Annotated in this window: 51 protein-coding genes and 3 pseudogenes (2 of these 54 running past the window's edge); 31 read left to right on the top strand and 23 right to left on the bottom strand. The window is 66.0% G+C overall.

From position 1 onward, the window contains the following. Both ON33_RS25700 and ON33_RS43560 read right to left on the bottom strand, forming a co-directional pair. On the bottom strand, positions 1-879 hold the 5' portion of the coding sequence (locus ON33_RS25700; protein WP_157184732.1) for an ArnT family glycosyltransferase. Its footprint begins 597 nt before the window's first position; 879 of the gene's 1,476 nt are visible here — the first part of the coding sequence; the start codon lies at positions 877-879; the stop codon falls past the left edge of the window. Positions 880-2,479: 1,600 nt separating this feature from the next. Then, positions 2,480-2,959, bottom strand: coding sequence for a PASTA domain-containing protein (locus ON33_RS43560; RefSeq protein ID WP_245550707.1), 480 nt, complete (start codon positions 2,957-2,959; stop codon positions 2,480-2,482). A gap of 533 nt (positions 2,960-3,492) precedes the next feature. On the opposite strand from ON33_RS43560, the pseudogene ON33_RS41650 reads away from it, so the two are divergent. Further along, positions 3,493-3,630 (top strand): annotated as a pseudogene (locus ON33_RS41650) (IS3-like element ISMyma10 family transposase); the annotation flags it as partial. A gap of 96 nt (positions 3,631-3,726) precedes the next feature. On the opposite strand, the gene car reads toward ON33_RS41650, so the two are convergent. Further along, positions 3,727-7,239, bottom strand: coding sequence for a carboxylic acid reductase (gene car, locus ON33_RS25690; RefSeq protein ID WP_040861615.1), 3,513 nt, complete (start codon positions 7,237-7,239; stop codon positions 3,727-3,729). A gap of 259 nt (positions 7,240-7,498) precedes the next feature. Between car and ON33_RS41645 the strand changes: the two are divergent. From ON33_RS41645 to ON33_RS25675, 4 genes and pseudogenes are all read left to right on the top strand, one after another. Then, positions 7,499-7,663: pseudogene (locus ON33_RS41645) on the top strand (IS3 family transposase); the annotation flags it as partial. Between the two features lie 1,761 nt (positions 7,664-9,424). Then, positions 9,425-10,408 (top strand): hypothetical protein, encoded by a 984-nt coding sequence (locus ON33_RS25685; RefSeq protein WP_157184731.1) that lies wholly within the window; start codon positions 9,425-9,427, stop codon positions 10,406-10,408. A gap of 563 nt (positions 10,409-10,971) precedes the next feature. Then, positions 10,972-11,625, top strand: coding sequence for an IPT/TIG domain-containing protein (locus ON33_RS38590; RefSeq protein WP_083869294.1), 654 nt, complete (start codon positions 10,972-10,974; stop codon positions 11,623-11,625). Between the two features lie 725 nt (positions 11,626-12,350). Next, a complete protein-coding gene (locus ON33_RS25675) occupies positions 12,351-13,109 on the top strand; it encodes a class I SAM-dependent methyltransferase (protein WP_083869293.1) in 759 nt (252 codons plus the stop codon). Positions 13,110-13,269: 160 nt separating this feature from the next. On the opposite strand, the gene ON33_RS25670 is transcribed toward ON33_RS25675, so the two are convergent. The 3 genes from ON33_RS25670 to ON33_RS25660 all read right to left on the bottom strand — a co-directional run bounded on the left by ON33_RS25670 (position 13,270) and on the right by ON33_RS25660 (position 16,277). Further along, positions 13,270-13,725: a DUF2871 domain-containing protein gene (locus ON33_RS25670; protein ID WP_040861613.1), complete on the bottom strand. Its 456-nt coding sequence runs from the start codon at positions 13,723-13,725 to the stop codon at positions 13,270-13,272. Then, positions 13,725-15,380 carry an MFS transporter gene (locus ON33_RS25665; RefSeq protein ID WP_051152797.1) on the bottom strand — a complete coding sequence of 552 codons (1,656 nt, stop codon included), beginning with the start codon at positions 15,378-15,380 and terminating at the stop codon, positions 13,725-13,727. The genes ON33_RS25670 and ON33_RS25665 overlap by 1 nt, the downstream gene beginning before the upstream one ends. Positions 15,381-15,542: 162 nt before the next feature. Further along, a complete protein-coding gene (locus tag ON33_RS25660) occupies positions 15,543-16,277 on the bottom strand; it encodes an IclR family transcriptional regulator (protein ID WP_040861612.1) in 735 nt (244 codons plus the stop codon). A gap of 129 nt (positions 16,278-16,406) precedes the next feature. Here ON33_RS25660 and ON33_RS25655 point away from each other — a divergent pair, with 129 nt between their 5' ends. Then, positions 16,407-17,813 carry an acyl-CoA synthetase gene (locus ON33_RS25655; protein ID WP_040861611.1) on the top strand — a complete coding sequence of 469 codons (1,407 nt, stop codon included), beginning with the start codon at positions 16,407-16,409 and terminating at the stop codon, positions 17,811-17,813. A gap of 48 nt (positions 17,814-17,861) precedes the next feature. On the opposite strand, the gene ON33_RS25650 is transcribed toward ON33_RS25655, so the two are convergent. After that, the gene (locus tag ON33_RS25650) at positions 17,862-18,515 is read right to left on the bottom strand and encodes a winged helix DNA-binding protein (protein ID WP_040861610.1); all 654 of its coding nucleotides are present in this window, start codon (positions 18,513-18,515) and stop codon (positions 17,862-17,864) included. Between the two features lie 247 nt (positions 18,516-18,762). On the opposite strand from ON33_RS25650, the gene ON33_RS25645 reads away from it, so the two are divergent. Genes ON33_RS25645 through ON33_RS25595 form a run of 11 tightly spaced genes read left to right on the top strand, consistent with a single transcriptional unit; the run spans position 18,763 to position 30,551 of the window. Then, positions 18,763-19,956: a Rieske 2Fe-2S domain-containing protein gene (locus ON33_RS25645; protein ID WP_040861609.1), complete on the top strand. Its 1,194-nt coding sequence runs from the start codon at positions 18,763-18,765 to the stop codon at positions 19,954-19,956. A 2-nt stretch (positions 19,957-19,958) separates the two neighbouring features. After that, positions 19,959-21,014, top strand: a complete 1,056-nt coding sequence (locus tag ON33_RS25640) for an FAD-binding oxidoreductase (RefSeq protein ID WP_051152796.1) — start codon at positions 19,959-19,961, stop codon at positions 21,012-21,014. Between the two features lie 50 nt (positions 21,015-21,064). Continuing rightward, positions 21,065-21,940 carry a VOC family protein gene (locus tag ON33_RS25635; RefSeq protein ID WP_040861608.1) on the top strand — a complete coding sequence of 292 codons (876 nt, stop codon included), beginning with the start codon at positions 21,065-21,067 and terminating at the stop codon, positions 21,938-21,940. A gap of 1 nt (position 21,941) precedes the next feature. Then, positions 21,942-23,237 (top strand): amidase, encoded by a 1,296-nt coding sequence (locus tag ON33_RS25630; protein WP_051152795.1) that lies wholly within the window; start codon positions 21,942-21,944, stop codon positions 23,235-23,237. Next, complete coding sequence (locus ON33_RS25625; protein ID WP_083869303.1) at positions 23,237-24,601, top strand: M20 family metallopeptidase; 1,365 nt, start codon at positions 23,237-23,239, stop codon at positions 24,599-24,601. Before ON33_RS25630 ends, ON33_RS25625 begins: the two co-directional genes overlap by 1 nt. After that, positions 24,598-25,350: an aspartate/glutamate racemase family protein gene (locus tag ON33_RS25620; RefSeq protein ID WP_040861607.1), complete on the top strand. Its 753-nt coding sequence runs from the start codon at positions 24,598-24,600 to the stop codon at positions 25,348-25,350. Before ON33_RS25625 ends, ON33_RS25620 begins: the two co-directional genes overlap by 4 nt. Positions 25,351-25,378: 28 nt before the next feature. After that, positions 25,379-26,233 (top strand): alpha/beta fold hydrolase, encoded by an 855-nt coding sequence (locus ON33_RS25615; RefSeq protein WP_040861606.1) that lies wholly within the window; start codon positions 25,379-25,381, stop codon positions 26,231-26,233. Next, complete coding sequence (locus ON33_RS25610) at positions 26,230-27,051, top strand: 2-keto-4-pentenoate hydratase (RefSeq protein WP_051152794.1); 822 nt, start codon at positions 26,230-26,232, stop codon at positions 27,049-27,051. Before ON33_RS25615 ends, ON33_RS25610 begins: the two co-directional genes overlap by 4 nt. 28 nt (positions 27,052-27,079) lie before the next feature. Next, complete coding sequence (locus ON33_RS25605) at positions 27,080-27,997, top strand: acetaldehyde dehydrogenase (acetylating) (protein WP_040861605.1); 918 nt, start codon at positions 27,080-27,082, stop codon at positions 27,995-27,997. Continuing rightward, positions 27,994-29,052, top strand: a complete 1,059-nt coding sequence (gene dmpG, locus ON33_RS25600) for a 4-hydroxy-2-oxovalerate aldolase (RefSeq protein WP_040861604.1) — start codon at positions 27,994-27,996, stop codon at positions 29,050-29,052. Before ON33_RS25605 ends, dmpG begins: the two co-directional genes overlap by 4 nt. Continuing rightward, complete coding sequence (locus ON33_RS25595; protein ID WP_040861603.1) at positions 29,049-30,551, top strand: flavin-containing monooxygenase; 1,503 nt, start codon at positions 29,049-29,051, stop codon at positions 30,549-30,551. Before dmpG ends, ON33_RS25595 begins: the two co-directional genes overlap by 4 nt. Positions 30,552-30,880: 329 nt before the next feature. Here ON33_RS25595 and ON33_RS25590 read toward each other — a convergent pair whose 3' ends face one another. From ON33_RS25590 to ON33_RS25580, 3 genes are all read right to left on the bottom strand, one after another. After that, entirely contained in the window at positions 30,881-31,354 is a 474-nt protein-coding gene (locus tag ON33_RS25590) for a hypothetical protein (RefSeq protein ID WP_051152793.1), read from the bottom strand. A 225-nt stretch (positions 31,355-31,579) separates the two neighbouring features. After that, on the bottom strand, positions 31,580-33,328 hold the full coding sequence (locus ON33_RS25585; RefSeq protein ID WP_083869292.1) for an NRAMP family divalent metal transporter: 1,749 nt from the start codon (positions 33,326-33,328) through the stop codon (positions 31,580-31,582). After that, entirely contained in the window at positions 33,325-34,659 is a 1,335-nt protein-coding gene (locus ON33_RS25580; RefSeq protein WP_051152792.1) for a magnesium transporter MgtE N-terminal domain-containing protein, read from the bottom strand. Before ON33_RS25580 ends, ON33_RS25585 begins: the two co-directional genes overlap by 4 nt. 690 nt (positions 34,660-35,349) lie before the next feature. Between ON33_RS25580 and ON33_RS25575 the strand changes: the two genes are divergently transcribed. The 3 genes from ON33_RS25575 (at position 35,350) to ON33_RS25565 (ending at position 37,752) form a co-directional block, all read left to right on the top strand. Continuing rightward, complete coding sequence (locus tag ON33_RS25575; protein WP_040861602.1) at positions 35,350-35,778, top strand: PNPOx family protein; 429 nt, start codon at positions 35,350-35,352, stop codon at positions 35,776-35,778. Between the two features lie 209 nt (positions 35,779-35,987). Then, a complete protein-coding gene (locus ON33_RS25570; protein ID WP_040861663.1) occupies positions 35,988-36,704 on the top strand; it encodes a YwaF family protein in 717 nt (238 codons plus the stop codon). A 250-nt stretch (positions 36,705-36,954) separates the two neighbouring features. Then, the gene (locus ON33_RS25565) at positions 36,955-37,752 is read left to right on the top strand and encodes a ribosome hibernation promotion factor (protein WP_040861601.1); all 798 of its coding nucleotides are present in this window, start codon (positions 36,955-36,957) and stop codon (positions 37,750-37,752) included. 400 nt (positions 37,753-38,152) lie between these two features. Here ON33_RS25565 and ON33_RS25560 read toward each other — a convergent pair whose 3' ends face one another. Both ON33_RS25560 and ON33_RS42555 read right to left on the bottom strand, forming a co-directional pair. After that, positions 38,153-39,091 (bottom strand): ribose-phosphate diphosphokinase, encoded by a 939-nt coding sequence (locus ON33_RS25560; RefSeq protein WP_051152791.1) that lies wholly within the window; start codon positions 39,089-39,091, stop codon positions 38,153-38,155. Further along, positions 39,088-39,411 (bottom strand): hypothetical protein, encoded by a 324-nt coding sequence (locus ON33_RS42555; protein ID WP_174391570.1) that lies wholly within the window; start codon positions 39,409-39,411, stop codon positions 39,088-39,090. The genes ON33_RS25560 and ON33_RS42555 overlap by 4 nt, the downstream gene beginning before the upstream one ends. A 358-nt stretch (positions 39,412-39,769) precedes the next feature. Between ON33_RS42555 and ON33_RS25555 the strand changes: the two genes are divergently transcribed. Genes ON33_RS25555 through ON33_RS25545 form a run of 3 tightly spaced genes read left to right on the top strand, consistent with a single transcriptional unit; the run spans position 39,770 to position 40,781 of the window. Further along, positions 39,770-40,093 carry a hypothetical protein gene (locus ON33_RS25555; protein WP_157184730.1) on the top strand — a complete coding sequence of 108 codons (324 nt, stop codon included), beginning with the start codon at positions 39,770-39,772 and terminating at the stop codon, positions 40,091-40,093. Beyond that, positions 40,090-40,473 (top strand): hypothetical protein, encoded by a 384-nt coding sequence (locus ON33_RS25550; protein ID WP_040861599.1) that lies wholly within the window; start codon positions 40,090-40,092, stop codon positions 40,471-40,473. Before ON33_RS25555 ends, ON33_RS25550 begins: the two co-directional genes overlap by 4 nt. Then, positions 40,470-40,781: a hypothetical protein gene (locus ON33_RS25545; protein ID WP_169336844.1), complete on the top strand. Its 312-nt coding sequence runs from the start codon at positions 40,470-40,472 to the stop codon at positions 40,779-40,781. The genes ON33_RS25550 and ON33_RS25545 overlap by 4 nt, the downstream gene beginning before the upstream one ends. A gap of 158 nt (positions 40,782-40,939) precedes the next feature. Here the strand turns inward: ON33_RS25545 and ON33_RS25540 are convergent, their stop codons facing one another. The 3 genes from ON33_RS25540 to ON33_RS25530 form a co-directional block, all read right to left on the bottom strand. After that, positions 40,940-41,809 carry an NmrA family NAD(P)-binding protein gene (locus ON33_RS25540; protein WP_040861597.1) on the bottom strand — a complete coding sequence of 290 codons (870 nt, stop codon included), beginning with the start codon at positions 41,807-41,809 and terminating at the stop codon, positions 40,940-40,942. A gap of 217 nt (positions 41,810-42,026) precedes the next feature. After that, positions 42,027-42,170 (bottom strand): hypothetical protein, encoded by a 144-nt coding sequence (locus tag ON33_RS41640; protein ID WP_157184729.1) that lies wholly within the window; start codon positions 42,168-42,170, stop codon positions 42,027-42,029. Between the two features lie 102 nt (positions 42,171-42,272). Further along, complete coding sequence (locus ON33_RS25530) at positions 42,273-42,797, bottom strand: MarR family winged helix-turn-helix transcriptional regulator (protein WP_040861596.1); 525 nt, start codon at positions 42,795-42,797, stop codon at positions 42,273-42,275. Between the two features lie 94 nt (positions 42,798-42,891). Here ON33_RS25530 and ON33_RS25525 point away from each other — a divergent pair, with 94 nt between their 5' ends. Next, positions 42,892-43,383 carry a VOC family protein gene (locus tag ON33_RS25525; protein ID WP_040861595.1) on the top strand — a complete coding sequence of 164 codons (492 nt, stop codon included), beginning with the start codon at positions 42,892-42,894 and terminating at the stop codon, positions 43,381-43,383. 131 nt (positions 43,384-43,514) lie between these two features. Here the strand turns inward: ON33_RS25525 and ON33_RS38585 are convergent, their stop codons facing one another. Both ON33_RS38585 and ON33_RS38580 read right to left on the bottom strand, forming a co-directional pair. Continuing rightward, entirely contained in the window at positions 43,515-43,802 is a 288-nt protein-coding gene (locus tag ON33_RS38585) for a carboxylesterase family protein (RefSeq protein ID WP_051152790.1), read from the bottom strand. Positions 43,803-43,812: 10 nt separating this feature from the next. Next, positions 43,813-44,583 carry a carboxylesterase family protein gene (locus ON33_RS38580; RefSeq protein WP_083869291.1) on the bottom strand — a complete coding sequence of 257 codons (771 nt, stop codon included), beginning with the start codon at positions 44,581-44,583 and terminating at the stop codon, positions 43,813-43,815. Between the two features lie 731 nt (positions 44,584-45,314). On the opposite strand from ON33_RS38580, the gene ON33_RS25515 reads away from it, so the two are divergent. Then, positions 45,315-45,536, top strand: coding sequence for a hypothetical protein (locus ON33_RS25515; RefSeq protein ID WP_157184728.1), 222 nt, complete (start codon positions 45,315-45,317; stop codon positions 45,534-45,536). A gap of 6 nt (positions 45,537-45,542) precedes the next feature. Next, positions 45,543-46,073: a hypothetical protein gene (locus tag ON33_RS25510; protein WP_040861593.1), complete on the top strand. Its 531-nt coding sequence runs from the start codon at positions 45,543-45,545 to the stop codon at positions 46,071-46,073. Positions 46,074-46,564: 491 nt separating this feature from the next. Here the strand turns inward: ON33_RS25510 and ON33_RS38575 are convergent, their stop codons facing one another. Continuing rightward, positions 46,565-47,161, bottom strand: coding sequence for an SRPBCC family protein (locus ON33_RS38575; protein WP_157184727.1), 597 nt, complete (start codon positions 47,159-47,161; stop codon positions 46,565-46,567). 166 nt (positions 47,162-47,327) lie between these two features. Between ON33_RS38575 and ON33_RS25500 the strand changes: the two genes are divergently transcribed. Both ON33_RS25500 and ON33_RS42865 read left to right on the top strand, forming a co-directional pair. Continuing rightward, positions 47,328-47,960 carry a TetR/AcrR family transcriptional regulator gene (locus tag ON33_RS25500; protein ID WP_040861592.1) on the top strand — a complete coding sequence of 211 codons (633 nt, stop codon included), beginning with the start codon at positions 47,328-47,330 and terminating at the stop codon, positions 47,958-47,960. A 73-nt stretch (positions 47,961-48,033) separates the two neighbouring features. Next, positions 48,034-48,111, top strand: a pseudogene (locus ON33_RS42865) (hypothetical protein); the annotation flags it as partial. Between the two features lie 114 nt (positions 48,112-48,225). Here the strand turns inward: ON33_RS42865 and ON33_RS25495 are convergent. The 4 genes from ON33_RS25495 to ON33_RS41625 form a co-directional block, all read right to left on the bottom strand. Continuing rightward, positions 48,226-48,621, bottom strand: a complete 396-nt coding sequence (locus ON33_RS25495; RefSeq protein ID WP_040861591.1) for a DUF302 domain-containing protein — start codon at positions 48,619-48,621, stop codon at positions 48,226-48,228. 36 nt (positions 48,622-48,657) lie between these two features. Beyond that, complete coding sequence (locus ON33_RS25490) at positions 48,658-48,915, bottom strand: SHOCT domain-containing protein (protein WP_040861590.1); 258 nt, start codon at positions 48,913-48,915, stop codon at positions 48,658-48,660. Positions 48,916-48,956: 41 nt separating this feature from the next. After that, a complete protein-coding gene (locus tag ON33_RS41630; protein WP_157184725.1) occupies positions 48,957-49,121 on the bottom strand; it encodes a hypothetical protein in 165 nt (54 codons plus the stop codon). Between the two features lie 153 nt (positions 49,122-49,274). Continuing rightward, entirely contained in the window at positions 49,275-49,658 is a 384-nt protein-coding gene (locus ON33_RS41625) for a hypothetical protein (protein ID WP_157184724.1), read from the bottom strand. 18 nt (positions 49,659-49,676) lie between these two features. Here ON33_RS41625 and ON33_RS25480 point away from each other — a divergent pair, with 18 nt between their 5' ends. Together ON33_RS25480 and ON33_RS25470 are read left to right on the top strand one after the other, a co-directional pair. Further along, positions 49,677-50,177: a 3'-5' exonuclease gene (locus ON33_RS25480; protein WP_051152787.1), complete on the top strand. Its 501-nt coding sequence runs from the start codon at positions 49,677-49,679 to the stop codon at positions 50,175-50,177. Between the two features lie 1,353 nt (positions 50,178-51,530). After that, positions 51,531-51,767, top strand: coding sequence for a hypothetical protein (locus tag ON33_RS25470; protein WP_040861587.1), 237 nt, complete (start codon positions 51,531-51,533; stop codon positions 51,765-51,767). A gap of 32 nt (positions 51,768-51,799) precedes the next feature. On the opposite strand, the gene ON33_RS25465 is transcribed toward ON33_RS25470, so the two are convergent. Continuing rightward, positions 51,800-53,113: a lipase family protein gene (locus tag ON33_RS25465; RefSeq protein WP_245550706.1), complete on the bottom strand. Its 1,314-nt coding sequence runs from the start codon at positions 53,111-53,113 to the stop codon at positions 51,800-51,802. Between the two features lie 610 nt (positions 53,114-53,723). On the opposite strand from ON33_RS25465, the gene ON33_RS25460 reads away from it, so the two are divergent. Then, on the top strand, positions 53,724-57,413 hold the start of the coding sequence (locus ON33_RS25460) for a non-ribosomal peptide synthetase (protein WP_083869289.1). The gene runs 20,757 nt beyond the window's last position; only the first 3,690 of its 24,447 coding nucleotides appear in the window; it begins with the start codon at positions 53,724-53,726; its stop codon lies off the right edge, out of view.

Below are 57,413 nucleotides of genomic sequence, written 5' to 3'. Positions count from 1 at the left end.
TTTCCGGGGATACTGCCACAGGCCGACGGCCCCGATCGCGAACATGGCGGGGAAGAAGCCAGTCGGGTAGTACGGCCGGCCGTGCGTGATGACGACGAAGGCGGTCATCAGCAGCAGGGCGACCGCGATGAAGCGATACGGACGCAGCGACTCCAGCTTGATCACCGACCAGAACCCGATCGCGATCAGCACTGTGCCCAGGAAGCCGGCGAATCCGAGCCACTGCGGGAAGAATCCCGGCGGACCGTAACCCGTGGCGTCCTGCTCCGCGCCGATGATCGGGCCCATGGCCAGCTGCGGCCAGTTGTGCCGCGACTGCCAGTACAGGATCGGGACCAGCGACAAGGCGAGGATGCCGGTGGCCACCCACAACGCGGGGCGGCGCAAGACCTCCCGGGGACCACACAGGATGACGGCCAGACCGAGGCACGCCCACACCAGTGGGATCATCCACTTCACCTGCATGTCAAGGGCCGCAACCAATCCCGCCACGACGATCAGCCAGTCCTGACGGGTACGAACCCAGCGGATGAACAACCAGGTGATCACGGCCGTGAGGGTGGCGTCGAAGGAGAACGTGCTCAACGCGCACTGGGTCACCAGCAGGTAGGACGTCCCGTAGGTGCCCGCGGCGAGCAGCTGGACGCGGCGGCTGCCCCGGAGTTCGTAGGCGATCAGCGCCGACACCACGATCGCACCCACGCCCATCACGACGGCCGGGAACCGCACCGCCGTCACCGATCCCGGCGCGAGCACGTCCGCGATGTGGGCGAACAAGGCCACCACCACGCCCTGATCCGCATAGGTGTAGTCGAGTCGTCGTCCGGCGGAAAGGAAATAGAGTTCGTCGCCGAAGAACTCATAACGCCCCGCTGTCACCGTCAACACTATCGCGGAGATCGCAGACATCAACGCGACGCCACGGAAAGCAAACGGTGGGTGGGTATTCGGAATGCCTTCCGGCTCGGTATGAACCGCAACGACCGCTGTCATGAACTCCCCTGATACTTTCCGACAGACGCGTTCGACGCCCCACTCCCGTTAGTGGCGTCGCATCTGTTCGCTGGTGAACTGATTCCTCCCCGGCAGCGAACGTGATGAGCGCGAGAGCTCGCGGTCCTGCTCGGATTACGCAGTTTTGTGAGACGTTACTGCCTATCATCAGGGTTCGCAAAATGTACTGGACAGTAAGAATTGCACGCCGTGAACCAGTAAGCGCTGGTCAGCGCGACAGTATCGACTTGCCGTCCCGCAGCGACCGATTCGATGACCCATTCGATGACCCATTTAATTCTTGATGCCGGAACGAGTAGTGATGTGGCGAATCTCGCATCATGCGACTTCGTTGCCTTCGAATTCCGCGACTGTTCTTTCTCTGTTTCCTCATACCGGTCGCTCTGTCAATCGAAATCGTCCATGAACGCTTGACGTCGACAAGGTGCCGTGCGCTGCGCTCGACCGATTCAGTGACCGATCCGCCGACAGATTTAAGCCGCCGCGGCGCGAAACTGGTGAGGTGCGGGACAGGCGGCCGTGTGATATCGGTTGTCATCGGAATAAAGATCCACCAATACGCTGGCAGTTAGGAACACGATCAACATGGCAATCATCGGAGTCCTCTTCGATCTGCTCGGTAAGGCCGCCGCAATGGCGAGTGCAGGATCCGCCTACATGAACACTCCACACCGATAGGGGGCTGTGCGTCGGCCCCGTCGCAGGGGCCGGCCGCAATCGCGGCGGCGAGGCACCGGCCGCCGATTCGACCGAGCCTTCGCTCGTCGGCGCCGCAGCGGATTCGATCACGTCGACAAGCGTGGACCGTGGCGCACGCTACCCGGGATGAACGAAATTCGCCTTGCCCTCGATTTCGGGTTGCAGGGACCCAGTCGCTCGTAGGGAGCCGGCCCTCATTTCCGTGTGGCGCTCCAGGCGACAACCTTTCAGATCTGTGGTGGCGAACTCTGTTGCAGCACAGCAGATTCTGTCGTTCCGCCGCCCCTGAGCGGCGCGTGTGCCGGAGCGGCTTGGTTCCCCGGGGCGGCGTGTACGGGACAGTCACGATCGCGCCGAGCTTCAGCCGGCCGTCCCATGTCGCCGCCTTGTCTATCCGACCGAGTCGGTCGTGGCGTGGATCGGTCTCGGGAGTTGGTTCCGACTCTGGTTCTGGTTCAGGCTCGGTTCGCGCTGGGGAGCCGGTTGTGGTCGTCGAAGTCCCCTGGTGAGACGGTTCAGCCGGCGACGAGGCGCCGGTGTAGTCACTTTTTCAGATCACAGTAGATCCGTTGTCGCGCTGTCAATCTGAGTCAGGCATGCTATCCATGCGTCCTCAACCGGGCATCCATGCGGACTACTGATCTGTGGTCAGCGAGGGCGCGCTCGATGATCCGCTTGCTGGTCCCGTGTTCAAAACGCGGCGAAAGCCCTGTCGGGTACCCAGAGTTGCTAGCTGATCGTGCGTTCTGGAGAAGGATTGATGGCGTCAGCAGTTGTTGGGTTCGCCATATTTGACAACGGACAGGACCGCATCGCCCTCACCGAAAGGGGTTCCCGGGGAGGGGGATTGGGCGACCACGATCCAGTTGCGATCGATGATCTGGTGGCGGCCCTTGCCCGTGTAGTCCTTCGATCGGGAGTAGAAGACACCAGCCGCGTGGATCTTGTTCTGTGCGTCCTGCAGATTCATGCACACGACGGCGGGCATGACAGCCGCCGGGGACGCCGGCACAGCCGTCGTCGTGGGAGGAATCGTTGTGAGGGGCAGTAGCGTCGGGTCAGGAGTGCTCGATGGCGCAACGGTCGTTGTTTGCGGAACGGTGGCCAGCGTGAGAGATTTCAAGACCGTCGTTGTCGGATGTGCCGTGTCGGTGGCGACCCCGCAACCGGCCACGGCGCAGGCGACGCCGATCAGGACCACAAGGCGACGCGTGAACGGTCCGGCCGAAATGGCATGGTTGTACACAGAACTCCTTGTTACGGCCGCTGGGCACGCTGGACGTGGCAGCGAGTCGAGGACAGTGCCCGACCTGTCAGGCGGGTCGAGCAGTGGCAAAGTATTGCAGAGAATTCGCCACTGGGGATCGGCCGCCGAATCGGTCAGGGAATCGGAAACCTGTGCATCGTCCACAACCCTGGCTTGACTCGCTCCCGAGAATGACCCGTTCGGCACCTCCCTACATCCTCACCTTGCGGTGGTCAGCGCCCAATGGGCTGATTAACGTCCCCACCGAGATCGGGCACCACGAACGCCGACGGGCGCACACGTGAGCAGATGTTCCGCGCGATCCTCAGCCAAGTCGCTGCCCAGCACGGTGCCCCACCAGGCCCCACGAGCATCCTGTTCCTCTCGCTCGAACCCAACGATCTGGCGGCGAGCAAAGCGGGAGCCGCGGCATGGGCGCCGCGGGTGCGGACGCCCGACGAACTACTGCGGCGATGGAGTGAATCGCACCAGGTTTGGTGCTCACCTTCTTTCTCGGGAAAGACGGGCGCTTCATGCCTGCGAAGTACGACGAAGCGACCAGGGCCAAGGCGGTTCGGCTGGTCGTCGATCACCGCGACGACTACGACAGCGAGTGGGCCGCGATCGAGGCGGTCTCGGCCCGGCGGGGTATGACCGCTGAGACGCTGCGGAAGCAGGGCCGGCATTGCCCCCGAACGAGCGCGCCGGTGGCTGGTCAGAATTCACATCGATGGGGACCGGCTGACCGACCTGGTCCTCTGCTGGGGTCAGAGGAGCTTCAGCAGGTGTAGGTCGTCGACGTACTTGTGGACAAGGGCGGGGGAAAGGTGGGGGATGTCGGCGTCGGGGCCGAGATTGGCCTGCTGCACGGCGATGCGGAAGAGGTCGGCGGGGAGCACGGAGCCTCGGGTGGGTTCGGCGGGGGTGCGGTAGGCGTCCAGAAGCGGGAGGACGGATTGCTGGCGTTGCTGCTGGGGTAGGGCCAGCAGGGCGCTCTCGAAGCGGGACAGCCATTCGCTGTAGTCGTCGAAGCGTTGGACGGGGTGGCCCTCGTCGATGAGCCAGTCGACGAATTGGTCCAGGGAGATGCCGTCGTCGTAGGGGTTCAGGACGTCGAAGCTCTGATAGCCGCCGGCGGCGCGGCCGCCTAGGGCGACGATCGCCTCGGCGGTGAAGTCTGCGGGCAGGCCGTCGTAGTGCGCCCGCTGCCGATGGCCGCCGGAGTCTGTGCGGTAGAACGACTTCGGTGCCATGCCGGTCACCAGGATGCTGAGGAGCAGCCTGGTGAACATGTCGGTCACATTGAGCTGCCCGGCGTAATAGCTGTGCGCGAGGATCATGTCGGAGCGGAACACCGCCACCGGCAGCCCGAACCGCTCGTGCGCGTCCCGTAGCAGCACCTCGCCGGCCCACTTGCTGTTGCCGTAGCCGTTGGCGTAGCTGGTGTCGAGTGTCCGCTCCGGGCTCATCTCGCGGATGTCGCCGTTCTCGGCGAACTTCCCGGGCGGCACCTGGCCGGCCACCGCCACCGAGGACAGGTACGTAACCGGCTTGCGCCTGGCGGTCAGGGCCAGCCGGATCACCTCCGCGGTGCCGACGACGTTGGGGCCGAACAGCTGGTCGTAGGGCAGCACATGGTTCACCAGCGCGGCGGGATGCACGACCATGTCGGCGGTGTCCGCCAGCCGCTGCCAATCCTTTTCCGTCAGACCGAGATTCGGGTAACCGATATCGCCGGGTAGCACTTGCAGCCGGCGTTCGGACAGCTCCCGGTAGTGCCGTAACAGCGCCGGATCGCCCGAGTCGAACACCGCGTCCAGCCGTGCGCGCGCCGCGTCCGCGTCCTTGCCGCGGATGATGCAGGTCAGCGCGCCGTCGACGGCGTCCAGCCGCTCCAGCCAGCGCAGGCACAGGAACCGGCCCAGGTATCCGTTGGCGCCGGTGAGCAGCACGGTCCGCGGCGTCGTGGCCGCCGCCGGCAGCGCGGGCGCGGCCTCCAGAGTGCCGGTGTCGATGAACTTCTCCAGTGTGAGGTCGGCGGCGCGGATCCGATCGCCGGTGCCGTGCACCGAGACCGCGGTCGCGCGCCGCCCTGCGGTAACCTGCTCCTCCTCGAGGTATCCGGCCAGCTGTTGCAGATCGACCGCGGGACTGACGATCACGCCGACGGGCACCTGTATCCCGAAGATCTCCTGCAGCAGGTTGGACAGCGACAGCGCCGACAGCGAATCTCCGCCGAGATCGCCGAAGTGCGAGTCGGGCCGGATATCGGCGTCGGCGCAGCCCAGTAGTGCCCGCACCGCCCGGTGCACGATCTCTGGCACCGGCCGGTCACCGATACCGCTTCGCAACGCGGTCAATTCGTCGGTCTGCTGGCGCTCCAGCTCCCGGTAGAGTTCCTCCAGCCGCTCCCCGTAGCGCTGCTTCAGCTTGGGCCGCAACAGTTTTCCGACGCCGGACAGTAGCCCTTCGGCGCGGGTGAACGGGCGCGTCTCGATGATGATGTCGCGCGGTATCTCGTAGGAGGCCAGCCCGGCATCCTGCGCGATCTTCTGCAGCGACTGCAGGACGGCGGCCTTCAGATCGTCCGGATGCGCATGCAGCGCCTCGTCGGTGGGCACCACCACCGCGAGCACGTAGGCGCGCTCGCTCGAGCCGTACACGTAGATCTGCCGGACCAGCGCGCTGATCGCGTATACGGCCTCCAGCTGGGACACGGCGACGAATTCGCCCTGTGAGAGCTTCAGCACGTTGTTCCGCCGGTCCACATACACCAGTTCGTCGGGGCTGATCTCGGCCATGATGTCGCCGGTGCGGTAGAAGCCATCGGCGTCGAACACCTCCGCGCTGAGCTCGGGCCGCTTGTAGTACCCGGGGAACATCGTCATCGTCTTCACCAGCAACTCGCCGCGTGGATGCGGCCGGTCGTCGTGGTGGTAGCCGAGTTCGGGCACGTCGGCGAGCTTGTAGTCCAGCACCTGGGGTCGGTGAATGTGGTTGTCCCGCATGATGCCTCCGGCCTCGGTGGAACCGTACCCGTCGTGCAGCGGCAGTTCGAACACGGACTCGATGAAGGCCCGCGTCTCCGCGGACAGCGGCGCGGTCCCGCAACTCATCGCCAGCACGCGGCCACCGAACTGCCGCTCCCGCAGATCGATTCGCACCTCACGCTCGGCGGTGGTGCGGTCGGCGCCGTCCGCGACGCGCTGTTCCACCTCGCTGACGAACTCCTGGAATACCAGATCGCACACCCGCGGCACGAAGGACACCTCGGTGGGCCGCACCAGCGCGAAATCGTCGAACAGGGTGGACATGTGGCTGCCGGCGGTGAAATACGCGGTGCCACCACGCATCAGCGTGCTGACCACCTGCATCCGCCCCGCCAGATGGCTCTGTGGCATGTAGTTGAGCTCGATCGCGGGCAGCGAAATGCCATCGGTTCCGAAGCGGGTACGCCACATCGCGGCCAGCATCTGCTCGGTATACATCGCGCCCTTCGGGGTGCCGGTGCTGCCGGAGGTATAGATGAGCATGGACAGCGGATTCTCGCCGGCGGCGGGCACGAACAACGGGGCGGGAGACAGGCTGCTGCCTCGGTCGAGCACGGTGTTCAGCTCGGCCACCACGATGGGACTGCCGGCCTGCGCCAGGCGGTGGCGGGCGTCCTCCATGGCGGCACGGTCGCTGTCGTCCTCGGGGTGGTAGTCGAAGACCAGCAGTTGCTGCGGAGCGGCGGTTCCGGCCAGCACCGCGTCCACGGCCCCGGCGAGCATCTCCAGGCTGCTGGCGAACACCCGCGGGCAGGTCTCGGCGAGGATCGCCGCCCACTGCGCGGGCGTCGCGCTCACCTGCAGTGGCACCGATACCGCGCCCTGCCGGGTGCAGGCGAAGTCGATCGTGATGTAGCCGGGGCTGGTGAACCCGAGGATCGCGACGAAGTCACCGGCACGCGCCGGATACTGTGGGTCTCGGTGCCACACGGCGCCCAGCGCGCCCACCTGCGACCACAATTCCCGGTAGGTCATGGTGTCGAAGCGCGGCAACAGCCGACGGACCCGGCGCCCGGCGGCGTCGGTGCCGAGTTCGCTACCGCGCATACCCAAGGCCGGCCTGTCGGCATACCCGGCCGCGACGGTGTCGACCATCTGGGCCAGTCGCAGGCCGCGCCGCGCGGCGGCGGCGATGACCTCCTCCGATGGCATGGCATCGCGCACCTGCTGGTCGGTGAAGACCTGGTCGATGCGGTGCCGCTGTTCGGTTTCCCACGTATGCGTCGCCATGGCCGGTCTCCCTGGGTCGTTCGACGGACTACAACTGGAGAAAACCTCTGGCAAATGTGAAGTCTAATTCCGTGCCCCCGGCGCGCGCCACGAGCACGGTGGACCGGGCGAATACACGGCGACATCGCGGACTTGTGGTAACCGACGCAACGGGTACGTGGCGACGCCGCACCATTGGGCTGATGCGCGCTGATCTGAGCGAGGCCGCGTCAGAGAGCTGGAACAGTGCCCGGCACACCAATGCCATCCTTGCGAATCCCACACAACTCGTCCCGGACGCCAATTCCGCTCCCGAAGATCCGCGGATACGTTGTCGGCCAACGGATTACGTGGATCAACGGGTCGTGTCGGAACGTGCGGCGACAACGCCGCCATGGAATCGTTCTTCGCGCTCCTGCAGCACAGGGTCCTCGATCGACACCGATCGTTACGTCAGTCACTCGAGAGGGTTGAATCTGCCCCGAATTGGGGATCATGCCGTCACACGATATAGGTCGTGATTCCGGGCCGCACAGGGGTTTCCGGGCCGATCGCTGCAGGGGTGCTCGATCCGCGGGGGTGTGGCTCACCGGTGAGGAGCGACAGTGCCCGTGCGGCCTCCGGCAGCGAGGCGCGGACATAGGTGTAGGTCGGTCGTGGAGGCGACCCGACCTGCCGTATGTGTTCCACGCCTGGCTGTCAAAACGTGCCAGATGCTGGACGCGGTCAGGGTTGTTGATGCGCTCACGGAGCACATCGGCCGAGAGGAGGACAGCAGCGGCTCCCATAACTCCCAGGTGTGCAGCTGATCGCCGCATATGGGTTAAGTCCGATGCAAGCCCGCCTTCGTTTTTGTCCGTTATCGGATTCGTGCAGCGGGTCGGTATCCGAAGGATTCCCGTCGGTCGTCAACCATTACCGGTCCTGCGTCTGAGCGCCGTGATCACGAGCATCATCGCAATCGTTGTATCCAACGACGACACGTAATCTAAAGTTAAGCGACACAACAGCTTCAATCATCAATGGGTTCAACCACGGGGCGATGCTCCGATGTGATCGCGGCACAGGTAAGTCTCCGGCCCGAAGGATTCCGCGTGCAACCGGTTGAGTTCTGCACCGCCGCTGTGACACGACCATTTCGTTTGTTTCCGATTCGTCGCCAGCAGATCAGGTTCGGTGAGATCAGGTGGCGGGGCGAAGGGCTGAGTGCATCAGCCGGTGGGAGGTCGTGGAGTAGGACGAGTCCGACGGCGTCCAGCAGAGCATCAGGAGCGCAGGGCGGAGCGGGTATTCGGGATCCCCGCCTTCGGCGGTCTGGATGCTGGCATTCCCAGCTTCCATGTGATCGGGCTTGTTCCGTCCTGGGAACCGGTCAAGCGAGTTCGGCGTGTGCAGTGGCTTGTTCAGCGGGCTGGTCGAGGCGGTGGGTGAACCACAGATGCGCATCGAGACGCCCGTGTCCTTTTCCGACGAAGACCCGCATGCCCGACGGTGCCGTGGACGAGCCATGATCCCCGCCGGCTATGACCGGAAGGCGCACGCCACCCCACACGAATTCCCTGCGCCGGCGGCCTGTGGTCAGGATGGTCGTGACCTCGAATCGGGCCAACAATGCGAACAGGACAAAAGCGGATCGGAGATGCGTTGCCCTGCAACGGGGTGGGGGGCTTAATGGAAAGTGCGGGCTATCAATCGAGTTGGGCACCATCCGGTGCAGTAGAGGAAACACCATTGCGGCAAAGGAGGTAGTGCCATGCCTACCATCACCCCTCTCTCCCCTCGGCTCCCGCGACGGGAGGTCGAACGATGTGTCGAGTATTGGCTCTGCTTGTCCTTCGATCGTGCGGCTCGGTGCTCTGGTGACTACCTCCACTGTCAGCTCGGATGCGTGGATCATGGCGATCGCCTCCGCCGGCTCGGTCGAATTGTGCATGTCACGGTTATCGCCTCGGAGGGAGCCTGCAACAGGGGCTGTTGCGTTGGAGTATCTGCCTTGGACGACGTCGGGCCCAGCTGAGGGGCCGGTGCGTGCGGCGCTACGGCGCAGCCTCACCGGGGCTGGTCTGTCGATCGCCAAGAGCGGTACTGCGTCCGGGTCATCTCCGGACATCGTTGATGGCCCAGCCGGGCTGCGGTTTTCGGTCGAGTCGCCGCCACCAGGGTGGGGTTGCAGGGGTTGGGGGTTTCATTGGCTACTGTCCTGAAGATGCTGCTGGCCGAGCAGCATCGCAAGAGTTACTCGGATTTTCTGTCTGCATACGATCGGTGTGCCGCACAGCTCGATCCTCCCGTCCCTCCAGGGTATGGGCCAGCGAAGACACAGTTCTATCGATGGCTTTCGGGTCAGATGGTCGGGCTCCCCCGTGACTACCATTGCCGGGTGTTGGCCAAGATGTTTCCCGGCTGGACGGTCGAGGGATTGTTTCAGATGGCAGAGGACGCACCAATAGTCGCTCGAGCACACGAGTCGGGTCTTCTCGGAACGGACATCGAACTCGGGGAATTCCTCGGCGCCGAGATGATCACCAGCGGGATTACTCTCGTGTATCCGACCTTCGAGCTACCGCTGCGGCCAGTGCAAGCATGCCGTGCGGACGAGGCTCCCTATAGATGCACATTCGGAAGGAAGGTCCGAGCGTTTGCGGCTGACCATCGCTCAGATGTTTTGGTTGCCTTGCCGCAGAGTGAAGTTCGCGGACTGCTTTCCGTATTTTCTGTCCTTCAGCGCCACACTGCATTATCGATCGAGATCCGCAGCGATCGGGACATCGTTGCGGACTGTGACCGCCCCTATGTCAGCTTCGGGCTGACCTGCAACGACTGCACGCGTATGTATCTTGAAACCGTCGAGCGTCCGCTGTTCACTATCAACGGCATTGGCGCTGAAAGTGGTTGCCATTTCGAGCAGCTGGAATTGACGGACGGTAGCCGGTATGACTCGAGCGCGGATCGTAACGTCGGCGTCATCGCACGGGTGCGACCTAGTCCGGATCTGCACCCCGGTCGATACTGGATATTCTGCGCCGGCTTGGGCCCGCCTGGTACCACCGGGGCAAGCTGGTATCTCGCCAACTTCTGGAGTCTCCTGCAGCGACGGGCCGGTGATCGCGAGTTTGTCGCCGTGGTCGGTGTCAGTGAGAACTCTGACGGTGCGGCGCACTTGGAGCATATGCTGATCGAATCGACATAGACCCCTGGGCTGGGGACTTGCCCGCTGGCTCTTTGCTGAACAGGGCTCGCGCCTGCAAGGTCGCCTGCGTGTCGGCGCGGCGCGTAAAGACTTGGTCCGGCACAGACTTGGTGATCGACCCGTTCGGGATGCGAAGGGGCGGTTGATAATAAGGACGCGGCGGACACCCGGAAGCTGGCCTGGCAGTTGCCGGTGCCAACTCGTAGCGCAGGACATCGATCTGGTCGACCCGCTGGTCGATCAGCCTGGCAGGACCGTGCTGGCCGCCCGAAAGTATTGGCAGCGGCGTCATTCCACTCATTCGCGATGAAATCGGGCGCCTCCTGGCACACCGCCTCAGGGTGCGCAGAGCATCTCGGTCGCCTCACAGTGATTTCCGAAGTCTGTTTGTTGCCAGCCACGACTTATGGACAGGCCTGGTTCAAAACGCACGAAAACGGACTCGAGATCGGTTGCCGAAGTGGCCATGCCGGAGAGTTACTTGGTATGGCGGACTCGCGACAAAATCGACATCCGTTGCAGTACAACTATTTCGGTATCCTCAGTTATCAGGAAAGCGTAAGATGGCACCTCAAATCAGCTCACTTGCACCCTCTTCCGGCCCAGAAGCGGGCTTCAACTCCGTAGTGATCGCCGGCTCCGGGTTCGCCAACGTCGGTCCATTGACGGTGGTTTTCGGCACAACGGCAACAACGTTCACCATCGACTCCGATACCCGGATCACGGCCATTGCCCCGCCGGGGACGGGCACCGTTAACGTCACTGTCACCGCACTGCTGGACGGTACGAGTAACCCGATGGCATATACCTACAATCCTCCCGCCCAGGGCCTCATCTATGTCAGCGACGGCATAGATACTGTGTATTCAATACCGGCCGCAGGCGGCACCGCGACCCCTGTGGTGACCGGTCTGAGTCAACCCATGGGTATCGCCCGCGTCGAAAACACGCTCTACATAGCGGAATTCGCGGCCAACAGGGTGGTGTCGGTGCCGACAACCGGTGGCGTCGTAACCCCCCTGGTTCCGCCGAACGGTGGCCAGACAGACCGCCTGGCCGCGAGCGGGTTGTCGGGCCCTACCGATGTCAAGGTGTCCGGTAGAAGGCTCTATATCACCGACAGCGGCAATCTGAGGGTGGTGTCCGCACCGATCAGCGGCGGGAACCCCACCTTGGTCGCCGGTGGTCTCACCGGCGCATCGGGCATCGCGATTTGAGTTCAGCAGGACCGCTGAACAATCCACGTTGACCACCCGCCCTATAGCGGAAGTTCAGTCGATGGCACCGTGCGGCGGTGCATGTGGACACGACCACCATAACGGCCGCCGCACCTTCGATTCTGCCGAAGCCCGGGGACTGCCGCTCTGTGTCAGAGGCGAACCCCTGTTGCGGCCCGCGACCACCCGGGAGGGTTGCGGATCAGCCGATGGTCCGGTGGCTGCGGACGCGAGGACGGTGTGTAGGGGAAGGTGCTCGTAACCGTGCAGGGTGAACCGTGAATTCGAGGCGGCTCTCCGAATCTGCCAGCCGATCGGGCTGGACTCCGCTGCTTACCTTCGCCATCAGGGGAGACCGCACAGGCTTGTCCAGCACAGCGACCAACCGTGAGCGGCTGGGGTGCCAACCGCCCCCTCCAGCGGATGTCATCGTCGGCCGTCAGGTCCGGGGGACCGGCGGCACGAGAGGCGGCCTGCGCGCCGCCGGGCAATGAGCCCGTTGGATTAGGAATTCTCCACCAGAGCCGAATACGCCACGAGCGTTCACTTCGTCAGGTCGGCATATTCGTCGGTACCCGCGCACGGAGCGAACACCAGCACCGGGCAAGCTTCGGTGCAACAACTAAACTGAGCATCCGAGAACGTATGCGCCACCATCGGAACCATTGGTCTCATCGCTGGCACGGCCCTTCAGGTGTTGCCCGTCCGCAATCAGAGGAGGAGTCATGGGCAGGGAACCGAACCACAGTGCGCAACCGGACTTCGAAGCGCTGTACCGTGACGCGTCATCGGAACAGGATGCTGCTGCGTTGATCCCCTGGGATATCGGCGGCCCACAGCCGGTAGTGCAGCAGTTGGTGGCCTACGGCGCTGTACGGGGCGAGGTGCTCGATCCCGGAACCGGCCCGGGACATCACGCGATCTACTACGCATCCAAGGGCTACTCGGTAACCGGTATCGACGCGTCGCCGTCGGCGATCGAGCGGGCGAAACGCAACGCGGAGCGCGCCGGGGTGCAGGTGGACTTCCAGGTGGCCGATGCCACCACACTCGAGGGCTTCGAGGATCGGTTCGACACCGTCATCGACAGCGCTTTCTACCATGTGTTCCTCGATGACGAAGAAATCCAGACCCGGTATATGCAGGCCCTGCATCGGGCCACTAAACCGGGGGCGCGCCTGTTCATGTTCGAATTCGGCCGTCACAACGTCAACGGTCTTCAGCCCGAAGGTTTGCCGGCGGAGAATTTCGAGCGAGTGCTTCCCGCGGCCGGGTGGCGCATCGACCACCTGGGAACCACCACTTACGAGGCCAACTTCAGCCCGGAGACGTTCGCTCATATGACCAAGGAGATGAGCGACGACTCTGGATGGGCTGATCGGATGCGGCCGATGCTGGAACAACTCCAGATCATTACGCCGTTGCTGAAGAACAACCGGGTGCACCTGCCCGTGTGGGCAGTGACCGCCACTCGCCTCGACTGACCCGGCAGGGCCGGATACGCCAGCGCACGCGTTCAGCGAGCATCGGAGAGGGATTCGATGCCGGAGTGGCGTCGGGGCCTGGATCGGGTTCTACGGCTTCCTGATGCTCGGCAGACTCGATCACCGCATCAGGCAGATCGTCGGGCCTGGAATGAGCGGCTCAGCGTGCGACCGTGTGTTCCGCGTTCTGCTGGGCATCGCCGACCTCACGGGCCGCGGTCGTTATCGGGCCGCGCAGGCACAGGAAAAACATGGCGAAGCCGACGGACAACAGGATGTGGCCGAGTCCGGCGATACCCGAGATGGCGGGACTGACATCGTGGTTCAGGACCGTGAGGATGCCGTGCACGACCATCATGGCCACGGTCACGACCAGCCCGGTGTTGTAGGTCCAGAAGAACGCGTTGAACCACCGGCCGGTGGCCAGCGCGAATTGCTTGTCCAACACGATGACGATGAGGAAGAACAGCGTTCCGAGCGCGAGGACGTGGGTGTGGGTGGCGGTGAGTTGTGAGCTTCCGGAAAAGTCGTGGGCCTTGGCGAATTCGCGGTAGAAGAACCCTAGGACGAGACCCAGGACTGTGTAGCAGGCGGCGGCGTAGTACGACTTCTTCATCAGCTCTCCATCGTCGATGTTCGGCGGGTGCGGGAATTCAGGATGGTCGCGCTCACCAAGCCGAGGGCGAGAAAGCCGGCGGCCACACCCAATGCGGCCCTGGTGGCGTCGCCGAATCCTTCGGACAGTGCGGTGGTGACCTGTGGTCCTGCCGGTCCGAGTTTGCCGGTGTCGCCCTGTGCGCGCAGTACCGAGATCATTCCTCCGGCCGAATCTCTGGTCGCGGTGACCAGGTGCTGTGCCGTTGGCGGCGGCAGCGGAGTGACCGATTCCAATCGGTCGGTCAGGGAGTGCGCCAACCCGATCGACAGCACTGCGCCGAGAACGGCGGAGCCGAGTGCCGCACCGAGTTGCCGGACCGTACTCTGCGTCGCCGAACCCTGGCCCGACCGCTCCGGCGGGATGTCGGCCAATACGGTGCCGGTCAGCTGCGCCGAGGCGAGACCGAGTCCGGCGCCGTACCCGGCCAGCAGCACGGCGAGCAGCCAGGGCGAGACCGTCGAAGAGAGGAGCAGCGCGACCACGGCGACGCCCACCGCCTCGAGGACCAGGCCCACGATCACCGTTCTCGAGGCACCGAGCACGGCGGCGATGTGCCGGGCGGCGGCGCCGGATCCGAAGGCGCCCAGAGCCATTGCGGCCAGTACCAGGCCGGCGCCCAGCGTCGACAGGCCGAGCCCGTTCACGAGGAAGAGCGGCAGCACTAGCAGCAGACCGAACTCTCCGATCGCCACGGTCATCGCGGTCAGATTGCCCCAGCTGAAAGTCGGGACGGAGAACAGGCTCACGTCCAGGATCGCGGACCGGCCCGCCCGCGCCCGGTGGCGTTCCCAGACGACGAACAGCACCAACGCGACCACGCCGATCAGCCCGATGACCGGAACCACAGAGACCGGAGCGCTTCGCGGCCAATCGATTCCAAGGACGCTGAACGCGGAGTTCGGCCGCCACCAGCCCAGGCTCTGACCTTCGATGAGCGCGAAGACGACCCCGCCGAACCCGATCGCGCTGAGCAGTAGTCCGTCGACATCGAGCCCGGGTTCACTGACCGCGGCCTTGGTTTCGCGCACCGCGAGCCATGCGCCGATCAGTACCGCCGCTCCGATCGGGATATTGACGATGAAAATCCATCGCCAACTGAAATAGGTGGTCAGGCTGCCGCCGAGGAGCGGGCCCACGGCGGCCATGCCGGAGATGACCGCGCCCCACACCGCGAACGCGATGACGCGGTCCTTGCCGCGGAAAGTGGCGTTCACGCTCGACAGGGTGGCGGGCAACACGAAGGCTCCGCCGACACCCTGTACCACACGCGAAAGGATCAGCGCCGCAACGCTCGACGCGACGGCGGCCATCAGGCTGCCCGCCAGGAACCCGAGTACGCCGAGCACGAACATCCGGCGTCGGCCGAGCCGGTCGCCGAGACGGCCCGCAGTCAGCAACAGTGCGGCGAACACGACCGAATAGGCACTGTTGACCCACTGGGCATCGGTCAGATTGAGGCCGAGATCGGTGACGATCACCGGTAGGGCGACGCCGACGATGGTGCCGTCCACGACGATCAACGAGAGCCCCGCGGCGAGGACACCGAGCCCGATCCACGCGCTTCGGTCGGCCCGCGGCACCGAGTCGGTGGTGGTACTTGGATCGATCTGCATTGTTGCGATTCTGCGAGTTCGGACCGGTCGCCGGTAGATTCGATCGGTCCATGCCGGACCAACCTTCGATGGAGTTCGGATCGTCCGATCGGCAATCCGCGGAAGGGCCCACCGTCTGCGGCTGGGGATGGTGGGCGTGCCGCCGCCCGCCAGAAGGTCTGCTCAGATACGCAGGAGTTTCTCGATCGCATCACGCGTCGCCAGGGCCCGTGCGCCGTATTCCGGAAAGTGCTCCGGTGTGAGGCGCGCGGAGGGACCGGAAATGCTGAAGCTGGCACGGGCCGGGCCCGCGGGGGTCCGGATGGCGACGGCGACGGCGGATATGCCGGTGTGCAGGCCCTGCTGGGTGGTGGCGTAGCCGCGCTCTCGGATCAGGCGGATTTCGGTCCAGATCCGGCCGGGGTCGGTTTCGGTGTCGGAGGTGACCTGGACGGGCTGGGTGGCGAGGTAGCGGTCGATGTGGTCGTCGGGGAGGGTGGCCAGGTATGCCTTGCCGGTGGCGGCGGCGTGCAGGGGGAGGCGGGTGCCGAGGGCGAGGAACGCGCGCAGTTCGTGCGGGCTGTCGAGGCGTTCGACGAGGACGAGTTCGTCGCCGTCGGGGACGGCCAGGTGCACGGTCTCGCCGGTGATCGATTGCAGTGCGGACAGTTCGGGCAGGGCGAGTTCGCGGAGATTGTCCCGTCCGGCGACAGCGCTGCCGAGGCGGAACGCCAAGCCGGTGATCTCCCAATGGCCGTCAGTGGTCGGTCGGGTCCAGCCTGCCTGCTGCAGGGTTTTCAGGCAGCGCTGAACCGTGGACTTGGGGATGCCGAGCCGGCGTGCGAGATCGCTCAGCCCGGCCGGTTGGGTTGCCGCGACCTCCTCGAATACACGCAGTGTGGTCAGCACGCTGTTCATGCGTGCCGCCCGAATCGAGTCCGGGCACGCACCGACCCTTGACGGCGGTGTTGCCCAGCAATAGCGTGTGTGGTCCATATAGTAGCACGACGGTCCATATTGTGGACCATACACCAGAAGGAAGCCGCTATGCCAGTACCACTTCTGACGTCCCTGCACACCGGACCGGACGTCTCGCGGCCGCTGGTCACGGTCGGTGACCGGGCGCTGTCCGCGGACGAGTTGCTGGGCGCTGCGACCGTGGTGGCCGACGAGATCGCTGGAGCCCGCGCGGTCGCGATCGATGCCCGTGCCGACCTCGAGACCGTGATCGCGACGGTTGGGTGCCTGCTGGCGGGCGTGGCGGCGGTTCCGGTGCCGCCGGATTCGGGCGTGGTGGAGCGGCGGCATCTGCTGACCGATTCGGGGGCCGAGCTGTGGATCGGCGAAAAGCCGACGGATGTCGTGCTTTCCGGCTTCCAGGTCGATCCTTCTCTACGCTCGTCGACTGTTTATGCGGAACCGGAACCGGAAACGCCCGCCCTGATCGTGTACACCTCCGGCACCACCGGTGCGCCCAAGGGTGTCGTGCTGTCCCGCCGCGCTGTGGCGGCCGGGGTGGACGGTGTCGCCCAGGCGTGGCAGTGGACCTCGGATGATGTTCTGGTGCACGGCCTTCCGTTATTCCATGTGCACGGCCTGGTCCTCGGTGTGCTGGGGGCTCTGCGCGTCGGTTCCCCGCTGGTGCACACCGTACGCCCGGCCCCGGACCGGTACGCGGCCGCCGGCGGCAGCCTGTATTTCGGGGTGCCGACAGTTTGGTCGCGGGTGTGCGCGGACCCGGACGCGGCCCGGGCACTGTCAGGGGCTCGGCTGCTCGTCTCGGGTAGCGCCCCGCTTCCGGTTCCGGTGTTCGAGGAGCTGACGGCGCTGACCGGCAAGGCCCCCATCGAGCGCTATGGCATGACCGAAACGGTAATCACGATCAGCACTCGGTTCGACGGTGAACGGCGGCCCGGCTGGGTCGGCCTGCCCGTGTCGGGCGTAAGTACCCGGATTCGCTCGGAGGCGGGGGAGGAGGTCGTCCACGACGGGGAAACGCTGGGGCACTTGGAGATCGGCGGCGATACCCTCTTCGACGGCTACCTGAACAATCCCGCGAAGACCGCCGAGGTCATGACGGCCGACGGCTGGTTCCGGACCGGCGACATAGCCGTGATCGACCCGGCGGGATTTCATCGGATCGTCGGCCGGGAATCGGTGGACATGATCAAGTCCGGCGGCTACCGCATCGGGGCCGGCGAGGTCGAACAGGCGCTGCTGGCGCATCCCGCTATTCGCGAGGCGGCGGTCGTCGGTGTTCCCGATGCCGACCTCGGTCAGCGGATCGTGGCCTATGTGGTCGGCGAGGCCCCGACCCCGGGGGAGGTCATCGACTTCGTCGCCGGATCGCTGTCGGTGCACAAGCGCCCCAGGGAAATTCGGGTCGTGGACGCGCTCCCGCGCAATGCCATGGGCAAGGTGCAGAAGAAGGCGCTGCTCGAAGACGCCCGGTGATGATCGTGCGGCCCGTCCGGGATGCCGGCGCAGGCCGCACGACGCTGTTCACTCCGCCCGCGGACTCCCTCGCCGCCGGGTCGGCTTCTTCTGCGCCGCTGCGTCTTTCGCCGCTTCGTCAGCCGGCGGTTCGGGCGCCGGCGGAAACATGACCGATGGGTTGATGGTCGCCAGATCCCGGCTGGCCGCCGCGTAGAGGCCGGTCAGTACGTGCATCGACCGGATGGCGTGCTGCAGTTTCGCTGTCACATCGGCCAATTCGGCCAGGTTCGACGTCAGCAGCTCCTGGCGCAACGCTGCGTAACGGTCGGTGATTTCGCGCCCGGCCTCGGTCACCCGGAACACCGACGAGGTGCCCGACTTGCTGCGTTCCAACAGCCCCAGACTGACCAGCTTGCGCAGGCTGTACTGCAGATTCGGCAGATCCTCGCGATTGGTGAGCTGCGCGATGGTGGCGGTGTCCTTCGGGCGTTCCTGCATTCGCACCACATGCAGCGCCACCACCTCGTTGAAGGAAAGGTCCGCGTCGCCGGCGATGCGCAGGGCGTTCACGGCGAACCGTTCGAACTCGCCCTCGACTTGCAGCAGCGCGAATTCGAAGGCCGTCAGGGCTTCCTCGTGCGTGTTCTGCGCCAGGTGCCACCGTCGCTGCGGGTCCAGGGGCGGCGGCTGAATGGGCGCAGCAGGGTCGGTCGAGGCCATCGGCGCAGGGTTCTCCGTTCTGGGTAGGAATCAGGCTCCATCTTCATTGACCACTCAACACTTACGTTGGCCGGTCCGCAAGATGGGCCATGGAATCTTCGTGAAAAATCTATTGACTCTCTACGAAGATTCTGTACTGTGACTCAGGACACCGCAGTGTCCATCCTCGAATCGCGCAGATCTTCCGGTCTGCGCGCCTCCCATCTCCCGCCGCGTGCGTGAATTCGCTTGTCTCTGGAGGTTTTCCATGTCGTCTAAGCACTTCAACGGCAGTTCGGCCGGGGTCACCCGGCACTACGCGCCCTATGTCCAGGCCGACTGGGGCTACGCCAACCACTGGTATCCGGCACTGTTCTCCGACGAACTCGCCGACGGTGCCGTCAAGGGCGTCACCATCGGCGGCCACGACATCGCGCTGCGCCGCTCGGCAGGCAAGGCGTATGCGCTGTCGGATCGCTGCATCCATCGGGGCGTGAAGCTGTCAGCCAAACCCATGTGCCTGTCCGAGGGGACCGTCACCTGCTGGTATCACGGCTACACCTACGGCGTGGAGGACGGCACGCTCACCACCATTGTCGGCAATCCGGACGATTCGCTGATCGGCACCACCGGCCTTCGGACCTATCCCGTGGAGGAGGTCAACGGCCTGATCTTCGTCTTCGTGGGCGACCGCGACTACGGCACACCGCCGCCGCTGGAGGCCGACCTGCCGATCCGGGTCACCAACGACCCCAATGACACTCCCGTGCCCCACCTCATGGACGAGGGCATCGTGGTGCGCGGCATCCACCGCAAACTGGTCGGCAACTGGCGGCTCGCCGCCGAGAACGGCCTGGACCCGGGCCACCTGCTGGTGCACTGGGACAACCAGATCCTGGTCGCGCTCGATCGCGCCCTGCCGCTGGGCGTGAACGCGCTCTCGGAGAACGCGACCGAGGAGATCGACGTCCCGAACGGCCCCAAGGGCGTGATGAACCGCTACGACCGGCCCGATCTGTACAAGCCGGTGCTGGAGAACCCGAAGGTCGACATCAAGGCGCGCGGCACGGTCCCGCACTACTTCCGCACCTCGCTGTGGGTGCCCGGCGTGCTGATGGTCGAGCACTGGCCCATCACCGACCACGTGCAGTACGAGTTCTACGTCCCGATCGACGATCACCACCACGAGTACTGGGAGATCGTGGCCACCCGCGCCGGCAGCGACGACGAGCGCCGCGAATTCGACTTCAAGTACGAGAACTTCTTCAAGCCGCTGGCCCTGGAGGGCTTCAACAACAGCGACGTCTTCGCCCGCGAGGCCACCGAGGAGCACTACACCCGCTTCGACGGCTGGAACAACGAAATCCTCTGCGACATGGACTATTCCATCATCGCCTGGCGCAAGATGGCGGCCCGGCACCCGCGCGGCTTCTTCGAATCCCCCTACCTGGACGAGGACTGAGCATGACCATCGCTCCGATCGACCCCGTGCCGGACACCGTCGTGGCGCCCGTAACCCACTGTGTGCGTTTGAAGTTCGCCGACACCACCAAGGAGGTGCAGGTACCCGAGGGCGTTTCCGTCCTCGACGCGGCAGCCGCCGCCGGGACCCGGCTGGTCCACCAGTGCGGAATCGGCACCTGCGGCACGTGCGTGGGACGGGTGTCGACCGGAGCGGTGTCGATGCCCGAGGGTCGCGTGTACCCGCTGCGCCGGGACGAGATCGCCGATGGCATGCGGTTGCTCTGCCAGGCGCATGCTCACGGCGACGCCGAGGTGGAACTGGACTATCCGGCCGCCATGCTCGACGACAACCCGGTGGTGCTCACCACCGTGAAGCTCACCGAACTGAACTGGCTGGCCGACACCGTCGCCGAGCTGAAAGTGGCCGTGCCCAAGTCGGTGTCGTTCTCCTTCCGAGCAGGCCAGTACGCGCGCTTGCGTGTGCCGGGCACGGACGAGTGGCGCTCGTATTCCATGGCTTCGGGCGAGCGCAGCAAACGCCGGCTCGTCTTCACCATCCGGGTGCTGCCGCAGGGCGCGATGTCGGAGTACCTGCGCGAGCGGGCCGCGGTGGGTGACGAACTCTCGATGGAGGGTCCGCTGGGTTCGTTCGGGCTGTCGGGACAGTCCGGGCCGATCCTGTTGCTGGCGGGCGGCACCGGGCTGGCTCCCATGTTGTCGATACTCGAATCGCTGCAGACGGTCCGGGACCGCGCGCCCATCCGGCTGGTTTTCGGCTGCGCCCGGGAGCGGGACCTGTTCCATCTCGACGAGCTCGAGGGCCGCCGCAGCTTCATGCCGAACCTGTCAGTACGGGTGACGGTCGACGAACCCGTGAACCGGCCGGATGTGTTGTGCGGCAACCCCGTCGACGCGGTTACCGCCGACGATATCGCCGCGGACACCTCGGCCTACCTGTGCGGCCCGCCCGCCATGCTCGATGCCGCCCACGCGCGGCTGCAGGAGCTCGGCCTGCCGCGCGAGCGGATCCACTGCGAGCAATTCCTCCCCAGCTGAACACCCCTCGCGGCGCCGCTTGCCGCGATCGTACGAATCGAGACATCACCATGAGTATCGCCCGCCTCGGCGCTCTCGCCGTCGACGTATCCGACTTGGCGGCATGGCAGCACCTGCTCGCCGACGTCCTCGAACTCGACATCCGCCCGCGCGCCTCGGACCAGGATCCGCTGCTGGTGCGCCTGGACGATCGGCCGCATCGGCTGGCTCTGTACCCCGCCGCGCAGGACAGGATCCGTCGGGTCACCTGGGAGGTCGACTCGCCGGACGAACTGCGCGCGCTCGCCGACGCGGTGGCTGCCGAGCGCATCGATATCGAGTGGACCCATGCCGACAGCGAGAACGCGTCGAATGCGGTGGCAGCCTTCCGCTTCCACGATCGCGACGGGTTCCCGACCGAAATCTGCTGGGGACCGCTCACCGACCACCACCCCGTCCGAACCGGCGGTGTCATCAGCGGATTCGTCACCGGTGACCTGGGGCTCGGACATGTGGTGTACATGTGCGAGGACTATCCGGCGGCGGTGGACTTCTACACGCGGGTGCTCGGCTTCGAGCTCACCGACTACATCGCCTGGGACGGCGCGGACGCCACCTTCCTGCACTGCAACGCACGCCACCACAGCCTGGCGCTGATGAACGAGTGCTTCGGCTTCCAGGGCGGCGATTTCAACCATCTCATGATCGAGACCGCCACCCTCGACGATGTCGGGCGCGCCTACGACAGGGTCAACGCCGCCGGAATCGGCCTGAAGATGACCCTGGGACGCCACACCAACGACGGTGTCACCTCGTTCTACGTCAGCACCCCGTCGGGCTTCGGTATCGAGATCGGCTGGGGCGGCGACCTGGTGGGGGAGGACTGGGCGGTACACACCTACGGCTCACCCGCCCGCTGGGGACACGAAGTGCAGAAGGCGCGCTGAGATGGACATCGATCAGGCCGTCCTGCACGAGCTCGACGCCTGCGCACCCGCCACCGCGGCCGTCGAACGGTATCTGGACCGGATCGGCAAGCGCGACAGCGAGATCCGCGCCTGGGCGTTCCTGGACCCGGAGCTGATCCGGGCCCGAGCCCGCGAGCTCGACGCCGAGCCGGGACATTCACCACTTCACGGCATCCCGATCGGCGTGAAGGACATCATCGACACCGCAGATCAGCCGACCGGCTACGGTTCGCTGTTGTGGGAGGGTCACCGCCCCGGCCGCGACGCGGAGGTGATCCGGCGGCTCCGCCGCGCCGGAGCGCTCATCTTCGGCAAGACCACCACCACCGAATTCGCCACCTACCACCCGACATCCACCCGCAATCCGCACCACCTCGGGCACACCCCCGGCGGCTCCTCGAGCGGATCGGCCGCGGCGGTCGCCGACGGGCAGGTGCCGATCGCGCTCGGTACCCAGACCGCCGGATCCGTACTGCGGCCCGGCTCCTACTGCGGGGTTTTCACCCTCAAACCGACCTACGGCCGCTGGTCCTTCGATGGCGTCCTGCCGGTGGCACTGACCTTCGACACTCTCGGGGCGTTCGCCCGCCACCCGGTGTGGCTCGGCGCGGTCGACGATGCCGTCGCCGACCGCAGCGCCGACGAATCGTTGCCCGTCACCAAGGAACTCACGATCGGCGTGCTCCGGCCGCCGTGGGCGGATCGGGCGACCCCGGCCGCGGCGAAGCGGTTGGAGGAGTTCGCCGATGGGCTGCGCGCCCACGGCGTCGGTGTGGTCGATGTCGTGGTGCCCCCGGAGCTGGCGGACCTCGACGCCGCACACACGCTGATCATGGCGGCCGAGGCCGCCGCGTCGTTGGCCCAGCGCATCGATCGCCCGGGCGCGGACCGCATCAGCGACGAGCTGGCGCGCTTCCTCACCCTGGGAGAACTCGCCACACCGAGCGAGATCCAATGCGCGCGAACAGTACTGCGTGCCGCGCGACGCTTCGTGACCGACGCCCATCGGCGCGTGGACGTGCTGCTGACCCTGGCCGCCACCGGCGAGGCCCTGGAGGGACTGACCAGCACCGGTGACCCGGTGTTCAACAAACTCGCCAGCGTCGCCGGCACGCCCGCGATCGGGCTGCCCGCCGGCACCGGCGAACGCGGACTGCCGCTCGGTATCCAGCTGATCGGGCCGCCCCACACCGATCACGCCCTGGTGCGCATCGCAACCTGCCTCACCGACCGCCTCGACCTGTCCCGGCGCTGCCCACTTCCGGAGGAGTTGTGATGAACACGGCTATCACCCGCGCACAGGACCCCCACGGGGCCGCTACCGTCCAGTCCCTGCCGCTGGACGACGAACGGCGCGCCATGTACGACGCCGTCTGTGATCGACTGAACCCCGATCGTTTTCGTGACCTGCTGGTCTCGCTGGTGAACATCCACAGCCCCACCGGGCAGGAGCGCCGCGCGGCGGAATTCCTCGCCGGCCACCTGCGCACCGAGGTCGGCATCGACGCCGCCTACCAGCCCATGAGCGAGCACACCGGCAATGTGCTCGGCGAGGTTCGCGGCAGCGGCGGTGGCAGCAGATTGCTGTTGTACGCGCCCATCGACACCCACATCGATCCCGAGACCGACGTGCCCTGGGTGGGGCCGGCGCTGAGGCCGGACATGCTGCCGCAGGCCCGGGTCGAGGGCGATCTCGTCATCGGCCTGGGTGCGTCGAATCCGAAATGCATGGTGGCCGGGCTGATCGAGGTCGCGCGCGCCGTCGTCGACGCGGGCATCCCGCTCACCGGCGATCTCGCGCTCGGCTTCGCCGGAGGCGGCATGCCCGTCACCATGAGCACCCGCGACCACACCGGGATGAGCAGCGGCGTCTTCCATCTGCTCACCCACGGCGCGATGCCCGATCACGCCATCGTGTTCAAGCCGTGGTGGGCGGTCTACCCCGAGGAACCCGGCATGTGCTGGTTCAAGGTGTCGGTGCGCGGCACCTTCGGCTACGCCGGAATCAGCAGGGGCACACCGGGTTTCCGGTCATCAATAGTGCCCGCCGCCCGTGTGGTCCAGCACATCGAGGCCTGGCTGCCCGAATACACCGCGCGCAATACCGCCGGGTCCACCATTCCCGAGGGCTGGATCTCGGCTCTACGGTCGGGAAACCCGGAAAAGCCCGCCTTCCCCTCGGCGACCGCCGAGATCTACCTCGACGTGCGGGTCAACCCGCGCACCACACCCGCGGAAGTCCGCCACCAGTTCGCCGAACTCATCGCCCGCATTCGCGCCGCCGAACCGGATATCGAGCTGGACTGGGAGATGTACGGTTCACTGCCCGGCGGCATGACCGACCCGAGCAACTGGATCATCCAATCCTGCCGCCGCGGTTGGGAAGAGGTCGAGGGCCGCCCCTACGAATCCACCCCGCTCCTGGGCGGGCAAACCGACGGCACCCTCATCCGCCGCCTCGGGGTGCCGTGCGCCCGCATCGGCTATCCCTGGCCGCCCGCCGCAGCACCCGCCGAACTCAACGAGGGGCTCGGCGGCATGGGGGTCGCCTCCGTCTCCGACGTCATGACCGCGACCCGCGCCGTCGCATACGCGGTCATCGACACCCTCACCCGCTCCCGAGAGGACCTCGCACTGTGACCCATCGCGTACTCAATATCGTGCCCGTTCCGGTGCCGCCGGAAGCCCTGGACGCCTTCGCCGCCCAGATCCCGCCCGCGGTCGTGCATCCCGGCTTCGAGAACGTCTTCGTCTCCGCGCGCGCCGGCGGTACAACCCTCGACAGCGCCTACGAGACCACCCTCGCCGACGCCTTCGTTCTCGACGCGGGTTGCCGAGCGGAGCAGCAGGGCTATGCCGCGGTGTGCGTGAATTCCATGAGCGATTCGGCGCTGGCCGCGCTGCGTTCGCGGCTCAGCATTCCGGTGGTGGCCCCCAGCCAGGCGTCCATGCTGCTGGCCGCACTGCTGGGCAAGAAGTTCTCGGTCGTCACCATGTGGCCGCAGTGGCACGAGCTGTACCACAAGGCCGCGCGCGAGCACGGTCTCACCGCGCGGCTGGCATCGGTGCGCGATATCGGGGTGCCGCCCGATACCGCCGAACTTCTCGCCGGCAAGGAGGATTTCGTGTTCGCCGCGCTGGAACGGGAGGCGCGCGCGGCCATCGACGAGGACGGGGCGGACGTGATCCTGCTCGGGTCCACCACCATGCACCAGTCGCACGCTCACCTCGAGCGGGTCCTCGAGGTCCCCGTCATCAATCCGGGAGTCGTCGCCTACAAGATGTGCGAACTCCTGGTGCAAACCGGGCTGAGCCACAGCAAGCGGGCCTACCCGGCGCCTGCGCGGGTGCAGGACGAACTGCTCGCCGCCGTGGCGGTGGCCGGGTGAATTCTCTTTGTCGCGAACGGAGTACACGATGACGACCACGAATCCCGAGATCGGCCTGAGCCTGCGCACGGGTGCTTTCGACACCAATTACCACGATGTCGGCGCGGGCAGCCCCGTGTTGCTGCTGCACGGTTCGGGGGCGGGCGTCTCCGCCTGGGCGAACTGGCGCGGGCTGATTCCCGTACTGTCCGAACGGTTCCGGGTGATCGCGCCGGATCTGGTCGGCTTCGGCTACACCTCGCTGCCGGAGCCGGCCGAGTTCGCCATCTTCGACAGCTGGATCGACCAGATCCTGGCGCTGCTCGACGGTCTGGGCATCGAGAAGACGCACGTGGTCGGCAATTCCTTCGGCGGGGGTCTCGCGCTTCACCTGGCCACCCGGCATCCCGAGCGGCTGGACCGCATCGTGCTCATGGGCGCGGGTGGCGTGAAGATGGCCTTCACCGACGAACTCGATCAGCTCTGGGGCTACACGCCGTCGGTGGCCAATATGAAGAAGATCATGGACATCATGGCCTTCGACCGGTCACTGGTGACCGACGAACTTGCCGAACTGCGTTACCGCGCCACTATCCGGCCGGGCGCGCAGGAGGCGTTCGAGAAGGTGTTCCCGCCGCCGCGGCAACGCTGGCTCGATGCCCAGATCGTGCCCGACGAACTGCTGGCCGCCATTGAGCACGAGGTGCTGATCCTGCACGGGCGCGAGGACCGCGTGGTGCCGCTGGACGCCTCGCTGCATATGTTCCGCACCATCCCGAACGCCCAGCTGCACGCCTTCGGCCGCTGCGGGCACTGGACCCAGATCGAGCACGCCCGGCGCTTCCAGCAGCTCGTCGACCAGTTCTTCCGGGAGGCCGACTCGGCGATCGGAGCCGGCGCATGACCATCGCGTATTCTCCCGGCGCACAGCGGATTTCCGAGCGGGACCACCAGGAGATCGCCGACCGGCTGCTGTCGGCCTACCGCGGCGGCGAGCCGATCGAGCCGCCCAGTCGCACCCATCCCGGGCTGACAACGGCCGACGCTTACGCCATCCAGCAGCGCCAGATCCGGGCCTGGGAGCAGGCCGGTGATCCGGTGCGCGGGCACAAGATCGGCCTCACCTCGCGGGTCATGCAACAGCAGCTGGGCGTGGACAGCCCCGACTATGGGCGGCTGACGGCCTCGATGTTCCTGCCCCAGGGCGCGGCCATCCCGGCCGGGCGGTTCCTGCAGCCGCGCATCGAGCCGGAGGTGGCATTTGTCATGGGCCGCACCCTGGCCGGACCCGGCGTCACCCCCGCGGACGCGGTGCGTGCCATCGATTGCGTCCTGCCGGCCGTCGAGATCATCGACTCGCGCATTCGCGATTGGAACATCACCCTCGCCGACACCATCGCCGACAACGCCTCCTCCGGCGGTGTTGTCCTCGGCAGCCGGGCCATGGCACCCAGCGATGTGGATCTGCGGCTCATGGGAGTCGTGGTGCACCGCAACGGCGAGCCCGCGGCCACCGGAGCCGGTGCCGCCGTACTGGATTCGCCGATCAACGCCCTGGTCTGGCTGGCCAATACGCTCGGAGCGGTCGGCGTCGCCGTCGAGCAGGGCGAGATCGTCATCCCCGGCTCCATGACCGCGGCACTCCCGGTGCGCGCCGGGGACAGCTTCCACATCGAATTCGCCGGCCTGGGGACGCTGGCAACCCATTTCTCCGCCGAGTGAATCACACCGCGGCACAACAGGAGTCACTATGTCCATGATCACGGCCGCGATTGTCGGCCCAGGCAATATCGGCACCGACCTGCTGGCCAAACTCACCCGCAGCGGGACCATCGACGTTCGCTACATGGTGGGCGTGGACCCGGCCTCCGACGGGCTGGCGCGGGCCGCCGCGCAGGGGGTGACCACCTCCGCCGGCGGGGTCGAATGGCTGCTGTCCCAGCCTGAGCTGCCGCAGCTGGTCTTCGAGGCGACCTCGGCCGGTGCACACCAGAGGAACGCCGAACTCTATGCGCAGGCCGGGATTGCGGCCATAGATCTGACACCGGCGGCCGTCGGGCCTTTCCTGTGCCCGGTGGTCAATCTCGCCGAGAACATCACCGCCCCGAACGTCAACATGATCACCTGCGGCGGCCAGGCCACCATCCCGATCGTGCACGCGGTCAACCGCGTCACCCCGGTGTCCTACGCCGAGATCGTCGCCTCCATCTCCTCCCGTTCGGCCGGGCCCGGCACCCGGGCCAATATCGACGAGTTCACCGAGACCACGGCCCGCGCCATCGAGGCGGTCGGCGGCGCCGAGTGCGGGCGCGCGATCATCATCATCAATCCGGTCGAACCCCCGATGATCATGCGCGACACCGTCTTCTGCGCCATCGATCCCGACGCCGACCGGGACGCCATCATCGAATCGGTGCACGCGATGGTCGCCGATGTCCGGACCTATGTGCCCGGCTACACGCTCAAGTCCGACCCGCAATTCGACGATCCGCGCCCGGGCTGGAACGGCAAGGCGCGGGTCGCGGTGTTCCTGGAAGTACGCGGGGCGGGCGACTATCTGCCGCCCTACGCCGGGAATCTCGACATCATGACCGCCGCCGCGGCCGAGGCAGGCGAACGCATGGCCGCCGCGCTGCTGCGCACCGAGAACAAGGTGGGGACCCGATGAAAACCTGGGACAGGACCGAACGCGCTGTGCGCCTGGTGGATACCACCCTGCGCGACGGCAGCCACGCCATGGCACATCAATTCACCGAAGAGCAGGTGCGCGAGACCGTGCGCGCACTGGACACGGCCGGGATCTCGCTCATCGAGGTCGCGCACGGTGACGGACTGGGCGGATCGACGTTCAATTACGGATTCTCGCTGGTCGACGAGCGCAGGCTGATCGCCACCGCGGTCGACGCGGCGCGCCGGGCGAAGATCGCCGTGCTGCTGCTCCCGGGCCTGGGCACCGTCGCCGACCTGAAGCAGGCGCACGACCTGGGCGCGGGCGCGGTGCGTATCGCCACCCACTGCACCGAGGCCGACATCTCCATTCAGCATTTCGGCATCGCCCGTGATCTCGGCATGGAAACCGTCGGCTTCCTGATGCTCTCGCATATGTCCACCCCCGAGGCGCTGGCCCGGCAGGCGCGCATCATGGCCGACGCAGGATGCCAATGCGTGTATGTGGTCGACTCCGCGGGCGCGCTCATCCTCGACGACGTGACCGAGCGGGTGCAGGCACTGGTCGCCGAACTGGGCACGGACGCCGAGGTCGGCTATCACGGGCATCAGAATCTCAGCTTCGGCGTCGCGAATTCGGTACTCGCCCATCGGGCCGGGGCTCGCCAAATCGACGGCTCGCTGGTGGCGCTCGGCGCGGGCGCCGGCAACTCGCCCACCGAGGTACTGGCGACGGTCTTCGACCGGCTCGGCGTCACGACCGGGGTCGACAAGGACGTCCTGCTCTCCGCCGCAGAGGAAGTCGTCAAGCCGTACATCACCCGGCTGCCGGTCATGGACCGGTCCTCGATCGTCCAGGGCTATGCCGGGGTCTACTCGAGCTTCCTGCTGCACGCCGAGCGCGCCGCGGCCCGCTACGGTGTGCCCGCCCACGAGATCCTCTACCGCGTCGGCGCGAAGCGCTATGTCGGCGGGCAGGAGGACATGATCATCGATATCGCCCTGGAGCTACTGCGGGAGCGGGCCGCCGGCGAGCTCGCGATGGAGGCCCGATGAGAATCGCGATCATCGGCGCGGGAGTGGCCGGGTTGTGCTCGGCCAAACTGCTGCGCGAATTCGGCTACGACGTCACCGTTTTCGACCGGACACCGGATGTCGGCGGCGTGTGGAGCCGGACGCGGCAGTATCCGGGCGTCACCACGCAGAACAACAAGGGCACCTACGCGTTCTCGGATTTCCCGATGCCCCGGCACTATCCGCAATTCCCGACCGGTGCGCAGGTGCAGGCATACCTGGCCGACTATGTCTCGCGGTTCGGCCTGGACGACTGCATCCGGCTGAACACCGAAGTGCTCACCGCCGACCTGGACGAGTCCGCCGGGAAATGGACGCTGATCGCCAGGGATGTGGCGACCGACGGGGTGTCCTCATCGCAATTCGACCAGCTCATCGTCGCCAACGGCATCTTCTGCGACCCGTTCGTCCCCGAATACCCGGGCCTCGACGACTTCCGCACCGCGGGCGGGAGGGTTTGCGCGGCCTCGGAATTCAACGATCTCGCCGACGCCGTGGGCAAGGACATCGTGGTGGTCGGGTACGGCAAATCGGCCTGCGATATCGCGGAGGCGCTGAGCGAGGTGGCCGGGTCGACGACCGTGGTCGCGCGCGAGGTCACCTGGAAGATGCCGCGCCGGCTCGCGGGTTTCCTCACCTACAAATACATCCTGCTCACCCGCCTGAGCGAGGCGCTGTTCGAGCACGTCGACCAGCGCGGCGCGGCGCGGTTCCTGACCGGACCGGGGCGGTTCGTGCGCACCGGGTTGCTGGGCGCAGTCGAGTGGATCACACGGCGGCAGTTGATGTTCGACCGCCTCGGCCTGGTGCCGGAAGGCCGCTTCGAACGGATCGTCCGCCACGCGGTGAGCCTGGCCACCGAAGGGTTCTACGAGAAGATCCGCGACGGCGTTATCGACTTCCACCGCGGCGCGGTCATTACCGGGCTCTACGACAAGGACGGCCGCCCGACCGTGGCGCTGTCGGACGGCACCGTGCGCGCAGCCGATGTCGTGGTCTGCGCCACGGGATTCAAGCAGCAGACGCCGTTCCTCGCCGAGGACATCCGGCATCGGGTGACCGACGCCGACGGCAACTTCCTGCTCTACCGCCAGATCCTGCCCCTGGACGTGCCCCGCCTGTTCTTCGTGGGCTACGGCTCCTCCCTGCTGAGCCCGCTCAGCGTCGAAGCGGCGGTGCTGTGGGTGATCAGCTATCTCGGCGACGGCGTCGCGCTGCCCGATCCGGCGGACCGCCGCGCATTCACCGAACGCCGCCTGGCCTGGATGATCGAGCGAACCGAAGGCAAACAGGCCAACGGCACGAACATCATCCCGTTCTCGGTGCGGCACATCGATGAGGTGCTCGACGAGGTGGGCATAAACCTCGGCCCCGCGGCCCGTCTGCGCCAATGGTTGCTGCCCGTCGATCCCGGATCGTACCGATCGGCAGTGCGCAAGCTGCATCGCCGGCTGAACGAAACCGGCAGACGCAGAAACTGATTCGCCCCGCCCGGTGGTCGCCGCCCGCACCGTACCCACCCAGCCCGCCATATGTCCCCCTTCCGGCGAGTCGTTGAACATGATGCGATCGGGAAACGTCGTGTTGGCGTCCAGGCTGGCCGTCCCCGTTGTCGCCGTGGTGACCTGGCCGGGCCCATGGTCCCGTCCAGGACTTCGGTCACGCCCAGAGTCCCGCCGACAGAGGCCCCGGACTCACGCTCGGCGGGCTGGCCGAGACGCTGGGACCGAAGGAGAAATACTGCCGGCGGATCGACCGGGCGGCCCCCGAAACCATGATGGGAGAACAGGCTTTACGGCTCGGTCCGGCTTCAGGATTCCCGGTGCCGCTCCATGTCGCGGATCGTCTCCATCAGGTCGCGGATCTGCTTGTCCTGCTGCTCGAGGTGCCGATGGATGTCCAGGGTGGTGGTCAGGATCGCGTCACTGTCGTTGTAGGTGGCCTCGGCGCGTTTGTCGGCGGCTGCGGCCAGGATGTTCTGGCCCACGATGATGATGCTCAGGAGCACGAGCTGCAGGAACGTCTGACTGATCCAGGAGACCAGGATGACGGGACTGCCCGAGCCGATCGCAGCGGGCAGTGACACGAAACTGAGCGCGGCGAACGCGTACGCACACCACATGGTGCCGACGCCCTTGGTGATCACGACCGCCAGGTTCGCGTTGAACCGTGTGTACCACGCGGAATCGGGTGGCGCCGTGGCCACGTCGGTGGTTTTCGGCGGTCCGGCCTGCTTGCGTTCGGCGATGTGCGGATGAGGAATGTAGTGCAGGGGTTCGGACATGCCCAACAGCCTGGCACGACGATCCGGAGCCATCGGATCCGATCGGCCGACCGTCGCTACCCGCTCCCGTGCCTCTCGCACCCCGACGCGCCCCGCTGTGGTCCCAAGCGTGGGTTCGGGCCTATCAGTGCCATTGCGGCATGGGGATACTCGACCGGGCATCGAGGGATCTCGCCCACAGGCCCGCACTGTGCGCGGGTCACTGTACGGGCCCCGGGCGTGGGTTCAGCCACGCCCCAGCTGAACTGCCTTGACGACGAGCAGGATCGCGCCGATCACCAGATAGCCGCGCAGGGCGAGCATGCCGAGTCTGGTGCCGGCCGACCAGGTCACCGGCTCGAGCAGGGCCAGCGGTGGCATGCGCCAGGTGTCCTTCTCGGATTCGTCGATCTTCGGGATCGGCGGTGGCGCAGGCGAGCGGCGTTGCATCACGCGTAGCGCCACCAGCGTCGAGACGGTGAGCACGACGATGCCGGCCGCGAGGTACTCCGAGGTCGCCACCACGTCCAGTTCCGGGAACAAGGTGGTGGCCATGAGGATTGCGGACAACAGCAGCAGCGCCCCGACGATGACTCCGGCCACGATGTTGAGCCACGTTCGATTGACCCAGGGGCCCAGCACCTGCGGGTCGTTGCACAACAACAGCAGAAACACACTCGCGCTGGGCAGCAACAACCCGGCCAGCGCCTGCACCGCGGTGGTGATCAAACCCAGCGGCGCACCCGGAATCAGCACGATCATGGCGGCGACGACGACCATGGCGATGTAGGACAGGTAGAACTGCTTGGCATCGCGGAACCCGCGGTGCAGCGAGTGCTTGATACCGAATACGTCGCCGAAGGCGTAACTGGTGGCCAGGGTGACCGCGGCCGCGCCGATGATGGACGCGTCGAGCAGCACGATCGCGAAGAACGGCCCGAGGACGTGGTGCGCCTGCCCGAGCATGCGCGCGATATCGCCGGCATCGGTGAACTTGCCCACCGAGTCGGTGGCACGCGCGGCGTAGTCGGCCGTCATCACCAGTGCCGTCGCGCCGCCGACGACCACGAACGCGCCCAGGGTGGTGTCGGCGCGCTCATAGCCGATGAACCGTGGCGTGATGCGTTTGTCGACGATATTCGACTGCTGGAAGAACAGCTGCCAGGGCGCGACGGTGGTGCCGACCATGGCGATGATCAGCAGCACCGCATCGGAGGTGAAACCGCCCGACACACCGGGAACCACGAAACTGCGTGCCGCGCGGCCCCAATCGGGATGCGATATCAGCAGCATCGGGATCTGTAGCAGGGTGACCGCGATGAACGCGAACATCGCCCGCTCCCACCGTTGGAAACTCCCGGAAGCCATGATGGCCACCAGCGCCACCGCCGCGGTGGGCACCACGATGTATTTGGAGATGCCGAAATACTCCGCCGCCAGGCTGACACCGATGAACTCGGTGACGATCGTGAGGAAGTTCAGGACGAACAGGTCACCGACCGAGAACCAGCCCCACCCGCGGCCGAAACGCTCATTGATCAGCCGGGCATGCCCCACACCGGTGACCGCGCCCAGGCGCACCACCATCTCCTGGTTCACGATCAAGACGGGAATCAGCAGCAACAACACCCACAGCAGGCTGTACCCGTAGTTCTGGCCGGCTTGGGCGTAGGTCGCCACCCCACCGGCGTCGTTGTCGCCGACCATCACGATCAGGCCGGGCCCGATGATGGCCAGCAGCGTCAACATCCGGGTCTTGAACGTGCGCGGATGGTCGGTGTCGGTGAGCTTGATCTTCCCGAGCGCGCCCTCGATATCGCCCAGGTGCGCCGAATCCAGTACCGCCGAGGCGCGATTGACTGTCGCGGGCTTCGACTGCGGCGAAGCGCCCGCAGGATTCGATGGCTGCGCTGACGGACGCTGCTGAACGGTCTGAGCCGGTGCCGTCTTCGGTGATCCGTCGGAAGTCGAACGGTTTTCGTTGGCGTTGGTCATAGCTGTGCCGAGCCGTCCGCGTTCTCGCCGGAGTTGGTCGATGCCGGGGCAGGTTCGCGCACCGGCCGCGGCGCGGGCTCACGGCGCCGCCAGTCCTCGGGAATGATGTCCTCGAGCACATCGTCCACGGTGACCACGCCGAGCACCCGGTCGTCCTCGTCGACGACCGGCACCGCATACAGGTTGTAGTCGGCCATCAGCAGCGCGATGTCGGTGAGGTCGGCGTCGGGGGCCACCCGCACCGGATCGGCGTCCATGAGATCGGTGACCGTGGTCGTCGGCTGCGCCTGCAACAGCGTGATCACCGACGCGACGCCCACCAGTTGCCCGGCATCGAGCACGTGGACCTTCAGCAGCGCCTCCGGCTGCAGCCCCTGCGCACCCGCGACCATCGACAGTGCCTGCGCTGCCGTCGAATCCATCGGACAGGAGACGAAGTCGACATTCATCAATCCGCCAGCGCTGTCGGGATTGAAACCCATCAGCGTGATCACCTTGGTCCGTTGCCCGGCCGGCATCAGATCCAGCACTCGACGTCGGCGCGACTGGCGCAGTTCCATGATCGAGTCCGCCGCGTCGTCGGCGCGCATACGACCCAACAGTGCCGCCACCTCACTATCGGGCATATCGTTGAGCAACCGGCTGGACTGATCGGAATCCAGCTCCTCGAACACGTCGGCCTCCAGCTCCGGGTCACCGTGCACCTGGTCGAGGATCTCCCCGCGCTCATGCTTGTCGGCCTCCTCGAGCAAATCGGCGAGCTCGGCCGGCTTGAGCCCCCGCAGCCGGGCACTGATCCCACGGGCCGCCTTGGACTGATCGTGTCCGATGAGCGGCTCGAACGCCTTCCAATCCCGCGACGCCTGCCCACCCGAGGACTTCACGAGCCCGAAGAACCGCGCCGGCGGGCGCGTGTCCAGCCGTGCCAGCACCCAGCCCTCGCCGGTCCGATCGAGCTCGACATCATAGGCGCGCACCAGGTCCGCAGCCGCCACGTCGATGAGCCGGTGCCCGAGGATATCGGCCTTCAACAGCACCTCGCCCTCACGCCGCTCGAACGAACGCAGATCGACCTTGTTGACCGACAACACGATTCGCTCCCCGCCGAACTCACGGACCTGCTCGGCGGAGACGAACACATCACGCCCACCGACACCCACGACCACGCCGGTGACCGGCGGATAGGCATCCCCGCCGGACAAACGCACGATCAGATCATCCACCCGACCGATCGACTCGCCGGACCCGGCGACGACGGGAGCCTTCAGCAACCGCGACAGATGAACGGTCGTCACCGACTCCGGCGACGAATTCGGTGCGGTTGTACTCATATGCCCTCCTGGCTCGGTGTCCCCGCAAACCGGCGGCCACGGCCACACCCTGCACCGTGGCCGGTGCTATCACTGGAATAATGGCCCAACAGCGGGCATCGGGCAGACGAATGAAACGCCGACGCCACAGTACATAGGCACTACCTGTGCAATCTCGCAGACAACCCCGGACAACTGCCTATTATCCGGGTCACGAGCTGAGGCGGACTGCGGCGATCCGCCGCGGCGCTGCGCGAAGCGGCCCCGTCATCCGAGGCACGCCAGGCGAGGGGACACCGATGGCGGCGATCGTGACCCGGATCCGCGCGGTCGCGCCCCGGACCCTGCGGCCTCGGCCGAGTCGTTCCTGGACACCCTCCGCTCACCGAACACCCGCCGCGCCTACAGCATCGCGATCGTCAAGACCTCGACCAGCTCGCCGCCGCGACCACCAGGGCCGGAACCGGGTGGGACCTGCACGAACTCAGGCATTCCGGCCTGACGCATCAGGGCGAATCCGGGGCCGGCCTGCTCGAACTCATGGCCGAATCCCGGCACCGCAAGCCGGGGCCACGGAGATTCGAACCCTGATCCGAGGCTATGGGGCCCTGCTCACTCGGCCTAGCTCTCATGCCAGAGGACCAAAGGCCATCGAGGCTGAGTGCGCTCTGCTCTGCTCGATTGCGCACTCGCGGGGTCAGCATCGAAACCATGACCGATAAACCATCGACCGCACTCCACTCGGCCTCGGCCCGAGACGCGCTACGGGTGTTCAACAAGTACGTGACCAACCGAGCCATGAGGCCCTTGGCCGGGCGAAAACACTGGTACGCCTCGCTGATTCAGCACACCGGCCGACGCACCGGCACCACATACGCAACCCCGGTCGTCGCCGATCCGACGGCTACCGGGTTCATCATCCCCCTGCCCTACGGCACCCGAGTCGACTGGCTGCGCAACCTCCAGCACACCGGTACCTCAACCCTCACACGTCAAGGTCGCACCTACAAGATCGAGACTCCGAGGATCATCGATGCCGCCACCGCGCAAACCCTGCTGACCCCGCGGCGCCGCCGCCAATTCCGGCGATTCCATATCGACAACTTCGTCACCGTCGAACTCGCCGATACCAACTCCTAGAGAGATACATGACGGCAGCCCACTCGCCTTGACTTTTCGGCCTTCGACAACTTGATGGCTCGTTCCGACCGCAAGCGGGGGATTCTCGACGACCCCGTCGCGGGAGCACGACGGCCAGTGACGGCTCGAGCGATCGTCGCGACGACAGCCTTCGGCTCCCGGCCATTGGCAAGGTGGCCTCGAGGCCGACACTGGGAACCGTGGACACACTGTCGGCGCAACGCGAGTTCACCGCATATGGGCTGTCGCACTGGATAGTGCTGGCCGTATTCGCGGTGGGAGCGGTGTCGGTCGTCCGGATCGGACGTACTCACCGGAATGCACACGCGGCACGATTCTTCAGCAGAATCTTCGGTATATCGATACTCACGCTGTACCTGACGATCTACTTCGCCGCGCTGGTGCCACCAACCATCGGCCACGCCATACCGCTGCGCCTGACCGATCTCGCGACCATGGTCGCCGCGTACGCACTGTGGTCGCACCGGCACTGGGCTTACGCGTTGACCTATTACTGGTGTCTCACCCTGAGCACGCAGGCACTCGTATCCCCGGCGCTGCAGAGCCCGGACTTCCCGAACCGTGAGTTTGTGGCCTTCTGGGCGATTCACCTGATCGTGGTCTGGGCCGCGATCTATCTGACCTGGGGCATCGGCCTACACCCGAACTGGCTGAGCTATCGAATCGCCGTGGCGGCCACCATGGCGTGGACGGCGGTCACCTTCACCTTCAACACCATCGCCGGCACCAACTACGGATTCGTCAATGCCAAACCCGCGACCCCATCACTGCTCGACGTACTCGGCCCCTGGCCTTGGTACCTGGCCACCGTCGCAGCCCTCCTACTGGCTGTGTGGGCCTTGATGACCTGGCCATGGGTCAGAGCGCGACCCAGCCGCTGCTGTGACGGAACTCTTTCGGCGTAGTGCCATGCCGGCGGCGAAACGAACATTGAAGGTGCCGTGCTCGGTATACCCGAGCAGACCGGCACTCGATTGGGCGGTCGGCGTACGCGTTCGCAAGTTCGATTGCACACCGGTCCTGGTCGAACAGCACTAGGGCGCCGAACATGTCGTCCGACTCGGATTGTGGCCGAAGGGGCTCAGGTGCGGTGACATTGGCCTCTCATCAGCGTGAGCGATGCGGTGGCACAGTCAACGACGAGAGGAGGTCGCGATGCAGTCGCAGCCAACGAAATCAGATCCCATTCTCCAGATATCGGTGGGTCATCATGTCTCCGCCGGCGGGGCAGACTACGCCCGCGAGAAGATAGGCCATGCACTCAACTTCGCTCCGGAACCGGTGCTGTCGGCACGCGTGCGCCTGACCGGGCATCGGGATCCCGCCGCCGTGAACCCGATCATCGCCCAGGCGAATGTGAACCTCAATGGTCGGGGGGTGCGGGTGCAGGTGGCCGCCGCGACCACCCGGGAGGCCGTCGACCTGCTCGAAGCCCGGTTGAAGGAACGCTTCGAGCGAATCGCCCGGCACTGGGAAGGCATCCGCGGTCGTCACCCGGCGCCGGGTCCGCACGAGTGGCGGCACGATGCTCCACCGCGCAGCCCGATGCCGTACTTCCCACGGGCCGCCGAGCAGCGGGAAGTGGTGCGGCACAAGTCGTTCGCGCTGAGCGACGAAACCTGCGACGAGGCGGCGTTCGACATGGAGATGATGGATTACGACTTCCATCTGTTCACCGAATCCGGCAGCCGCGTCGACAGCGTGCTCTACCGCAACGGTGACGGTTACCGGCTCGCCCAGCTCGATCCGCAGCCCGGGGCCGTCACTCAGGGCAGTGTGCCCGTCACGGTCAGCGCGGCGTCCGCGCCGATGACGACCGTGGAGGGAGCGATCGAGCGGCTGGAGCTGACCGGGTGGCCGTTCGTGTTCTTCCGTGACGCGGATCGCGACCGTGGTTGCGTGCTCTACCACCGCTACGACGGCCATTACGGGCTGATCACCCCCGCCACCTGAGCCGACGATCGCGCGGCTCGCGTGGAAGGCAAGGAATTCGTCGATGCCGCGCCCGACCGCGACGTGGCTGGGCGCCCAGCCGTAGCACGCGCCGCGCGCGATTTCGGGCAGTTGAGCGGAGGCGACGACGCCGATGCGGTTGCGCACCGTTTGCAGCCAGGTGCGCACCATGTGGTCAGTGAGGGGTCCTCGGTGCCGGTCCGGTCGGCGACCGCGCCGAGGCTTTCGTAGGCGGTGTGAACGGCGGGGGTGAGGGGATCATTCGGCGCCATGACTCCCGCGTCGAACCGTCGACGGCCCGTGACAAGGCTCCGATGTCATCCACGCCGAGCTGATCATATTGCGCGCGAGGGAATTTCGCGTCTGCGACATGGGTGTGCCGGTGCGCGTCCGGGGTCCTTCATGCGAGGTTCCACGCCGTGCTCGCCGGTGCGTGCAATGGTTTGTCGTTGTGCATGGCGGCGATGGCTTCGGCCAGTACCGGCGCGATCGAGCACACCTGGAACTCCGGGTGCAGGCTGCGGTGGGCGATGGTATCGGTGATCAGCACGTGTCGCAGGCCGAGCCGGTGCAGACGGCCGAGGGCGCCGTGTACGAACACACCGTGGGTGGCCGCGACGGTCACATCCGGGGCGGCCTCGTGCAGCTTCAGCAGCCCTAGCGCGGTCTCGATGGTGGCGCCGGTGGTGATCATGTCGTCGACGATCACCGGCAACCGGCCCCGCAACTCGCCGATCAGCTCGAGTGCGGTGACCTCGGTGCCGCTCTCGCGGCGTTTGCGAACCATCGCAAGGGGATTCGGTGATATCGCGGCGTATCGTTCGGCCAGTTTCACCGCGCCCTCGTCCGGGGCGACGACTACCCGCTCGGACAGGGCGATCTCCTGAGCCAGCGTGGGCACAGCGGTGAGCGTCTCGACGGGGATGGGGCTGATCGCCTCCAGGGTGGGGGTGTGCGGGTCCACGACGACCAGTCGGTGCGCACCCGCGGCAGCGATCGCCCTGGTGAACACCGCGACGCCGACGGCCTGCCCGGCGCGGGTGCGGCGGTCCTGACGGGCGTAGCCGAGATACGGCACCACGGCGGTGATTCTGGCGGCGCGGGCGCGCTGGCAGGCGTCGAGCAGCAGCAGGAGTTCGGCCAGATGGTCGTTGACCGGCGGCGGGGTCGGCTGCACGATGTAAACGTCGCTGCCGCTGACATTTTCGACGGTCGGGAGCAGTTCCCCGTCGGGGAACCGCTCGAGGAGTGTATTGGTCGGTTCCGCGCCGAGGTAGTTCGCGACGGTGCCCGCGAGTTCGGGGTTGGCGCTGCCGGCGATGATGCGCAGTGTGCTCATGATCGGGCGTTGTCCTTTCCAGTATCGCCGCGGCTGCCGATGGCGGAGGGCGTCAGGTGAGTCAAGAACCAGTCACGTGCCAGTGCCGCGACTTGTTCCAGCGCACAGGGTTCGGGGAATAGATGTGTCGCGCCGTGCACGACGGTGAGCTTGTTCCGACAGGACACGGCTCGTTGGGCGTAGCTCTGCGCGCGACCTGTCTCATAGGCGGCCGGCACACCCCCGCGGGCGAGTCCGATTACCGCAACGTCTGCATCGCGCAGTGAGAGCAGCCGCACAGCGAGCAAGCGTCCGGCGTCGCCGCGATCGCGAAGCAGCATCTTCAAGCCACCTTCCGGGGACGCATTCACCGGGATGGTTTGTCTCGAGTAGCGCAAGGACCTGCCCGAGGATGGAATCCCCATATCAGGGCGGTGGGTCAAACCAGGCTCATCGGCGTCGATCGAACCTCTCCATCGCCTCGGACAGGTCACCGGTTCACCCGGTCTTTCGAGTATTGCCCCGGGTGCAACGTCGGTCGCGGGTCTTCGGTCCCTTCCTGGGGAGCGAAAGTCACTGTGCTGCAAGCAACGTGTGGTGCAGCGCTGGTCGAGCCAGGTAGAACCCGACGTCAGTTCACGCGGGATTCTCCCCATGTAGCCCCGGTCGGGACGACAGCGAGCAGGGCGGGCCGACGGATTGGGAACGGCTCGAGGCGCACCGGCCCCCAGCCGGGCCGAGCGCGATGCCCGGCGCTCGGACCTGGTGCGCCGGGTCGAGATCGTGGACCGCGAGGGCTGGGGCCACCACCGCTACACCTGGTCCAGCGGCGAAGTCGCACAGGTCGCCTTCCTGCGGGGCGACCGTGAGGTCCTGGCCGAGCAGGGGAATCCACCACGTCCGCGCTCGACACCCACGCCGGGTACCCGTGGGGCATCGACTGCTCCCGGGCCGATATCGCCCGACGGCCACCGGCAGACCCTCGCATGGCCGGCCGAGCTGCGCCGGGAACTCGACCGATGATCGAGCCGACCCCGACCGCGGCGACCGAGCGGATCGCCCGGCCCGAGCAGCGTCACGACCGCGACGAGCGCCCCCGACCGGCGAGCGAGCACCGGGCCGAGGAACAGCCGATGGACGCGCCGGTGCCCCGGTCACGCAAACCCACGCCGCTGCTCGAGTTGGTCGGCGTGGCCGGTGATCCGGCCACCGACAACACCACCAGGACCTACGCCGCGACGTGGCGGTGGTTCGCCGACTGGTGCGTCGAGACCGGGCACACCGCGCTGCCGCAGCAGCCGCGCTCGTTACGGGAGCAGCCCCGGCATCGGCCGACATCGTCTCCGTCCAGGCGGGTGGCCGCACCAACGAAGGCGGGTTCCAGGGGGCATGCATCGAGGTGAAAGCGACGACCTCGACTCCGGTGACGATTGTGGTCAACGGAGTCACGCTGGGGGGCAGCCCATTTGAGCTGAAACGAACCAACGGCGTCAATTACATCGTCACCGTCGAACTCAACCTGGCAGCCGGCGACCAGCACATCGTCGCCTCGCAGAAGAATGCCGATGGCGCGACCGGCCAGCAATCCACCGACTTCAGGTCCAACGGCACCACCGGAAGCTCCGTCATCCCGAACCCGATCGAAACGATCCTGAACGGCTTTCAGACCGGCAGCACCGGCGGCCGCGTCGTGTCGTTCGGCATGGAGTAGCTAGGTGATGGACTCGCGGTCGAATCGTCCGGATTCTGGCGCGCGGCCTGCCGGATCTGGGTCGCCGCGGCACTGTCCATGGCCGCCCGTTTACGCAGCCCCAGTTCATAGCTAGTGGCTATAAACTGCTGTGGCGCGCTCGAGGCGCCGACCACCCACTACGTCCGGTCCCGGAACGCGTCCAGGTTTTCCATCAGGAAGGATTCCAGTGTGCGAGGGGGCTTTCCGAGGATGCGGGCGACGGTGTCGGTCGGGCGTTCTGGATGAGTGATGGCCAGCCGCTGGATTTCCATGATGTGGTTGGCCAGCCAGCCCGGCAGGCCGGATTGTTCGATGAGGTGCTCGCGAAAGCCGGCGGGTGGTAGATCGATATAGCGGATCGGAGTGTGGAGCATGGCGCTCAACAAGGCCGTCAACTCTGGGTAGCTGTAGGTTTCCGCACCGGTGAGAGTGTATGTGCCCCCTGCGATTTCGGTTCGCGTATGCGCCGCGGCCGCGACGTCGGCGATATCGCGGCAGTCGATGTAGTTGCACGCGGCCTCGCCCATGGTCCCGACGATGGCGCCCTTCGTCGCCACCTCGGGACCGAGCAGGAGCAACTTCTGCATGAACGCGTAAGGGCGCAACACCGTGTGCGTGATGCCGGAGGCTCGCAGCACCTCCTCGATCGCGTAATGCCACCGCGCGATGGCCACCGGTGAGTCCGGAGCGGCCGTCGGCACAGAGAGTTTGACCACGTGCTCGATACCGCATACAGCGGCGGTATCGATTGCGCAAGTTTCGAGTTCGACCTGCGCCGGGCCGTTGGTCATGGTGAGGAAGAGTTGTGTGGCACCTTCGAACGCGGCCCGCAGCGTGGCCGGGTCCGCCGCGTCGGCATACCGGATCTCGACATCGGTAGGCGAATAATGCATGGCGCGCAGCCGTTCTGGATATCGGCTCAATGCCCGGCACGGCATCCCGAGCTCGAGCAGTCGCGTAAGAAGCGCATTGCCGGTCGCGCCGGTAGCTCCCATGACGACAATCATCCATGTGCCTTTCGTTGGACCGAGCACCAGCGCCAGGTGATGATCGTGGCGGCCGGTGCGGCGGCGATCGGTAAGTCGATGCGAATGCGATCGGCGAAAACGCCGTAGCGGTGAGGAGTTGGGCAGTCAGCACGACCAGCGTGGCCGCGCCGAGCCCGAATCCGGCCGCGAGCGCGACAGACGCCGCACGGCCCAGCCGAATAGCCCGGATTCTGCCCTACCGCAGCCACATTCCGAGCCGGAAGGCGACAAGCGCGGACGTGACTGCGATCGAGGTCACCGCGGCGCGCAGCAGATCCGCCTGCCCGGTGACCAATCCGCCCGCGCCCGCGCAAACCGCCGGGGCTACATAGGCGAACACGACCTCTCGCCTCACCACGAATCGCGCAGAGGGTCGTCAGATTCATCTACTTAGCTCCCTAACTATACGGGCATGGAGAACCGCCGGACGGCGATCATCCAGTCAGTCCGCAGTGAGCGCGCCCACGCCCTGACTGATGCGTTCGAGCAAATCGAGGAAGACCGCGCGCTCCTTGCGGGTCAATGTGCTGACCATCGACTGCAATCGGCCGAAATGCTCGGGCGCCATATCGCGCAGGTTCTGCGCGCCGCGCGCGGTGAGTACCACCATCACGGCGCGACCGTCCTCGGCTGAAGCGCGCCTGCACACCAGCCCCTGCTGTTCCAGGCCGTCGATCAGCCCGGTTACCGTCGCGCGCGTTACTCCGAGGCTGACTGCCAGCTGCGAAGGCGACTTCTCCCCGCCCGCGTCCTCGAGGTCGGCCAGCAATCGATAACGTCCGGTGGACAGCCCGAACCGTGCGAAGTGCGTCTCTGCCGCCTGACCGAGCTTCGCTCCGGCGGCCAGCAGTCGCACCGCGACGAGCACCGCCTGGGGATCGACTTCCGATTCCAGGCCGTAGCGCCGGATCTGCGACCGCGCCTGCCCAAGAGTGGGAACTTCCAGGGCTTCCGGATCCCTTGTCATGAACTTAATATGGCACCTAACTACTTGGTCGTCAAAGTCGCTCCGATCACGTCACAACGGGTGCCGTCCGGACGTTCTGGAAGGTTCGATCATCATGTCTCCACGGCTGACCGGCGTGCACCACCTGAAGTTCCCGGTTTCCGACCTGTCAGCGAGCATCGCTTGGTTCGAGGCGACACTCGCGGCGACTCGGGTCGAGAAGTACGACCACCGCCATCCCGACGGCACCCTGTTCGGCGTCATCCTGATGCTGCCCGGTGTGCCGATCCCCGTGGAATTACGCGTGGCCCCTGCCGCAGCCTCCGCGACCGCCGGCTTCGACCCGGTCACCTTCGGTGTCGATGGGCTCGACGGCCTGCAGCGGTGGGTGGACCATCTGGACTCGGTTGGCATCGAGCATTCATCGATCGTCACCGGATTCATCGGTCATCTCGTCGAATTCGGGACCCCGGACGGATTGCGCATCCGGATCTACACCGATCCGCCGAACGGTTTCGCCGACGTCGAAATGCGCCCGGATCAGGTCGATTTCAAGCATCCACGACTGAGTCCCGCCATGAGCCCGCAGACCGCCAGCGTCGAGTAGTCGGTGTCGATGCGTGTGCGCGTCGCCAGCGGGGGTCCCGGACTCGCCGAAAAAACAACGGATATGGGCGTCGGGCCCGGTCAGGCGTTGATGTCGCCTCTGGGTAGGCGGTGCGATAGCGCTGGTCGCCGTCAGGCGGCGCGAGATGCTCGAACGCGGCGGCAATCTGCGGTGTGGTCGGTTCGCTGCCGGGTCGTGTTGTAGAGCCGGAATTCGTCGCGGGTGTGGCCGATGAGCACGTCGATATCGCCTGCGGCACCGTCGGCGAGGCCACGCCACGGCGTGCACGGCAGGATATCGCCGTCAATGACGGGGGAGAACGGTGTGGGTGTGAGGGCCATCGGGCCCCGAACATCGACGAACTCCGGCATTCTCGCGATCAGGGCAGCAGTCGCACCGGTCAGGGCCCGCGGCGTCACGCGGGCGAGATCATCGACGGTGGCCCGAGCCCCGAGCCCCGAGGCGCTCGGCGATCGTCTCCGCGATCGCGGTGGCCAGCTGCGGGGAGAAGTAGGTGCCGGGCATACTCTGGCTGATCGCCCGCCGGAACAGCCCGGTCGCCGCCGGCATGACCAGCAGTGCAGCGATACACGCGCCGCCAGCAGACTGGCCGAAGACGGTGACTTTGGCGGGGTCGCCGCCAAAGGCCACGATGTTGTCCTGGACCCATCGCAGTGCAGTGATCTGGTCGAGAATGCCGCGGTTGTCCGGAGCACCGTCGATACGGGCGAAGCCGTCGGCGCCGATGCGATAGTTCATACTGACCACCACCACACCGGTCCCAGCGAGCAGGGCAGCGCCGTAATGCGGGTTGCGGGTGTGATTTTCCAGGTAGGTGCCGCCCTGGATCCACACCATCACCGGCAGTCGGGCGGCACCAGGGTCCGGTGTCAAGACGTTGAGGGTCAGGCAGTCCTCGGAGCCGTCCCCGGTGCTGCCGGTCAGCGACGACATCACCGCACCGATATGGCCGGGCTGCGGAACACAGGGACCGAACTCCAGCGCGTCCCGGACACCGTCCCACCCGCGCACCGGAACCGGCGCGCCGAAGCGACGGGGCCCGACCGGAGGTTCGGCATACGGGATCCCTCGAAAAACCGCGACCGCGCCATCCCAACTGCCCCGCACCACCCCGGCAGCGGCGATAGCCTCCACGCGATCCTCGCGCGAAACAGCATGACCTTCAAACGCACTCGCCATCAGAACATCTTCGGCAGCAGTCGTGTCGTGTTATCGCGCCACCGATTTCACGGCCGCTGCTCGCCCACCGATGCACTCATCTGCCGCATGCCGCGCGGGTTGAAGCGGCCATGACGATCGTCGATTGCGATCGCTGAGACGCGTGTACGCCGCAACTCGTGATCAGTTCGGCGAGTTGGCTTGCAAAGTGCAGAGAAGAGTACTCGCTGACGTTGGCGCGGGGCCGTGTCGCAGTAATGTCGCACTGCCCCGGGCCCTCTGGTTCGGCGTGGGACGTTCGTAGCGAACGCTCTGCTAGGTGAGTGGGAGATCGGTTGCGGCGCCGTATTATCGGATGGGTAACTATGACGCCATCAACGCCCGCGACGACGCCAGGGCGCTGGCCGCAGGCTGGCCGGAGCTGACAGGGACAAGCGGGTGGGATGGGCGACCACGGTGCGCCACGCCAAGCTCGACGAGTTCGAGGCCGGCCTGACTACCGAGCCCGGCGCAGCCAGATGCGGGCGGTGCTGCTGCGCGAGACGCGCGCGGCCGTCTGGATCGACTACCGCGACACCCCATGGGGCGCGGTATGGCTGGCCAACCTCACCAGCGACGAACGCGGGGCCCTACTTTCCTGCACAAGGGACCGGGCATGAGCGATATGGGGAAGTGGCGTGCCGCGGGGCCCGTCCGCGGTCGACCGGGCTTTCGGCATTGACACCGGCCGGGTCACGCCGCACGCTGCGCCCGTGACGATTTTCTTCGTGGTCGTGGTCGGATTCTTCGTCTTGCTGTTCGGCTACGCCATGGTTACCGCTGTGGTGCATCGTGACCCCCGGCCGCGCAGCCGGCGTAGCGGCTCGTTCGACGACTTCGGAATCTCCTCCGACACTTCCCATTCCGGCATCCCGCCAGAGCACGGTGGCCATCCCGACAGCGGCGGTCACCACAGCGGCGGCTCCATCGACTGACGCGCGATGACCGTTCCTTTTGACTTCGGTCCGGACGCCTACGTCGTACGCAAGGGACTGTGGCGGTGGCGCCGTGCGTCGCACGGCCGAGTGGTCTTCGCCGTCCACGGTGCGGGTGTCTACTTCGCTGCCGACGCGTTCGGCCCTGCTCAGACCGTGCCCTGGTCGCGAATCTGCGCGATCGAGCTGTTCACCGAAACCACCTCGACACCGCGAAATCAGCTCCGCCACCGGTGCATCGGCGTGCGGGCCCGCGGCACCGCCCAACCCGCCCGAGGCGGTCCTGCCGCCCGGCCGATTCCCGAGTCGTCGGCCCGGCTCCTGCGCGACGCCGGTCGCGCCGACCTGATCCCCGGCGCCGACGGCACCATCCGCTGGGCGTACCGCCGCATGACGGGCTGGCGCGTATCGCGTGAGAGCCTGACCACGGCCGTCACCCGCCACGCTCCGCATGTTCCGGTCATCGACGGTCCGTCCTGGCCGCCTGCCCTGACCTGGTCCGAGGCGCTCACGGCCCGCAAGCGACGGCCTCGGTGACAACGACGTCGCGGTGAGCCGCGCCCTCCACTCGCGACGACGCACCGAAACGGTCGTACCCGGCAGCGCCCTCATCACGCACAGCCGCACATGAAACCGCCAGCGCCGCAACGATGCCCGCGATTCGCCAAACAGGTCAGGCGGTCTCAACCCCGGGTTGAGCTCAGCGCTGGATTCCGGCCGGATGCGCCTTATTCCGAGGGTGGGGCGGCGGGTCTCCGCCGGCGTCGCGGCTTTGGCGCAGCAACACCCTTGTAGGCCGCCGGTGACATCAGCGCGCCACTCAAAGCCCCGGTCAACTGACATCGCCACTCGGGCGGGCTGACCGAGACGCGGGGAAGGCCGACGGAAGGAAAAGGCTGCTGCCCAGCGTTTGCTTGGGCTCGATCCCGACGGTGACGCCGTCGGCCTCCCGTGTCCGGTCCGCGCACCGGCACATCTGTCGTTGCTGGGTGCTCTGTCGAGGACTCACGCGGTGCGTAGGATGCGGTTTACATCCTGCGCGCCATCGCTTTCCGGTGTCCGCTCGATGCGGTTGCCGGGCTGATCTCCGGTAGCCGTCCACAGTGGGCTGGGTGCTGGGCGGTGCTGCGTCGGCTGTGGCGAAGAGCGTCGTGATCATGGAGATAGGTCAGAGTTTGCGCCGTGGCCGGATGGAATAGCGCCTCGAGCGTCGTGACGGCTCGATCGAGTTCTGTCCTTGTGGCGGACTGGAGTTGGTCCGTTTTCAATTGTCGGAGCACCGCTCCGGTGAGATTCGCCCGGAGGGTGATGCTGCTCGAAGCGGGGCCGATCGGTTGCAGTTGCGCCCCGTAGGAGAACGTCAGCAGTCCCGGCACCGCGGCGCTGAAGTGCAGCATCGATGGCGGTGTCCACTCGGTGATGGTCCAGCGGATCTCATGGACGGCGCCGAAGGCGGTGATTTGCTCGGTGGCGGATGTTCCTCTTCTGGGCGGTGTCGGCAGTGGATCGAGCCACTGTTGGTGGCACGGTAACCATTCGCCGTAGCGGGACAGATCCGAGACCACTGCCCACACGTCGTCGATCGACGCGGGCAGTCGGCGTGATGCGGTACTGGACCATCTCATGCGGGGCACTCCGTTGTCTTACGTACAGCCTGAACGACTTTCGAACGCATCAGGTGTCTCAGCGGGTGTGGCTGTCGTCCCCGACTGTCGGCAGCCCGGCACACCAATTGGTGGCACTTCGTCACCAATTGACACCCGCCGGGCATGGCGTTGTCAAGATGGATGAATGACTTCACCCCAGACCTGGGGCGGCCGTACCGCCGAGGCGCGGCGCACCGCACGCCGCGCGCAGCTGATCGATGCCGCGATCGATATCTGGGCGGAAGGAGGTTGGGGCGCCGTCAGTCTGCGCAGCGTGTGTGCTCGGGCGGGCCTCAACGACCGGTACTTCCGCGAGAGCTTCGCCGACCGGGACACGCTGCTGGCCGCGGCGTGGGATCAGGTCCGCCAGGAAACCACGGCCACCCTGGCCACGATCCTGGCAGACCTCGCGGTCACACCACCGCTCGCGGTCTTGCACCGGGTGATCGAGGTGATGGTCGTCAACTTCGCCGACGATCCGCGCCGCGCGCCAGTGCTTTTCGGTGACCATGCGGGCTGCGCGGTCCTCGAACGCCGCCGCCACGATCTGATTCTGGTCGCCACGGAGGTGCTCGCCACGGGTATGGAGCCCCATCTGCGCAAAGACAGGGATCGCGACCTGTTCCGCGGGTCGGTTCTGATGGCGGTCGGCGGCATCGTCGAACTGATCACCGCATGGCGGGTCGGAGTCCTCGTCACCGATGCCGCGGGAATAATCGACCGGACAACCCATTTCGGGACAGTCCTGGCCGACTACTACCTCGAGGACGAGCACTGACCAGCGTGCCTTCGGTCAGATGGCCCAGCACCGCCGTGCCCGGCCGCGGCGCGGCCAACGCATTCTTCCATCGGCGATCCTGTCGTTCGTCTGCTCGATCGGCAATGTGCCGCTGGCCGCGGTGCTGTGGAACGGCGGTATCAGCTTCGGCGCACAACCACTGCGGTCACCGGGCCACGCATGACCATGCTCGCAGCGGACACGATCACGCCGGCCACGACCACACCGGGCATCACCGTCGGGCCAAACCCATTGAGCCACAGCGCTATCCGGCTGCGATCTCGTCGATGGCCGCGTGGAGGCGGTCGCCGGCTTCATCGGCAACCTCCTTCACCCCTGGCACGTCGACCAGGTCGGCCATCATCTGCGGGTCGGCCGCTTCGACCAGCACCGTGTCGGGTCCGATGCCGCGTACCACGACGTTGCAGGGCAGCAGCACGCCGATGCGCCGCTCGGCATCGAGCGCACGGTGGGCCAACGGCGGATTGCAGGCACCCAGGATCAGGTAATCCTCCATATCCACCCCGAGCTTGGCGCGCATGGTCGCACGCACATCGATCTCGGTCAGCACGCCGAAACCCTGCCGCGCCAAGGCCGTTCGAGTTCGCTCGACCGCGTCGTCGAAGGATCCGCGCAGGGTGGCCGTCAATTTCGTGTCCATTGTTCGTCCCTTTCGGCGCTGTCCCGGATCCCGCGGTCAACTCGACGTGTCGCTGCCGAGGACCTTCAGGCGGCGGGTGTATTCCTCGTCGTCGATCTCCCCGCGCGCGTATCGCTCGGCCAGCATCTGCTGCGGGGTGGGCCGCGTACCGGTGTCGCCGCGCGGGGCGGGTCCACCCGAGTAGCGAATGAGTGTGACGAAGCCCCCGATCACGAGTGCCCAGAAGATCAGCATGCCGATGGTCATCAGGGCGTAGCCCCAGCCACCCATGCCATTGCCGTACCACATCATCATGTCCGTACTCCCTCGAATCGATCAGCCGCTGCCGCAGGCGATCACATGGTCATCGGGGGCAGAATTCCCTGCTGATGCAGCCACATCATGACCGTGTGGCACACCTGCATCAGCGGCGACTGCATGTCCATGTTGTTCATGTCCATCGATCTCTCCTCGAACCGGGGCCGGCGCACATCTCCGACCGTGTCGAGTTCGACGATCACACGGCAACCCCCGGTATCAGCAGGGTCCGAAGACCCCACCGCCGAGCCCAACGTCCTCGGCTACCGAACGATCCACTCAACAAAGACCACCGCTGTACCAATCCGTCGCACACGAGCATGCCGACTTCCTAGACGTCGCGGTTTTCAGCTTGGTCAGGATCTGCAGCCAGAATTTCGCGCCCTCACCGCCGTCACCGGGGCAGGCCCGAGGATTTCGCGTACGCCCTCGACCGTGACCGCCAACGCGACATAGACGGGCCGGTTGTGATCCGAGAAGCCCACGAAGAGATCGGGGTCGTCGTAACCCCATCTGATCTGCGGTTCGCCCATGTTCTGCACCAACGCAGCGACTCCGGCGCGGGACGCATCGGGTTCTTCTTCGAGGCCGACCAATGGATCGGCGAGCCACGCAATATGGAGCCGACCAAGTGCGCGGGCCTGCTGTGGGCCGACCCTAACGCACTCCCAACCAACACAATCCCGTATCAGGCAGCCGGGATCAGAAACTGCCATCAACGAGCACCGTTCGATCTGCACGGATGGAGCTGATCAGCGATGATCGCCGAGGTACCCACAGCCTTGCGTGACAGGCAGCTCGCCGTCGTCGATGCCGAGGGCAACGGCCGCCGCCCGACACCGGAAATCATCGAAATCGCCATCGTCCCCGTCGACGGTGCCGTAGTCGGCCCGGACAACATCCGGTGTCGGCTCCTCCAGCCGCTCAACCGGGTCAATCCTATTGTGACACAGAAGATGCACGGCATCCGTGAAAGCGATGTCGCCGACTGCCCCCTGTGGGCGCAGATCGAGCCATCGATGGGCGCGGCCCTGTCCGGGCGCGTACTGGTAGCCCACAACGCGACCGTGGAACGCCATCTGTCGGATTGGGAGCCGCCGGTCCTGCTCAACACATTGCAGCTGGCGAAAGCGGTATCGCCCGGCGTGCCCTGCAACGGGCTGGACGGGCTGGTCGACCACGCCGCACCGGACACGACGGCGGTCGGTTTCGGAGCGCCTGAGGGCCGTGCGATGGATCCTGTGCGCGCTGACTCGTAGCGCGGCAGCCCATGGCAGTTGGTCGCGAGCTTCGAAATCGACTTCGGCGGCTGCGCTCTCGTAGACACCGTGGGTGGTGTCGCGATCGCCTCGCGCACAACCGGTCCGAGCGCAACCGAACCGAATGCACCGCCGCCGGCCTTCTCGACTCCGGTGGGGAAGGCGTCTGCTCATCGTCGAATGGCTCGAGTCATCGGGAGATGCAACCCTGGGGGAGGTGTTCGACTCTGAGAATCAGTGTCGCCTCCCCATCAAGGCCCACCCGATGATGAATGACAGGATCGTCCAAATACCGACAAAGTGGACGGCGAGTTCTGGAGTTCCCAAGTGCTGACCTAGAATTGTGAATTGTGACAGCGGTCGGGTGTGAATAGATGTGACTCGCCGTTACTGGGCCTGTCGGATGATTGTCTTGCGTGGTAACGTCCGAGTCTCACAGGTCGTTGGCGATCAATAGGCTTCTCAAGCGTTCTTCCATGAGGCGGCGAGCGCGCAAGGCGGACCACCGATCTTTGGTGTACACACCCGGGAAGTTGTCGCTGAAGGCCATGAAGAGGGACCTCTCGCTGCTCCATACAACCTGAACGTGGCCGAACGTTGCGTTCTCTGCTGTCACAGTGTTCTCGTCCTCCGCTCGCGATTCGATTATTCGGGACACTGGTGGAAGAGGGCTCGTCGAAGAAGGACTTGAAGATGGCAGCGCAGGGCCGGTAAGGCGGTACGTGCGCAGGACCGTGCCGCCGATGGTGTAACGGTCATTTCCTCTTCCTGTTCGCGTGCATGTTTCGGTTCGGGTACCCGACGGTGGTGCCGCTGAGCTAACGGCACCACCGCGCAACGTTGGGGAGCGTTGGTGGGCGCGCCCCCGCAACCGAGGATCCGCCGAGGGGTGATAGCGGATCATTCGCCAAATTACCGGCAGCGGGCCGATTTTTAAGGATTTACCGAAAGAAGTTCCGTTTTGTCCATTTAATGACCGTCCCATAACGAACAAATTGGGCGCCCGCGAGCGTATTTCCGCTGTTTGCGCGGCACGGCGAGACCGTGTCTGAAATCGTGACCGTTGTCCAGTGTTGATGCTATTGAATAGCTGGAGATTGATCGGCCATGGAGGGCACGCCGCCGCAGCCGCCCCGCGAGCGATCTGAAGTCCCAACTCCGCAGCAACGCAGCAACTCTGCTCCGGTGGTCCGGACGGTCATGCCGGCAGCCCATCCACACCTGGCAGCCGTGACAGGTCGAGGCATGGGAGTGGTCCGGCGTCACGGCTCGGGATGTCAACCGCGACAACGGTTCTCTGTCGGCGGACTCGGCGCCGGAGAGGATCGGCTGTGCAAACCGTTGGCGCGCCGCATGGTTCGCGATATCGAGGACCGGCTCCGGGTCGACTCGGGGCACGACCGCCGGCAGGTGCTGGACGCGTTCCAGTCCTGGTCCGGCAACCTCGCCGTACTGCATCAGGTGCGGTCCGTCGCCGGGAAGCTGCTGCTGTGGTGTCGCATCAGGCCGGAATGGTGGAATCGTCGCCTGGCCGGCCGGGCGCGGATGCGGTCCTCGCCGAACGGAAAACGCCGCTATCCCATGGGATAGCGGCGCGCGCCGGGCCGGATCGTTGAGTCGGGTCAGGGCAGGGCGCCACAGTTCACCGGCGCCGGCAAGCCGGCGAGGCGGTCGGTCATCCACTGCTGCGAGGCCGCGAGCGCGGGGAAGAAGGCCAGCACATGGGTGCCCACGGCGCCGGAGACGGCCGGAATCGTGGCGTTCGCGTCGAGCTGCACGGGAGCGCCGCCACCGCACCATTGGGCGGCCATATCGCGGATGGCCGGGTAAGGCGTCCCCTCGTCGTTGCGGGCCGCCGCGATCAGAACCGGGACCGCCGGGGTACGCGTGCCGAGCCGCTGCTCGTCGAACGCAGCCTTCAAGACCGGGGAGCGATCGATCACGGCTGTGAGCGGTTGGCCGCTGGTGGTCCACTGGGCGGTGTTCTGATACCACTCGAACAGGCCGAAGAGGCCGGCGCACTTGTCGGCCGAGTCCCGCAGGACGGCCTTGCCGGTGTCGTTGAGTTCGGCGTCGAGCACCTGACGGGTGTCGGGGTAGTCGGCGGCGATGCCGTTGAGGATCCATGCAAAGGCGGGCGCGACGGAGGGGCGGCCGTCGTTGTACCCGATGAAATATTGGTCGTCCACAACCGGGCCGCCGGCATAGGCGGCGCGTACGTCCAGGTCGGGAGCGTAATCCGGCTGCAGCTCGGCTGCGGCGGCCGAGGCCATTCCGCCCTGTGAGTACCCGTAAAGGATAACCGGCGGGTGAGCACCGAGCCCGTTGCCGGGCAACCTGGTCGCGGCACGGGCGGAGTCGAGTACCGCGTAGCCCTGGGCCTTCCGGTTGAGGTAGTCGTGGGTGTCCGGTGTGCCCAGGCCGTGATAGTCGGTCATCACCACCGCCATGCCGCGCGAGAGCAGCGTGAACAGCGCCAGGAGGTCGTATTCGAAAATTGCGTCGGCCGGCGGCTGAAACTGCACGACCTGCGACAGCAGTTTCGAGGGGGCGCACTGCTTGCCCTGTCCCTTCGTGCCGCCCGCATACGCGACCAGCGGCCGTTCACCCGGGCCGGTCCACGGCTGTGTCGGCTGGAGATAGGTGCCCACCACAGCGGTCGGCGCGTCATTGGCGTCGCTGCTGACATACATGATGCGCGTCGAGGTGGCCGGAATGATCCCGGGCTGGCCGGGGGCCGACAGCGCCAGTGGCACCGACTCGCTGCGGACGATGTCGCCCGCACCGCCGGGCAGGGGCATGGGTGGAATATAGAAATCTGCCGCTGCCACCTCGGTGGCCGGTTCCGCCGCGGCGGGTTGCGCAGAAACGGCCGCGCTGGACGCGACGAGCACTCCGGTCAAAGCAAAGGCGCAGACGAGCTTTTCGCTCCTCACGTATTCGATCCTTCCCGCGGATTGGTTTTCCTGGCAGCTAGATCTAGATCGGTGAGTGAGAGTATGAGAGTAACCGTGCTGGGGCCGGGAAACCGGATGCGATGGCTCGTGTTGCCGATGACATCCGCCTGTGCTGTGAACGCTGAGACAATGCCCGCTATTGAGATCCTCCCGACCGGACGGTTCGGATGACTCGGCGCGAGTCTGCCGGACGCCCGAGAAAGAGGTGACCCGCATGTTACCGGTTCCAGGCCGAGAACACTGTGCCAATGTTCCTCGCTCCGGATCGAGGCATGTTAGGCTCGTGCTCGCCTGATCGTTGGACCTTGTTCTGACCGAATTTCCCTGGGTGGTAGTGGATTTCGCGTACTTGATCGGCATTCCCTCTCGTGGTCTGTGACCGTATCGCAACGTGCCGTTCGAGAACGCGACGCGAAAAACTGTATGCCGGGCATGTTGTGAGCCCGCGTTCTTAACCAGACGTTCGAAATGTCCGATTCTTCAGGCTTTGTGATACCGGGAAACGTTGATAGACGGGTGCGGGGGAGTTGCCGCACTACGGCATGGTGTCCGAGTTGGATTCCAAGGCCGACCAGGTGAAGGGGTTCAGATGAATCTGAGGTCGACCGAACCTGCTGACCGCCAGTCGGAACTGATTCCGCTGTCGAGGGCGCAATACGGTATGTGGCTTGCGGACAACCTGCCTGGCGGGCAGGCGATGAACATCGCACAGTACGTCGAGATCGAGGGCCCGATCGACGTCGAAGCCTTCATCAGGGCGGTGAACGATGCCGGCCACGAATCAGAATCTCTCGTCGTCCGGGTGGTCGAGTCCGACGGCGTTCCCTATCAATTCGTCGATCGCAGTATGACTTACGACGAGTCCGTGCTGGACGTCAGCGGGGAGAGCGATCCGTTCGCGGCGGCAATGGAATGGATGCGGCGCGACTTCAATACCAGAGCTGAGGATATGAGCCGTGACCGGCTCGCCGAGACACGGTTGATCCGAATCGGCGAGGATCGGTATCTCTGGTATGCGCGTGCCCATCATCTCGTCATCGATGGCTACGGTGCGTTCAACGTGTTGACCCGGCTGGCCGAGCATTACGACGCCTTGCTCGAGGGCCGTCCGCCGGCGCCTCGGGAAGCGGCCACGTTGCGCGAGATCATCGAAGCGGAGCACGCGTATCGGGCGAGCTCTCGGTTCGAGAGCGACAGGGAATACTGGCTCGGCAGGATTGCCGGCCTTCCGACGCCGGCGAGTCTGTCCGGTCGCACCGCCCGGCCGAGCAAGGTCGATCGTGTTTCCGGCGTCGAGCTTCCGCCGCAGTTGTCCGACCTGCTCGACCGTTTCTCCGGCAACCTGCAAGCATCGCCCGCGCAGGTCGTCGTGGCGGCCTTCGCCGCATTCCTCGCGCGAATGACCGGTGGCAACGATGTGGTGTTGTCGATGCCGGTGAGCGGGCGCGTGACGAAGGGCTTGCGCAATGCCGCCGCGATGTTGGCGAACATGGTGCCGATCCGATTCACGTTGGATAGAACGACCACCGTGGAGCAACTGGTCCGAGCGTCGGTGTCCGAACTCGTCTCCGCGATGCGGCATCAGCTCTACCGGTTCGAGGACCTGCGCCGCGAATCGAGTGCATTGGATGCGTCTGCGAACTCGTTCGGTCCGATCGTCAATATCCTCTTCTTCGACTCCGAAATTCGTCTCGGGTCTGCTGTTGGCCGCTATCGCGCGCTGACCTCGGGCACATTGGACGATCTTCAGCTGAATCTCTATCGTTCGGGGGTCGACGCGCCGCTGTTGATCGAACTGCACGGCAACGCGAATCTCTATGGCCAGGATGAACTCGATGCGCACGCCCACCGATTCATCGCCTTCCTGCAACGGCTGATCGAAGCGCCCGTCGAAACACCCCTGATCGCTGTTCCGCTCGTCGACCCTGCTGAAGAGGCACGGATCGTCGGGGAACTGGCCGGGCGCGATGGGGCAACGAGTACGGCGACGCTCGTGGATTCGCTGACGCGGCAGGTCGATGCGACTCCATCGGCAGTTGCCGTCACATCGGAGGGGGCCACCCTCACCTATCGTGAGCTGGACGAGCGTTCCAATCGGTTCGCACGCACCCTCATCGCGCTCGGGGCGGGTCCGGACTCGCTGGTGGCGATCGCGATGCCACGGGATGCCGATCTCATCATCGTCACGCTGGCCGTGCTGAAGTCAGGCGCCGGATACCTGCCGCTGGATATCGCGCATCCGGCCGATCGGCTGGAATACGTGCTGAACGACGCCGATCCGATCGCCGTCGTCACCACCGGCGACATGCGCGAGCTTGTGCCCGGAGACCCGGGCCGCGTGGTGCTGTTCGACGAGGTCGCCGGCGAGGAGGCTACGACACCTGTCACCGACGCCGACCGGACCAGCCCGCTGCGCCCCGACAACATCGCCTACGTCATCTACACCTCGGGGTCGACGGGCCGGCCCAAGGGCGTGGCCATTGCCCATCGCGCCGTGGCGACGTACCTGGTGAACGCGTGCGCCGAGATCGGCGTGCAGCCCGGCGACGTGTGGATGTTGTTCCACTCCTTCGCGTTCGACTACTCGGTGTGGGAGATCTTCGGCGCGTTGGCCAGTGGTGGCCGCCTGGTTGTCGTGGACACCCCCACGACCCGCTCACCAGACGATGTCGTGCGCTTGGCGGCACGCGAGAAGGTGACCGTCTTCAACCAGACACCGTTTGCGTTCCAGCAGTTCGGTGCGGCGTACCGGCGGTACGAAGATGCGGGTGAGCCTGACGGTGAGCTTTCGCTGCGACTGGTCATACTCTCCGGCGAACGACTCGACCCGGCTGTGCTGGCGGACTGGTATGAGCACAACCCGGAGCTCCCGGTGCTGGCGAACAGCTATGGCATTACCGAAACCACCGTATTCGTGACCTATTTCGGCCTGACACGGAGCATCGCGACGGCGGACGCCCCGAGTACGATCGGTCCAGCACTGCCTGGCCTGCGCACCTATGTTCTCGATGAACAATTGCGGCCGGCGCCGTTGGGCGCCTGGGGCGAGATCTACGTTGCCGGAACCCAACTCGCCCGCGGCTATCTCAACCGCTCATCGCTGACTGCCGCCCGATTTGTTGCCAGCCCGTTCGGCCGACCAGGCGAGCGGCTCTACCGCAGCGGCGATGTCGCACGCTGGAATCACCAGGGCGAGCTGGAATACCGCGGCCGCGCCGATCAGCAGGTGCAACTGCGTGGGTTCCGCATAGAATTGGACGAAATTCGCACTGCGTTGTCGACCCATAGCGCGGTCTCGGCGGCGGTTGTCATCGTCCATCGCCCTGGCACGGCGGCGGCCAGGCTCGTGGCCTATGTCGTGCCGACCGGCGAAGATGCCTGTACGGCCGACACTTTGCGCACGTATGTCGCGACATTGCTGCCGGAGTACATGGTGCCGGCCGCCGTCGTGGTGGTGCCCGAGCTGCCCCTGACGGTGAACGGCAAGGTGGACTATCGGGCGCTGCCGGAGCCGGTCTTCGATTCGTCCGCGGCCTATGTGGCGCCGAGTTCGGCGGTCGAGGAGACGATCGCGGCCATCTTCGCCGAGGTGCTGGACCTCGATCGAATAGGCGTGCTGGACAACTTCTTCGAACTGGGCGGCAATTCGCTCACCGCGACCAACGCCGCCGCGAGAATCGCCGAGCTGACCGGATCCGCTGTGTCGGTCCGCGATCTGTTCAGCAAGCCGACCGTCGCCGAACTCGCCGCGCATATCGACGTCGAGCACCACCACAGCGGGCTCGTGCTGAGCGCGCAACCGCGCGTCGAGCCGATTCCATTGTCGCCCGCGCAGAACCGGATGTGGCTGATCAATCAGGCCGACCCGGCCTCCACGGCATACAACATTCCGCTGGTGGTGCAGCTGACCGGCCGACTCGATGTCACCGCGCTGCGCCTGGCTCTGATGGATGTGATCGATCGGCACGAATCCCTGCGGACCGTCTATCCGGACGCGAAAGGGGAAGGGAGGCAGGTTGTTCTGGCGGCCGGCCACGGTGTCGGCCTGATACCGGAGAAGATCGATTGCGCCGACATCGCGCATCGAATCGGTGAGCTGACTTCGACCGGCTTCGACGTGCGAACAAGTCCACCGATCCGAGTCGCACTGCTCGAGTCCAGCGAACGGCGTCGGCACGTCCTGGTCGTGGTTCTGCACCATATTTGCTGTGACGGTTCGTCGCTTCCACCGCTCGCGGCCGATATCGCGACGGCCTATGAAGCAAGGTCGCAGGGAAGA

Origin of the sequence: Nocardia niigatensis NBRC 100131 (assembly GCF_000308655.1) — a bacterium.
Classification (GTDB): domain Bacteria; phylum Actinomycetota; class Actinomycetes; order Mycobacteriales; family Mycobacteriaceae; genus Nocardia; species Nocardia niigatensis.
The sequence above is the reverse complement of the archived record's forward strand: the minus strand, read 5'-3'. Positions and strand labels throughout refer to the sequence as shown.

What these genes read in the sequence shown, in the direction of transcription:
- ON33_RS42555 (WP_174391570.1), bottom strand. Translation starts at nt 39,411, where the DNA reads ATGCTGCTTCGCGATCGCGGCGACGCCGGACGCTTGCTCGCTGTGCGG.
- ON33_RS25480 (WP_051152787.1), top strand. Translation starts at nt 49,677, where the DNA reads ATGATCGCCGAGGTACCCACAGCCTTGCGTGACAGGCAGCTCGCCGTC.
- ON33_RS25470 (WP_040861587.1), top strand. Translation starts at nt 51,531, where the DNA reads ATGGTTCGCGATATCGAGGACCGGCTCCGGGTCGACTCGGGGCACGAC.
- ON33_RS25585 (WP_083869292.1), bottom strand. Translation starts at nt 33,328, where the DNA reads ATGACCAACGCCAACGAAAACCGTTCGACTTCCGACGGATCACCGAAG.
- car (WP_040861615.1), bottom strand. Translation starts at nt 7,239, where the DNA reads ATGGCGACGCATACGTGGGAAACCGAACAGCGGCACCGCATCGACCAG.
- ON33_RS25625 (WP_083869303.1), top strand. Translation starts at nt 23,237, where the DNA reads ATGAACACGGCTATCACCCGCGCACAGGACCCCCACGGGGCCGCTACC.
- ON33_RS25655 (WP_040861611.1), top strand. Translation starts at nt 16,407, where the DNA reads ATGCCAGTACCACTTCTGACGTCCCTGCACACCGGACCGGACGTCTCG.
- ON33_RS25615 (WP_040861606.1), top strand. Translation starts at nt 25,379, where the DNA reads ATGACGACCACGAATCCCGAGATCGGCCTGAGCCTGCGCACGGGTGCT.
- ON33_RS25685 (WP_157184731.1), top strand. Translation starts at nt 9,425, where the DNA reads ATGCTGCTGGCCGAGCAGCATCGCAAGAGTTACTCGGATTTTCTGTCT.
- ON33_RS25670 (WP_040861613.1), bottom strand. Translation starts at nt 13,725, where the DNA reads ATGAAGAAGTCGTACTACGCCGCCGCCTGCTACACAGTCCTGGGTCTC.
- ON33_RS38580 (WP_083869291.1), bottom strand. Translation starts at nt 44,583, where the DNA reads ATGGCGAGTGCGTTTGAAGGTCATGCTGTTTCGCGCGAGGATCGCGTG.
- ON33_RS25530 (WP_040861596.1), bottom strand. Translation starts at nt 42,797, where the DNA reads ATGACAAGGGATCCGGAAGCCCTGGAAGTTCCCACTCTTGGGCAGGCG.
- ON33_RS25580 (WP_051152792.1), bottom strand. Translation starts at nt 34,659, where the DNA reads ATGAGTACAACCGCACCGAATTCGTCGCCGGAGTCGGTGACGACCGTT.
- ON33_RS25540 (WP_040861597.1), bottom strand. Translation starts at nt 41,809, where the DNA reads ATGATTGTCGTCATGGGAGCTACCGGCGCGACCGGCAATGCGCTTCTT.
- ON33_RS25565 (WP_040861601.1), top strand. Translation starts at nt 36,955, where the DNA reads ATGCAGTCGCAGCCAACGAAATCAGATCCCATTCTCCAGATATCGGTG.
- ON33_RS25560 (WP_051152791.1), bottom strand. Translation starts at nt 39,091, where the DNA reads ATGAGCACACTGCGCATCATCGCCGGCAGCGCCAACCCCGAACTCGCG.
- ON33_RS25575 (WP_040861602.1), top strand. Translation starts at nt 35,350, where the DNA reads ATGACCGATAAACCATCGACCGCACTCCACTCGGCCTCGGCCCGAGAC.
- ON33_RS25605 (WP_040861605.1), top strand. Translation starts at nt 27,080, where the DNA reads ATGTCCATGATCACGGCCGCGATTGTCGGCCCAGGCAATATCGGCACC.
- ON33_RS25510 (WP_040861593.1), top strand. Translation starts at nt 45,543, where the DNA reads ATGACCGTTCCTTTTGACTTCGGTCCGGACGCCTACGTCGTACGCAAG.
- ON33_RS25660 (WP_040861612.1), bottom strand. Translation starts at nt 16,277, where the DNA reads ATGAACAGCGTGCTGACCACACTGCGTGTATTCGAGGAGGTCGCGGCA.
- ON33_RS25635 (WP_040861608.1), top strand. Translation starts at nt 21,065, where the DNA reads ATGAGTATCGCCCGCCTCGGCGCTCTCGCCGTCGACGTATCCGACTTG.
- ON33_RS25645 (WP_040861609.1), top strand. Translation starts at nt 18,763, where the DNA reads ATGTCGTCTAAGCACTTCAACGGCAGTTCGGCCGGGGTCACCCGGCAC.
- ON33_RS25595 (WP_040861603.1), top strand. Translation starts at nt 29,049, where the DNA reads ATGAGAATCGCGATCATCGGCGCGGGAGTGGCCGGGTTGTGCTCGGCC.
- ON33_RS25640 (WP_051152796.1), top strand. Translation starts at nt 19,959, where the DNA reads ATGACCATCGCTCCGATCGACCCCGTGCCGGACACCGTCGTGGCGCCC.
- ON33_RS38575 (WP_157184727.1), bottom strand. Translation starts at nt 47,161, where the DNA reads ATGAGATGGTCCAGTACCGCATCACGCCGACTGCCCGCGTCGATCGAC.
- dmpG (WP_040861604.1), top strand. Translation starts at nt 27,994, where the DNA reads ATGAAAACCTGGGACAGGACCGAACGCGCTGTGCGCCTGGTGGATACC.
- ON33_RS25590 (WP_051152793.1), bottom strand. Translation starts at nt 31,354, where the DNA reads ATGTCCGAACCCCTGCACTACATTCCTCATCCGCACATCGCCGAACGC.
- ON33_RS25675 (WP_083869293.1), top strand. Translation starts at nt 12,351, where the DNA reads ATGGGCAGGGAACCGAACCACAGTGCGCAACCGGACTTCGAAGCGCTG.
- ON33_RS25630 (WP_051152795.1), top strand. Translation starts at nt 21,942, where the DNA reads ATGGACATCGATCAGGCCGTCCTGCACGAGCTCGACGCCTGCGCACCC.
- ON33_RS38590 (WP_083869294.1), top strand. Translation starts at nt 10,972, where the DNA reads ATGGCACCTCAAATCAGCTCACTTGCACCCTCTTCCGGCCCAGAAGCG.
- ON33_RS25550 (WP_040861599.1), top strand. Translation starts at nt 40,090, where the DNA reads ATGATCGAGCCGACCCCGACCGCGGCGACCGAGCGGATCGCCCGGCCC.
- ON33_RS25665 (WP_051152797.1), bottom strand. Translation starts at nt 15,380, where the DNA reads ATGCAGATCGATCCAAGTACCACCACCGACTCGGTGCCGCGGGCCGAC.
- ON33_RS25610 (WP_051152794.1), top strand. Translation starts at nt 26,230, where the DNA reads ATGACCATCGCGTATTCTCCCGGCGCACAGCGGATTTCCGAGCGGGAC.
- ON33_RS25490 (WP_040861590.1), bottom strand. Translation starts at nt 48,915, where the DNA reads ATGATGATGTGGTACGGCAATGGCATGGGTGGCTGGGGCTACGCCCTG.
- ON33_RS25495 (WP_040861591.1), bottom strand. Translation starts at nt 48,621, where the DNA reads ATGGACACGAAATTGACGGCCACCCTGCGCGGATCCTTCGACGACGCG.
- ON33_RS25500 (WP_040861592.1), top strand. Translation starts at nt 47,328, where the DNA reads ATGACTTCACCCCAGACCTGGGGCGGCCGTACCGCCGAGGCGCGGCGC.
- ON33_RS25525 (WP_040861595.1), top strand. Translation starts at nt 42,892, where the DNA reads ATGTCTCCACGGCTGACCGGCGTGCACCACCTGAAGTTCCCGGTTTCC.
- ON33_RS25650 (WP_040861610.1), bottom strand. Translation starts at nt 18,515, where the DNA reads ATGGCCTCGACCGACCCTGCTGCGCCCATTCAGCCGCCGCCCCTGGAC.